At 70.0% G+C, this 57202-nt stretch carries 54 protein-coding genes and 1 pseudogene (2 of these 55 only partly in view); 21 read left to right on the top strand and 34 right to left on the bottom strand.

The window, feature by feature from the left end; all coding sequences use genetic code 11:
* Positions 1–1226, top strand: partial view of an FAD-dependent oxidoreductase gene (locus tag CLV54_RS13835; RefSeq protein WP_100345592.1) — the 3' portion only. Its footprint begins 157 nt before the window's first position; the window shows 1226 of its 1383 coding nt (coding positions 158–1383); its start codon lies beyond the left edge, outside the window; it ends in the stop codon at positions 1224–1226.
* Positions 1227–1571: 345 nt separating this feature from the next.
* Here CLV54_RS13835 and CLV54_RS13840 read toward each other — a convergent pair whose 3' ends face one another.
* From CLV54_RS13840 to CLV54_RS13970, 27 genes are all read right to left on the bottom strand, one after another.
* Positions 1572–3458, bottom strand: a complete 1887-nt coding sequence (locus tag CLV54_RS13840; protein WP_100345895.1) for a heavy metal translocating P-type ATPase — start codon at positions 3456–3458, stop codon at positions 1572–1574.
* A 5-nt stretch (positions 3459–3463) separates the two neighbouring features.
* On the bottom strand, positions 3464–3823 hold the full coding sequence (cmtR, locus tag CLV54_RS13845) for a Cd(II)/Pb(II)-sensing metalloregulatory transcriptional regulator CmtR (RefSeq protein WP_100345896.1): 360 nt from the start codon (positions 3821–3823) through the stop codon (positions 3464–3466).
* 170 nt (positions 3824–3993) lie between these two features.
* The gene (locus tag CLV54_RS13850) at positions 3994–5511 is read right to left on the bottom strand and encodes a TraC family protein (protein WP_100345593.1); all 1518 of its coding nucleotides are present in this window, start codon (positions 5509–5511) and stop codon (positions 3994–3996) included.
* Entirely contained in the window at positions 5508–6302 is a 795-nt protein-coding gene (locus CLV54_RS13855) for a hypothetical protein (RefSeq protein ID WP_100345594.1), read from the bottom strand. Before CLV54_RS13855 ends, CLV54_RS13850 begins: the two co-directional genes overlap by 4 nt.
* Positions 6303–6353: 51 nt before the next feature.
* Positions 6354–7826, bottom strand: coding sequence for an SCO6880 family protein (locus CLV54_RS13860; RefSeq protein ID WP_100345595.1), 1473 nt, complete (start codon positions 7824–7826; stop codon positions 6354–6356).
* Between the two features lie 3 nt (positions 7827–7829).
* Positions 7830–9206 (bottom strand): conjugal transfer protein TrbL, encoded by a 1377-nt coding sequence (locus CLV54_RS17820; protein ID WP_100345596.1) that lies wholly within the window; start codon positions 9204–9206, stop codon positions 7830–7832.
* Between the two features lie 34 nt (positions 9207–9240).
* Positions 9241–9510: a DUF6112 family protein gene (locus CLV54_RS13870; RefSeq protein WP_045249057.1), complete on the bottom strand. Its 270-nt coding sequence runs from the start codon at positions 9508–9510 to the stop codon at positions 9241–9243.
* Positions 9511–9580: 70 nt separating this feature from the next.
* A complete protein-coding gene (locus tag CLV54_RS13875; RefSeq protein WP_100345897.1) occupies positions 9581–9847 on the bottom strand; it encodes a DUF6112 family protein in 267 nt (88 codons plus the stop codon).
* Positions 9847–11019 (bottom strand): M23 family metallopeptidase, encoded by a 1173-nt coding sequence (locus CLV54_RS13880; protein WP_245861741.1) that lies wholly within the window; start codon positions 11017–11019, stop codon positions 9847–9849. The genes CLV54_RS13875 and CLV54_RS13880 overlap by 1 nt, the downstream gene beginning before the upstream one ends.
* 5 nt (positions 11020–11024) lie before the next feature.
* Positions 11025–11717: a hypothetical protein gene (locus tag CLV54_RS13885; RefSeq protein ID WP_211294560.1), complete on the bottom strand. Its 693-nt coding sequence runs from the start codon at positions 11715–11717 to the stop codon at positions 11025–11027.
* Between the two features lie 34 nt (positions 11718–11751).
* On the bottom strand, positions 11752–12825 hold the full coding sequence (locus tag CLV54_RS13890; RefSeq protein WP_100345599.1) for a ParB N-terminal domain-containing protein: 1074 nt from the start codon (positions 12823–12825) through the stop codon (positions 11752–11754).
* Positions 12825–13658 (bottom strand): hypothetical protein, encoded by an 834-nt coding sequence (locus CLV54_RS13895; RefSeq protein ID WP_100345600.1) that lies wholly within the window; start codon positions 13656–13658, stop codon positions 12825–12827. The genes CLV54_RS13890 and CLV54_RS13895 overlap by 1 nt, the downstream gene beginning before the upstream one ends.
* A 92-nt stretch (positions 13659–13750) precedes the next feature.
* Positions 13751–14164 (bottom strand): hypothetical protein, encoded by a 414-nt coding sequence (locus CLV54_RS13900; protein ID WP_100345601.1) that lies wholly within the window; start codon positions 14162–14164, stop codon positions 13751–13753.
* The gene (locus CLV54_RS13905; RefSeq protein ID WP_245861742.1) at positions 14161–14808 is read right to left on the bottom strand and encodes a DUF2637 domain-containing protein; all 648 of its coding nucleotides are present in this window, start codon (positions 14806–14808) and stop codon (positions 14161–14163) included. Before CLV54_RS13905 ends, CLV54_RS13900 begins: the two co-directional genes overlap by 4 nt.
* Positions 14805–15701, bottom strand: a complete 897-nt coding sequence (locus CLV54_RS13910; RefSeq protein ID WP_100345602.1) for a bifunctional DNA primase/polymerase — start codon at positions 15699–15701, stop codon at positions 14805–14807. Before CLV54_RS13910 ends, CLV54_RS13905 begins: the two co-directional genes overlap by 4 nt.
* A 171-nt stretch (positions 15702–15872) precedes the next feature.
* A complete protein-coding gene (locus CLV54_RS13915) occupies positions 15873–16949 on the bottom strand; it encodes a helix-turn-helix transcriptional regulator (protein ID WP_157802976.1) in 1077 nt (358 codons plus the stop codon).
* A 50-nt stretch (positions 16950–16999) separates the two neighbouring features.
* Complete coding sequence (locus tag CLV54_RS13920; protein ID WP_211294561.1) at positions 17000–18502, bottom strand: multicopper oxidase family protein; 1503 nt, start codon at positions 18500–18502, stop codon at positions 17000–17002.
* Between the two features lie 14 nt (positions 18503–18516).
* Positions 18517–21114: a heavy metal translocating P-type ATPase gene (locus CLV54_RS13925; protein ID WP_100345605.1), complete on the bottom strand. Its 2598-nt coding sequence runs from the start codon at positions 21112–21114 to the stop codon at positions 18517–18519.
* Entirely contained in the window at positions 21111–23564 is a 2454-nt protein-coding gene (locus CLV54_RS13930) for a phosphoketolase family protein (RefSeq protein WP_100345606.1), read from the bottom strand. Before CLV54_RS13930 ends, CLV54_RS13925 begins: the two co-directional genes overlap by 4 nt.
* 52 nt (positions 23565–23616) lie before the next feature.
* Complete coding sequence (locus tag CLV54_RS17570) at positions 23617–24465, bottom strand: F510_1955 family glycosylhydrolase (protein WP_157802977.1); 849 nt, start codon at positions 24463–24465, stop codon at positions 23617–23619.
* A 197-nt stretch (positions 24466–24662) separates the two neighbouring features.
* Positions 24663–25289 (bottom strand): DUF305 domain-containing protein, encoded by a 627-nt coding sequence (locus CLV54_RS13940; protein ID WP_100345607.1) that lies wholly within the window; start codon positions 25287–25289, stop codon positions 24663–24665.
* A 111-nt stretch (positions 25290–25400) separates the two neighbouring features.
* Positions 25401–25886 (bottom strand): DUF6153 family protein, encoded by a 486-nt coding sequence (locus CLV54_RS13945; protein WP_100345608.1) that lies wholly within the window; start codon positions 25884–25886, stop codon positions 25401–25403.
* Between the two features lie 94 nt (positions 25887–25980).
* Entirely contained in the window at positions 25981–26598 is a 618-nt protein-coding gene (locus CLV54_RS13950; RefSeq protein WP_100345609.1) for a hypothetical protein, read from the bottom strand.
* A gap of 31 nt (positions 26599–26629) precedes the next feature.
* Positions 26630–26911, bottom strand: a complete 282-nt coding sequence (locus CLV54_RS13955) for a YHS domain-containing protein (RefSeq protein WP_100345610.1) — start codon at positions 26909–26911, stop codon at positions 26630–26632.
* A 26-nt stretch (positions 26912–26937) separates the two neighbouring features.
* On the bottom strand, positions 26938–29226 hold the full coding sequence (locus CLV54_RS13960; protein ID WP_100345611.1) for a heavy metal translocating P-type ATPase: 2289 nt from the start codon (positions 29224–29226) through the stop codon (positions 26938–26940).
* Positions 29223–29579: a heavy-metal-associated domain-containing protein gene (locus tag CLV54_RS13965; RefSeq protein ID WP_100345612.1), complete on the bottom strand. Its 357-nt coding sequence runs from the start codon at positions 29577–29579 to the stop codon at positions 29223–29225. The genes CLV54_RS13960 and CLV54_RS13965 overlap by 4 nt, the downstream gene beginning before the upstream one ends.
* A 50-nt stretch (positions 29580–29629) precedes the next feature.
* A complete protein-coding gene (locus tag CLV54_RS13970; protein ID WP_045246014.1) occupies positions 29630–29914 on the bottom strand; it encodes a metal-sensitive transcriptional regulator in 285 nt (94 codons plus the stop codon).
* A gap of 93 nt (positions 29915–30007) precedes the next feature.
* On the opposite strand from CLV54_RS13970, the gene CLV54_RS13975 reads away from it, so the two are divergent.
* The 3 genes from CLV54_RS13975 (at position 30008) to CLV54_RS13985 (ending at position 31583) form a co-directional block, all read left to right on the top strand.
* The gene (locus tag CLV54_RS13975) at positions 30008–30529 is read left to right on the top strand and encodes an AAA family ATPase (protein ID WP_245861743.1); all 522 of its coding nucleotides are present in this window, start codon (positions 30008–30010) and stop codon (positions 30527–30529) included.
* 161 nt (positions 30530–30690) lie between these two features.
* Positions 30691–31095: a four-helix bundle copper-binding protein gene (locus CLV54_RS13980; protein WP_100345613.1), complete on the top strand. Its 405-nt coding sequence runs from the start codon at positions 30691–30693 to the stop codon at positions 31093–31095.
* Positions 31092–31583 (top strand): DUF305 domain-containing protein, encoded by a 492-nt coding sequence (locus CLV54_RS13985; RefSeq protein ID WP_245861744.1) that lies wholly within the window; start codon positions 31092–31094, stop codon positions 31581–31583. Before CLV54_RS13980 ends, CLV54_RS13985 begins: the two co-directional genes overlap by 4 nt.
* Here CLV54_RS13985 and CLV54_RS13990 read toward each other — a convergent pair.
* Positions 31580–32731: an acetate kinase gene (locus CLV54_RS13990; RefSeq protein ID WP_100345614.1), complete on the bottom strand. Its 1152-nt coding sequence runs from the start codon at positions 32729–32731 to the stop codon at positions 31580–31582. The genes CLV54_RS13985 and CLV54_RS13990 overlap by 4 nt on opposite strands.
* Before the next feature lie 210 nt (positions 32732–32941).
* Between CLV54_RS13990 and CLV54_RS13995 the strand changes: the two genes are divergently transcribed.
* The 10 genes from CLV54_RS13995 to istB all read left to right on the top strand — a co-directional run bounded on the left by CLV54_RS13995 (position 32942) and on the right by istB (position 41965).
* On the top strand, positions 32942–33385 hold the full coding sequence (locus CLV54_RS13995) for a DUF6153 family protein (RefSeq protein WP_100345615.1): 444 nt from the start codon (positions 32942–32944) through the stop codon (positions 33383–33385).
* Positions 33386–33765: 380 nt separating this feature from the next.
* A complete protein-coding gene (locus tag CLV54_RS14000; RefSeq protein ID WP_100345616.1) occupies positions 33766–34569 on the top strand; it encodes a M23 family metallopeptidase in 804 nt (267 codons plus the stop codon).
* On the top strand, positions 34569–35456 hold the full coding sequence (lgt, locus tag CLV54_RS14005; RefSeq protein WP_100345902.1) for a prolipoprotein diacylglyceryl transferase: 888 nt from the start codon (positions 34569–34571) through the stop codon (positions 35454–35456). Before CLV54_RS14000 ends, lgt begins: the two co-directional genes overlap by 1 nt.
* Complete coding sequence (gene resB / locus CLV54_RS14010; RefSeq protein ID WP_100345617.1) at positions 35440–37077, top strand: cytochrome c biogenesis protein ResB; 1638 nt, start codon at positions 35440–35442, stop codon at positions 37075–37077. Before lgt ends, resB begins: the two co-directional genes overlap by 17 nt.
* Positions 37061–38026, top strand: a complete 966-nt coding sequence (gene ccsB, locus CLV54_RS14015; protein ID WP_100345618.1) for a c-type cytochrome biogenesis protein CcsB — start codon at positions 37061–37063, stop codon at positions 38024–38026. Before resB ends, ccsB begins: the two co-directional genes overlap by 17 nt.
* A gap of 26 nt (positions 38027–38052) precedes the next feature.
* On the top strand, positions 38053–38322 hold the full coding sequence (locus CLV54_RS14020) for a hypothetical protein (RefSeq protein WP_100345619.1): 270 nt from the start codon (positions 38053–38055) through the stop codon (positions 38320–38322).
* Between the two features lie 38 nt (positions 38323–38360).
* On the top strand, positions 38361–38990 hold the full coding sequence (locus CLV54_RS14025; protein ID WP_100345620.1) for a TlpA family protein disulfide reductase: 630 nt from the start codon (positions 38361–38363) through the stop codon (positions 38988–38990).
* Positions 38987–39397 (top strand): cytochrome c biogenesis CcdA family protein, encoded by a 411-nt coding sequence (locus tag CLV54_RS14030; RefSeq protein WP_245861745.1) that lies wholly within the window; start codon positions 38987–38989, stop codon positions 39395–39397. The genes CLV54_RS14025 and CLV54_RS14030 overlap by 4 nt, the downstream gene beginning before the upstream one ends.
* 82 nt (positions 39398–39479) lie before the next feature.
* Positions 39480–41168 carry an IS21 family transposase gene (gene istA / locus CLV54_RS14035; protein WP_100345903.1) on the top strand — a complete coding sequence of 563 codons (1689 nt, stop codon included), beginning with the start codon at positions 39480–39482 and terminating at the stop codon, positions 41166–41168.
* Positions 41165–41965: an IS21-like element helper ATPase IstB gene (gene istB, locus CLV54_RS14040; protein WP_071044827.1), complete on the top strand. Its 801-nt coding sequence runs from the start codon at positions 41165–41167 to the stop codon at positions 41963–41965. The genes istA and istB overlap by 4 nt, the downstream gene beginning before the upstream one ends.
* 14 nt (positions 41966–41979) lie before the next feature.
* Here the strand turns inward: istB and CLV54_RS14045 are convergent, their stop codons facing one another.
* Complete coding sequence (locus CLV54_RS14045) at positions 41980–42369, bottom strand: heavy metal-responsive transcriptional regulator (protein WP_054682943.1); 390 nt, start codon at positions 42367–42369, stop codon at positions 41980–41982.
* Between the two features lie 99 nt (positions 42370–42468).
* Here CLV54_RS14045 and merA point away from each other — a divergent pair, with 99 nt between their 5' ends.
* Together merA and CLV54_RS14055 are read left to right on the top strand one after the other, a co-directional pair.
* Positions 42469–43845: a mercury(II) reductase gene (merA, locus tag CLV54_RS14050; protein ID WP_071044826.1), complete on the top strand. Its 1377-nt coding sequence runs from the start codon at positions 42469–42471 to the stop codon at positions 43843–43845.
* A gap of 75 nt (positions 43846–43920) precedes the next feature.
* Entirely contained in the window at positions 43921–44283 is a 363-nt protein-coding gene (locus CLV54_RS14055) for a cytochrome c biogenesis CcdA family protein (protein WP_245861746.1), read from the top strand.
* 296 nt (positions 44284–44579) lie between these two features.
* Here CLV54_RS14055 and CLV54_RS17985 read toward each other — a convergent pair whose 3' ends face one another.
* Together CLV54_RS17985 and CLV54_RS17990 are read right to left on the bottom strand one after the other, a co-directional pair.
* Positions 44580–45083, bottom strand: a complete 504-nt coding sequence (locus CLV54_RS17985) for a hypothetical protein (RefSeq protein ID WP_245861775.1) — start codon at positions 45081–45083, stop codon at positions 44580–44582.
* A 43-nt stretch (positions 45084–45126) separates the two neighbouring features.
* A pseudogene (locus tag CLV54_RS17990) lies at positions 45127–45507 on the bottom strand (DNA cytosine methyltransferase); the annotation flags it as partial.
* 273 nt (positions 45508–45780) lie between these two features.
* Here CLV54_RS17990 and mobF point away from each other — a divergent pair.
* From mobF to CLV54_RS14075, 3 genes are all read left to right on the top strand, one after another.
* A complete protein-coding gene (gene mobF / locus CLV54_RS14065; protein ID WP_100345623.1) occupies positions 45781–49341 on the top strand; it encodes a MobF family relaxase in 3561 nt (1186 codons plus the stop codon).
* Between the two features lie 155 nt (positions 49342–49496).
* Entirely contained in the window at positions 49497–49835 is a 339-nt protein-coding gene (locus tag CLV54_RS14070; RefSeq protein WP_100345624.1) for a sulfate permease, read from the top strand.
* Positions 49836–49941: 106 nt separating this feature from the next.
* A complete protein-coding gene (locus CLV54_RS14075) occupies positions 49942–50262 on the top strand; it encodes a helix-turn-helix domain-containing protein (RefSeq protein ID WP_150447119.1) in 321 nt (106 codons plus the stop codon).
* Between the two features lie 77 nt (positions 50263–50339).
* On the opposite strand, the gene CLV54_RS14080 is transcribed toward CLV54_RS14075, so the two are convergent.
* The 3 genes from CLV54_RS14080 to CLV54_RS14090 all read right to left on the bottom strand — a co-directional run bounded on the left by CLV54_RS14080 (position 50340) and on the right by CLV54_RS14090 (position 55390).
* Positions 50340–53342 (bottom strand): RHS repeat domain-containing protein, encoded by a 3003-nt coding sequence (locus CLV54_RS14080; protein WP_150447118.1) that lies wholly within the window; start codon positions 53340–53342, stop codon positions 50340–50342.
* A 265-nt stretch (positions 53343–53607) separates the two neighbouring features.
* Positions 53608–54465 (bottom strand): hypothetical protein, encoded by an 858-nt coding sequence (locus tag CLV54_RS14085; RefSeq protein ID WP_157802979.1) that lies wholly within the window; start codon positions 54463–54465, stop codon positions 53608–53610.
* Positions 54466–54499: 34 nt separating this feature from the next.
* Entirely contained in the window at positions 54500–55390 is an 891-nt protein-coding gene (locus CLV54_RS14090) for a hypothetical protein (RefSeq protein WP_157802980.1), read from the bottom strand.
* 169 nt (positions 55391–55559) lie between these two features.
* Here CLV54_RS14090 and CLV54_RS14095 point away from each other — a divergent pair, with 169 nt between their 5' ends.
* Entirely contained in the window at positions 55560–57107 is a 1548-nt protein-coding gene (locus CLV54_RS14095; protein ID WP_100345629.1) for a serine/threonine-protein kinase, read from the top strand.
* A 38-nt stretch (positions 57108–57145) separates the two neighbouring features.
* Positions 57146–57202: the 5' end (the start) of a hypothetical protein gene (locus tag CLV54_RS18150; RefSeq protein WP_259978500.1), read on the top strand. It continues 69 nt past the right edge of the window; only the first 57 of its 126 coding nucleotides appear in the window; its start codon is at positions 57146–57148; its stop codon lies off the right edge, out of view.

The following is a 57202-nucleotide window of genomic DNA, read 5'->3' on the forward strand; positions in this document are numbered from 1 at the left end:
TGCAGCCCTGGCAGTCGCTCGCGCACCGCACCAGCGCCGACCTGGAAGCCACCGGCATGAGCTTGCGGCTGAACACCTTCGCCACGGGCATCGACGTCGCAGGTCGCCGGCTCACCGTCCGCACCCCGGACGGCGCGTTCGAGGAGCTGGCCTACGACGAGCTGATCGTCGGCACCGGCGCCCTCCCGTCCCACGCCGGCATCACCGGCCTGGAGGTGCTGACCCCGGCGGACGGGGTGCATGTCATCCACTCGATGGGCGACACCTTCGCCCTCGATCACGACCTCACCGCCCGGCAGCCGCAGTCGGCGATCATCGTCGGCGCCGGCTACGTCGGCCTGGAGATGGCCGAGGCGTTCATCGCCCGCGGCATGACCGTCGTCCAGCTCCAGCGCGGCCCCGAAGTGCTCTCCACCCTCGACCCCGAGCTCGGCGCCTTCGTCCACGAGGAACTCACGACCCACGGCGTCGAGGTGGTCACCGGCTCGACCGTGACCGGGATCGAGAAGACCCCAGCCGGGCTCACCGTCACGGGCACCCGCGACGGGCAGCCGTTCACGCAGACCGCGGACCTCGTGCTGGTCGTCGTCGGGGTGCGGCCGAACACCGAGCTGCTCGAGCAGGCCGGCGCGAGCCTCGGCGCGGGCCGCGGGGTCGTGGTCGACGAGCACATGCGCACCGGCCTCCCGCACGTCTGGGCCGCCGGGGACGGCATCATCACCCATCACCGCCTGCTCGGGGTGACCTACTTGCCGCTGGGCACGACGAGCCACAAGCAGGGCCGCATCGCCGGGGAGAACGCCCTCGGCGGTGACCGGGCCTTCGCCGGCTCGGTCGGCACCCAGGTCGTGAAGGTCTTCGACCTCATCGCTGCCCGCACCGGCCTGCGTGACCACGAGGCGATCGCCGCCGGGTACGCGCCCGCGACGGTGAGCTCTGCGGCGGACGACCACAAGCGCTACTACCCCGGCGCGCACCCGATCCACTTCCGCATCACCGGCGACACCGGCGACGGGAGACTGCTCGGCGCGCAACTCGTCGGCAGGCGCGGCACCGAGGTCGCCAAGCGCGTCGACACCTTCGCCACCGCCCTCTACGCCGGGCTGACTATCGAGCAGTTCGCCGACCTTGACCTCTCCTACACGCCGCCGCTGGGCTCACCGTGGGACGCGGTGCAGGTCGCCGCGCAAGCGTGGGAGAGCCAGCGCGCGAGGGTGCTGGTCTAGGAGCCGACGTTGAGCGCGGCGAGCTGGCGAGGAGCCGGTCGAGAAGGTTCCCGATCGCGCCGCCCCCGACGAGCATCCAGGTCGCGTTGGTGCCGAGGGACATGACGGTGCCGGGGTTGAACGCGAGTTGCAGGCCGAGCACGTTGCCCACCGGCGAGAAGCGCTCGTGCTCGCTGAGTTGCGCGATGGTCTTGGTGCCCTGATCGACCGGCGCGGCGGGCGCAGGCGAGCAGGAACCAGCGCGGCCGGACGCGGCCCGTCGCGGCGCGGCGCGGCGGGGAATCGTCGCCTCCGTGTCCGTCGCACTCGTTGCCGCTGGGGCGATCCCGCGGTCGAAAGGGCGACTCATGCCTTCCGCCGTCGGGCTGCCCGCAGACCGTTGAGGATGACCACGACTTCGGCGATCTCGTGGACGAGGACGACGGCGGCCAGGCCAAGCACTCCGAGGATCGCCAGTGGCAGCAAGGCGGCGATGATGAGGATGGAGAGCACCACGTTCTGGTTGATGATGCTGCGGCCGCGGCGTGCGTGGGCGAGGGCCTGCGGGATGAGGCGCAGGTCGTGGCCGGTGAACGCGACGTCGGCGGATTCGATCGCCGCGTCGGCTCCCTTGGCTCCCATCGCGATTCCCAGGTCGGCGGCGGCCAGCGCGGGGGCGTCGTTGATGCCATCGCCGATCATGGCGGTGGGCTGGGACTTCGACAGCGCGGCGACGGCGGTGGCCTTGTCCTCGGGGCGCAGCTCGGCGCGGACATCGGTGATGCCGGCTTGTGCGGCCAGGGCGGCGGCGGTGCGGGCGTTGTCGCCGGTGAGCATCGTCACTCCCACTCCTCGCTTGAGGAGCGTCGCGATCACCTCCGGGACTTCGGGGCGCAACTCGTCCCGGACCCCGACGGCGCCCACCGGCACGCCCTCGCGGTGGACAATGACGACGGTCATTCCCTCAGATTCCATCGCCTCGACCTCGCCGGCCAGCGTTCCGGCGTCGAGCCAGCGGGGGCTTCCCACGGCGAGCCGGGCACCGCCCAGCGTCCCGGTGATGCCGTGCCCTGCCGTCTCCGTGACCTCCTGCGCGGTCGGAGGTTGCCGGACGGCGTTGGTGATCGCGGCGGCCAGCGGGTGCGTGCTGTGCGCCTCCAGGCTCGCCGCCCATGCGAGCACCTCGTCCTCGGCCACGTCGGTGGTGACGACGCGGCTCACAGTGGGCTCGTTGCGGGTCAGCGTCCCGGTCTTGTCGACGGCCAAGTGCCGGATGCCGCCGAACCGCTCGAACGCGGCGCCGGACTTCACCACGACGCCGAACTTGGAAGCCGCCCCGATCGCGGAGACCACGGTCACGGGAACGGCGATCGCCAGCGCACACGGCGACGCCGCGACCAGCACAACCAGCGCGCGGGTGATCCACAGTTCGACATCGCCGGTCAGCAGCGACCCGAGCAGGGCCACGAGCACGGCGAGGATCATCACGCCCGGCACGAGGGGGCGAGCGATCCGGTCGGCCAGGCGGGCGCGGTCGCCCTTCTCGGCCTGGGCCTGCTCCACCAGCTCCACGATCGTGGTCAGGGAGTTGTCGGTGCCGTCCGCGGTGGCCTCGACCTCGAGCACGCCGGAGGTGTTGATCGACCCGGCCGATACCGCGTCGCCGGGCTCGACCTCGACCGGGATCGACTCGCCGGTGATCGCGGACGTGTCCAGGCTGCTGCGCCCGACCCGCACGATCCCGTCGGTGGCGATCCGCTCGCCAGGTCGAATCACCAGCAGGTCGCCGACGCGCAGCTCCTTCGCCTCGACCTCGGCCGTGGCGTCACCTCGCTTGACCAGCGCCGTCTCGGGCACCAGCTTCAGCAGCGCCCGCAGGCCCGCGCGGGCGCGGTCCATCGCCTTGTCCTCCAGCGCCTCCGCGATGGAGTACAGGAACGCCAGCGCCGCGGCCTCCTCGACATAGCCGAGAATCACCGCGCCCACCGCGCTGATCGTCATCAGCAGCCCGATGCCGAGCTTGCCCCGCGTGAACAGCTTCCGCAGCGCACCCGGCACGAACGTGGACGCGCCCAGCAGCAGGCCGATCCAGAACAGCACGAGGGCGGCGAGATCCGCGCCGGTCCACTCGCACACCAGCCCCGCGGCGAACGCGACACCGGAGCCGATCGGGATCAGGACGCTCGGACTCCGCCACCACGGCCGGTCGTCATCGTCGTCATCGTCGAGCTGCGCGACCTGGGAGCCAGTCATCGTGCTCACGCGATCGCTCCCGGCTCGCAGCAGCCGACGACCGAGCACGCCGGGTCGATGCACGGCGCGTTCTCGTCCACAGCCAGCGTGACCTCCACCAGCGCATCCAGCGCGGCGGCCAGGTGCGGGTCGGCGATCTCGTAACGCGTCTGGCGGCCCTCCGGCTCGGCCACCACGATCCCACAGTCCCGCAGACACGCCAGATGGTTCGACACGTTCGATCGGGTCAGTTCCAGACTCCGCGACAGCACCGCCGGATAGCTCGGCCCGTCCAGCAGTGTCATCAGAATCCGCGACCGGGTCGGGTCGGCCATCGCCCGGCCCAGCCGGTTCATCACATCCAACCGCGAAGCAATAGTCAGCATGAGATGACTATACAGCAGGCGCTGACGTATCTGAGCCCCACGCCGATCACGGTCTTGCACAGCCCGCCGATCCTGCCGTCCGCATCGACACAACCATCACCCCCCTACAAGCCACGGAACTCACGGCCCCAGATACCCTGAACCAGGCCCTCATGCCGTGAGTTCCTGCATCAACCGACTTCAGGAATCGTGAACTTACGGGGTTCCCCGGTCATGCGGGTGGCCGTGTTGAACAGTTCGAGCTCGGCCGGGTGCAGCTGATGCTGCGTGACGTAGGAGTGATCCTTGACTCGCCAGAGCCCTTGCCCGGTGCCGAGGGTGGGCAGCAGTTTCTGCTCGGTGCCGGTCAGCCCGAGGATCTCGCCGGTGACGCCGAGTTGGTCGCTCTCCTGGCGGTAGATAATCCTCGTCTCCGCATTGGCGAGCAGCGAGGAGGCCAGGGCGCGCATCGCCGAGCCGCTGTCGCCTACGTTGTCCAGGTCGGTGAGCTTGTGGAACACGAGCGCATTTGCGATGCCGTAGTGACGGGCGAGCCGCCATTGTGCGTCCATGCGGCGCAGCAGCGGGGCATGGGACATGAGCCGCCATGCCTCGTCGTAGATCACCCACCGTTGCCCGCCGTTCGGGTCCAACAGCGCGGCCTCCATCCACGCCGAGGAGCACGTCATCAGCACCGAGATCAGGGTGCTGTTCTCCGCGACGCGGGATAGGTCGAGGCTGACCATCGGCAGCGACGGGTCGAAGCTGACGGTCGAGGGGCCGTCGAACAGCCCGGCGAGGTCGCCGGCGACGAGCCGGCGCAGCGCGTGCCCGGCCAGACGTCCGTCCTCGGCGAGACGTCCGTCCGGGTCGTCAGCAGCAGCCGGGTTCAGGATGCGGTCCACGACCATCGGCAGGATCGGCGTCTCGGCCGATCGCACGGCGTCGGCCAGGGCGATGTCGATCGCGGTGTGCTCCAGCGGGGTCAGCCGCCGGTCCAGCACCGTCTCGGTCAGCGCACCGATCAGGTCACGGCGGCGTGCGGCGACCTGGGTCGCCCATTCGCTGTCGGACACGTCGGAAGGCCGGTGCCCCTCGTCGAGCGGGTTGAGCCGGTTGCGCAGCCCGTGCCCGAGCACGATCGCCTTGCCGCCGACAGCCTCGGCGACCGCGGTGTGCTCTCCCTTGGGGTCGCCCGGCACGTACACGCGACGTCCGAACGCGATCGACCTCGTGTAGAGGGACTTCACCAGGGACGACTTGCCCGAGCCAACGATCCCGGCCACGACGATGTTCGGGGCCGTGATGACGCCACGCGCGTATAAGACCCACGGGTCGTAGACGAAACTGCCGCCGGAGTAGAGATCCTGCCCGACGAAGACACCGGCGGAGCCGAGGCCGCCTTCGGCGAGGAACGGGTACGCCCCGGCCAGCGTCGCCGAAGTGTCCTGGTGGCGCGGCAGCCGCAACCGGCCGGGGGTGCGCAGCGCCGCCGGGCCGGCCTCCCCGGCAGGCGGGAGGTAGGTGGTGCGTCGGCGTTCGGTACGCTCGGCCTCCCACCGCTGGTGCGCCTGCAGCTTGCGGGCGCGCTGTTGCTCGGCGAGCAGCTCCGCTGCGGCCCGCGCGCGGGCCTTGCGGTGCTTGCGGCGCTCGTTCTGCGGCGAGACGAGCACGCTGGTGTGCAGGCGTCCGTCATCCTGACCGGTCACAGCGCGAGGCCCTGACCGGGCCGTGCGCTCTGCGCGGCAGCACCGAACAGGCGCGGGTCGGCGGGCCGCGTCCGCCCGGCCGGCACGACCGGCGCGGGCTCGGCGAGCGCCGGGTCCGGCGGGGCGTCATGCGTTCGCAGCAGGCTGACGTGCCCGAGGGTCGGGTTGTAGGTCAGCGTGTACTCGGCGACCGTGACCGAGCGGTCCAGCGCCCCGACGGGCGGGGCGTCGTAGACGTACCCGTTGACCAGGGCTGCGTCGGTCGTCTCCCGCCCGTAGTCCCACTGGGCCAGGTGCGCGACGGCCGCGTCGGGTCCGTCCCGGTCGATGAGGGTCAGCACCTCGTCGGCCTCCTCGCCCTGGAGGAACACGACGCTCACCCACCGTGGCGCCGCCTCCGGCGCGCGGGTCGGGCCGTCGACGGCGATCCCGGCCAGGTCGACGCCGGCGGGCTGCCAGGCGATCCGGGAGGCGTGCTGCGAAGCCAGGTCGAGCCGCACCTGCACCTCGTCGAGCGCGTTCGCGGCGAGGTTGAGTGCGTCGGCGGCGGCGAGCGCGTAGACCCGGCCGAGGAACGGGTCGCCGTCGTCGGTGCGGGCGAGCTCATGGGCGTCGACGTGGCTGCGGGTGAGCTGGTCGAGCACCTGCCGCAGCGACCGGGTGCCGGCGATCAGCTCGCCGAGGACCGGGTAGGTGCTGGTCGGCGGCATGTCCCGCGTGGCGTGCGCGAGGCCACGCAGCGCGACGGCGCTCTCCTTGGCGTCCGCGAGCGGGTCGGTCAGAGTCGGCATGGCGTTGTCCTCCGGTGGATGGGCTGTCGGAAGACAGGTGCGCGGGGCCGGTCAGACGGTGCGGCACAGCGGCAGTGCGGCGGCGGCGAACGCGGCCGCCTGCTGCCCGACCAGGCGGCGCGTCTCGCACGACGCCTGGATCGCTGCCTGCTCGAGGGCGGACACGGCGCCCTCCAGCTCGTCGAGGGTCGGCGCGGACACGGCGATCAGGCCCGTGTAGCGCAGGATGCCGTGGCCGCTGGTTAGGTCCGCTTCCTGCTGGAGGACATCCTCGAACTCGGCGGACTGCTGCGCATCCTCGATCTGGCCGATCCGCTGACGCTGGTGTGCGTCGCTGATGTACTCGGTCTTCTTCTTGCGGATGTCGCGGGCGGCCTGGTCGGAGCGGATCGGGGTGGCGATCAGCGAGAACGCGCGCCGCACGCCCGAGGACAGCAGGATCGGGGCGAGGAACCCCGGATACACCAGCGACCGGGGCCATTCGGTGATCCACAGCACCGCGTGGAAAGCGGAGTCTGAGCGCAGGTGCTGCCAGCTCTCGGTGAGTGCGACGGGGCCGGCTGTGGCGAGGTTGCGGCCGAGGTCGCGGTGCCGTTCCAGGGTCGCCGCGACGGCTGGGTCATACGCCGAGCGCAGCATGACGGCGATCTCGCCGGGGCCGGCCCACTCCGAAGGGGTCAGGTCCGCGGCGCGCAACGCAGCGGACAGGGTGGTCATTTCCTGGCGCAGCACGGCGGCGGCGCCCCTCATCCCGCCGCCAGCGGTGCGGATCGCGCGGGCTGCGGCGCGCATGTCGAGCGCGACCGAGAGCGTCGTGGCGTGCAGCTCCCCGGCGGGGCCGGCGCGGTCGATGAGCTCGGCGTACACGGTCGAGGTCCACGAGCCGTCGGCGCGGCCGTGCTCGGACCACCACTCGGCCAGGCCGCTGCCGGAGTCGGGCAGCGTGCGCTCCAACACTTGCACGCGCGCGAGCCGTCCCGACCGGCAGCAGGTCGCCAGCACCCGACCCCAGCCCGTGACGCGGCGCTCCTGCTCGCTGGGGTCCAGCAGCACGAACGCGGGATGGGTTACGGTCAGCACCGCCGTCAGGGTCTGGGCGTGCGGGTCGTGGATCATCGCGGCGTCAGTCGCCGGGTCGAGGTACTCTCGCAGCGCCGCGGCGTCGCCGGGCAGAGCGAGCGTGCCGGCCGGGCGAGGCTTGACGATCCGGGCGCGGAACAGCAGTTGCCCGCCCGTGGTCCGCCAGACCCAGCGCAACGCGATCGGCACCCACTCGATGAGCTTCCGGCCGCCGGCAGGCACCCAGGCCAGCACGGCGCAGAGCAGGCAGATCGGGGCGGCGTAGGCCAGCAGGATGCCGCCGCCCATGTAGAGGGCGACGACGATCGACAGCGCCGCGACGGCGAGGACGAGCAGTTGCGACAGCGACAGGCCCAGCAGCACGCCGCGGCGGGTGAGCCGGCTGAACTTCACGGGGTGCAGCTCGGGTTCGTCTCGATGGCCGCCTCGGGTGCGAGATGCCATGACCTACTCCTTCTTCGCCGGGGGCTGCGGACGGGCCGGCGGGTCGGGCTGCCGTGGCGGCGGCGATGCCGGCGCGGCCGGCCGCGCCGGAGCGGACGGCGGGCTGCTCGGCGGTGCGGCCGGGGTGGGCGCGGTCGGCTCGGCGGCGTCTGCGTGCCCACCGACTGCGGCGGCGACGGCGTTGCCGGCCTTGGGTCCGGCAGTCGCGGCGGCTCCTGCGACCTTCGCGCCGACAACGACGGCCGCGCCGATCGGACCTGCAGCGGCCGCGCCGCCACCCGCCGCGGCCGCACCACCGCCCGCAGCACCCGCGCCCGCTCCACCCGCTGATGCGCTGCCACCCCCGGTCCCGCTCGGGGGTGCCCCGGTGGGGGCCGCAGGCCGGCCGCCACCAGAGGGGGCGTCGCCGCCGTCGAGGATCTTCTTCGGGGACGCGCCGTTACCGCCCCCGCTCGGGACCGGCACGGGCCGGTTCATGGCGGACTTGGCCTCCTGTTCGGCCGACATCGCGTGGTACATGTCGAACCCGACGAAGGAGATGAACTTGTAGGTCATGTACGGCGCGAACGCGGCGACGAGCATGAGGACGACGCCGGCGATCGGGTCGCTGATGGAGGCGAGGTCGAGGTCGATTGGTTGGGAGACCTGGGCGACGGCGACGAGGAAGACGACGACGAGGACGAGTTTGGACAGGATCAGGGCGATCACGAACGTCGCCCACTTGCCGAACCAGCCGCGGGTCGCATCCCATGACGCGCCGGCCAGGGCGACCGGGGCGAATACGATCGCGACCAGCAGCAGCGCTTTGCGCACGAGCAGGGAGAACCACACGATCGCGGCGGCGGAGATCGCAAGCCCTGCCAAGAAGATCGTGATGATCGCGCCGACGCCGGGGGCGGCGATGTTGATGCCGGCCAGCGCCCCGCCGAGGAGGGCGATCTTGTCGCCCATGTCTTCCATCGAGTTGCCGGTGGCTTGGACGATGCCGATGCACAACTGGTCGGTGATTTCCAGCAGCGTCCCGGTCAGGGTGAGGACGACGAAGGAGCCGAGCACGGATTTCGCCAGCCCCAGCGCGGCACGGGGCAACGCGCCGGGGTCGCGGCGGATCAGGCCGGTGATGAGCTGGAGGCAGAAGAAGATGAGCATCACGAAGATGGCGACGCCGAACAGCAGGTTGTAGACGCCGACGTACTCGGCGCCGGTGACGTCGACGAGGGTCGTGGTGTCGAACACGGACCACACGGCCTCGAACAGCCATCCCGCGGCGGCGCCCATTGCCTGCGCGAGCCAGTCGAACGGCGCGGCGACCAGGGAGGCGACGCCTTCGCCGACGGCGTCGCAGACGCCGGAGATCACGGGGATGTCGCACACGCTCATGGGCGGCGCTCCCGGTGCGCGCTCGGGCGGCCCGTCATACGCTCTGGCCCACGTTCCAGAAGAAGTTGATGAGGGTGACGCTCGCGCCGCAGATGATCGCCGCGCCGCAGCTGACCAGGACGCCGACCTTGCCGCGGCTGGCGAGGTGGGGGTTGCTGCTGTTCGCGCCGAAGCCCCAGATGATCGCCGAGACGATCAGGGCCAGGACGCTGAGGATCAGGCCCACGGTCATGATCGCGCCGACGATGGTGCGCAGCTGCTCGATACCGGGCAGGCCGGTGCCGTTGGGGTCGATGTCGATCACGGTGGGCTCCTTGACGTTCGCGAGGGATGGGTTCTCGCGAGTCAGGTGCGCGGGCCGTCCCGCGGGGGCGTCAGAGACCGGAGCCGAGGGTGATCAGCCAGTTCAGCCACGCGACGCCGGCGCCGGCGAGCACGGCGGTGCCGAGCGCGACGAGCAGTCCCGTCCGTGCGCGGGTGGCTGTCTGATAGTTGCCGTGTGAGGACGCCAGCGCCCAGGTGATCGCGCAGACGATGAGCATCAGCACGGCGATGATGAGCACGAACATCAGCAGGGCTCCGATGACCTGACGCAGTTCCGTCGCGCCCCCGGTGGCGCCGAAGTCGGGGAACACGTCCATCAGGCCACCCCCGCGCCAGGGCGACATGCAGAGGTGCTGGCGGCGTCCAGGTCGAGCGCGCCATGTTCGGCCAGCCACGGCTCGGAATCAACGGCAGCGGCGTTCGACCCGCCTTCGCGGATCTCGAAGTGCAGGTGGGCTCCGGTGGACTGCCCGGAGGAGCCGACGTCGCCGATGTGCTGTCCGGCCGTCACGGTCTGCCCATCGGTGACGTAGATGGCGTTGGCCCACATGTGCGCGTAGGCGGACGCCACCCGTTGCCCTCCGACCGTGTGCTCGATGACGATGAGGTTGCCGTAGCCGCCGGATGGTCCGGCGTGGGTGACCACGCCGTCGGCGATCGCGAAGATCGGGGTGCCGTCCGCGGCGGCGAGGTCGGTCCCCGTGTGCATCGACCGCTCACCGGTGATGGGGTGGATGCGCATCCCGAACGGGTCGGATCTCACCCAGGTTCCGGTCGGCAGCGGAAACACAATCCTGGTGGTCTCCGGCACGATCGGGGTGGCCGAGCCTCCGCCTCCTCCGCGTGGCGGGGTGGTCAGGACGCGCAGGATCGTCTCGGCCACCGGCCGGTAGTTCTGATAGCGGTCGGGGTAGGCGCTAACCTCGACCGCTTGCGCAGCCTCGCCGGGGTCCATCTGCTGCCAGCCGGGGATGTCGAGCAGCCCGCGCGGGCTCGGGTAGTTGGGGCCGTCAGGTCCGCCGTAGAACGCGCGCGCCTGGTAGTCGGGGTCCATCAGTTCCGCGACGGTTCCCCAGCCGGAGGCGGGTCGCATCTGGAACAGCCCGAGGCTGTCGTGGTCGGCGCCGTTCCCGTCGTTCGGGTAGTCGCCGGACTCGGGATAGGTGCCGGTGTTGGCGAGCATCCGCAGCCGCGATTCGGTCAGGGCAGCCATCAACGCGATGACGACGCCCGGCGCGCCAACGCCACTGGTGCGCCCGCCGACCGTGATGATCGTGGCCGCATGGGTCAGCTGCGTTCGGGTCAGCGTGATCGAGGTGCCGTCCGCCGCGGTCGCGGTCAGCTCCTCCGGGATGGCACCGACCGTCAGGGAGCCGGGCAGGCATGCCGCGGCCTGCATGGCCGGGTTGACCAGTAGCCCGACGGCCAGCAGCGCCGGCGACGGGCCGAGGAAGATCAGCAGCGCGAGGGCGAGGGCGAGCTTCTTCACGCCGATCACCGCAGCGGGTTGTCGAGCTGCGAGAGCCGCAGCAGCCGGCACGGCCCGGTGGAGAACTCCGGCGCCGGTGGGGAGCAGACGATGAACACGGTGAACGACACCGGATGTTCGGAGGTGATCTGCTGCCCGTTCCAGATGCCGGTGCGGTGCCGGGTCGCGTCGATCGTGAACGCGGTGGTGCCCGGTAGCAGTTGGCCGGGCCGGGCCTGCGCGAGTGCGTCCGCCCACCCATCCGGCACGCCGATGCTGTCGATAGTCAGGCTCTGCCGGGTGGCGTAGCCGCGCAGTTGCGCCCAGGCGGAACTCGTCGGCAGGTAGCCGGTGATGTCCGAGGCGAGGCCGTTCTGCTCCCCGGTGCTGGTCTCGACGACCTCGAGCAGGACGTCGGCGATGTCCAGCGGCCCGTAGCCGGCTCCGGCGTCCCAGGTGAACAGGGTGGCCGCGACCGACCGAGCGAACTGCTCTGGGTTATGGGTGAGCCGCACGGCGGCGGGCTCGTCCGCCGTCGGGAATGTCTCGGACGGGTTCGGTGTGGAAGAGGTGCTCGGGGCCGGGGCGGGCGGGGCGTCGCGGCGGGGGCCGGCCAGCAGCCCGTACACGCCGACACCCGCCAGGATCAGCAGCAGGCCGGCGGCGATCAGCGCGAGGATCAGGCGGGTGCGGCGTCCGGGTCGGGTGGTCAGCTCCATGCTGTCCAGGTGCGCGGGGCGTCCCCGCGCTCGCTCAGAGGGCGATCAGACGGTGGGCGCGTGCCGAGCGCATCTGCTCGGCCATCTCGTTCAGCGCGTCGAGCACGGCCTCGAACCCGGCCCACTGCTCCTCGTCGAGCGCGGCGGCGAGCTCGACGGGATCGAAGTGCGAGGTGAAGCCCTGCAAGTCGTCCACGGTGGCGACGAACACCCGCACCGGGTAGCGGGCTGCCTCATCCGGCCCTGCGGCTGTCAGTGTCTGGGCGGGGCGACGCTTGGTCGCCCCGCGGACGCGGGCGAGCGTCTCGGCGGCGACGCGCTCCAGTCCGGCCGCGCGGGTGGTGGCCTGCTGGCTGCGCAAGCGGGCGAGCGCGCGGGCCGCGGCGTCGCGGACCCCGCCGGGCTCGGTGTCGTCCTCGGCCAGACGCTCCAGTTCGGCGAGGGACTGCTCGGCCTGCGCCCGCCGGTAGGCGGGGCTGACGGGTCCGCCCTGGCCGATCGCGTCCAGCCCGGCCTGGGCGGATTCGCGCACGGACGCCGGCTGCGCCGCATCGGCGGCGAGTTCCTCCAGCCGGCCGATCTGCTCCAGCTTCGTGTATCCCTTCTTGCCGGTGACGATCAGCGCCGCCTGCTCGCGGGTGTCACCGGCTTCAGTCTGCGGTGCCGTCGATTCGGCGGCACCGTCTGACCTGGGGTTTCTTCCTTCCGCGGTGAACCTGCTGGCCTCCTGGCGGCGGGCGGCGTCCGCGGCGAGCTCGGCGCGCAGCTCCCGGTACAGAGATGCCTTTTCCAGGTCGGTGTAGTCCAGGCGGAGCTGGTTCTCGTCCTGCTCCGCCAGCAGCAGGGAGAGCTTGTCGGAGATCCCGGTGCGCACCCACACGTTCACGGTCTTCAGCCCGAGGTACTGCGCCGCCAAGTAGCGCCGTCCGCCACAGATGAGCAGCCCGTCAGGGGCGATCGTCAGCGGGTGCAGGAACCCCTGACGACGGATCGACTCCGCCAGCTCCGGGATGTTGCCCTGCTCGCGCCGGTGCCGATAGCCCATGCGGATCGCGTCGAGAGACCACTCCAGTTCGATGTGCCCGGCAGTCGGGTCGCTCTCGCTCATCACACCTCGCCCCCGCGGACGGTGATCGGGTTGGCGAGGATGATCGTCAGGGCCAGGTCGTCGTCGGCGGCGATCTCGGCGACCGGATACCCGCGGGTCAGGCGCAGCAGCACTCCGCGGCCGGTGTTGGTCGCCGCGAGCGTCGGGTCCGGGCTGCCGAGCACGACCCGCAGCAGTGTCGTCCACGACACCCGCGGCATATCCAGCAGCGCGCGGGCGTGCTTGTCGCGGCGCAGCGACTCGTAGGCGGCTCGCCGCGATCCGGTCTCGATGAGCCGTCCGCTGATGTACTCGATCGCGGCGCGGGTGAGGTCCTCGGGCCAGTCCAGCGCGACGAACAGGGCGATGGTCTCCTCGAGGGCGCGGCGTGCCTGCTCGGAGCGGTCGTCGCTCTCGTCGTCTGTGTCCTCGGGTGCATCGACGCGGAACGCCGGGTGGTACTCGGTGATCGAGGTCTCCCGGTCGGAGAACCGCTCGGCCTCGTGGAAGCCGGAGTATTCGGCGCGGCGGGCCTGATGGGTGGAGCACAGCATCCCGGCGGCCTGCTCGTCGGCCTTCAGGGTGATGTCCACCGCGCGGGTGACGACCGCCCACGGGTCGTCGGCACGGCGCACCGAGGACGAGCGCATCGCGTCGAACGCGGCCGGGGCGGCGTCCTCGGGCTCCTGCCGGTGCTTGCGGGCCAGGCCCGCGTACTTGCGGATCGTGTACTGCATCAGCGCCGCCGCCTCCGGGTCGGAGCGCCATGCGCCAGGGCCGGCGTCGTGCAGGCGGACGAGCAGAACGCGAAGTCCCTCGCTCGTGGCGAACGCGGGCTGAGTGGTGTGCAGCATGATCGGGCACCTCCTGTGTGACAGGTAGGTGCGCGGGCACTCCCCAGCGGCCGGCCGGACGCTGAGGAAGGTGCGCATACTGGGGCTCCGGCCTACTTCAGCCCGAGGGGTTCGAGCGAGGTCTGCGCGGCCGGGGTGTTCACACCGAACGCGGTCACCGGGGCGAGCCGGTGCGAGCGGCGCGCGATCCCGCGACGGGAGACCGCGACCGCGTTGGACGGCAGCCGCCGGGTCCGGCGGGCCAGCTCCGCCTGGAAGTCGATGCCCCGGCTCGATGCGCGCCCGCTCAGGCTGACGAACAGGTCGGTCGGACGCACCCACGCCACCGTGCTGCGGGCCGACGTCGCGGCCGGCGACGTGCCCGCAGCCTGACGGGACGGGTCGCCATGCACCGCGAGCTCGGACACGTCCGGCTCTGACCGCTCGGCGGCCGGGCGAACCAGCTGCGGGCCGGCCGCGCGCAGGTGGTCGTGAGACGGCTGCCCGTCGTGGATCGCGTCGCTCATGAGGGCGTTCCTTCCGTGTCGGCGGTCGCGGTGATCGCTATCGGAGAGGTGCGCGCTCCCAGCCACCGGCCCACGGTCGAGGGATGCACGCCGACGTGCCGAGCGATCCGCTTGTTCGACCAGCCCTCGTCGCGCAGCACTACGGCGAGCTCCCGCCCGGACGCCGGCGGCTCCGCCGGTTCGGCCGGCTCCGCACTAAAGTGCGGCATGGGTTCCGGGGCCGGCTCGGAAACGGACGGGCGGGCCCGGGTAAGGGCGACGGTGAGATGGGTGATCGCGAGCAGCACGAGCGGCGGCACGGCGGCGACCGAGGCGGCGAGTACTGCCGGCACATCCGCGTCGGCGGCGACAATCGCGTGGATCGCGTTCGCGGTGACCGACACGAGGGCGCCGGCCATCAGCAGCAGCCACGGATACCAGGCCGTGCGCTGCCCGGCGAGGGCGACGACCGCGACCGTGGCGACGACGATGATGCCGTCCACGATGAGGGGCCAGGCCCATGCCTGCGCATCGTCGATCCCGGAGCGACGCGCGAGATCCGCCAGTGCGGTGAAGGACAGCCAGAACGCACCGATCGCGATGAACACCGTTCCCGCAATCGCGGTGCCGACGACGAATCGCCGCACCTGGGGCTGACCGTTCACAAGGCCGCCCGGATCGGGGGCTGCGCCGCTGCCGCCGACCCGCCCGCGAGCGCGGGCCGGGCCGGCGCGTGCGGCAGTACGGTCCGGTATGCGGATCGGATCGTCGTGGTGATCTCCGGCACCGGCAGGCCAGCCCGTTCGGCCGCCGGCCCGAGGACGGCGTGCGCGTCCGCGGACGAGACGCCCGCCTCGGCGGCGCGGCACGCCGCCCAGAACAGGGCACGGTTACGTTCGCCCTCCCCGCGCGCGGCGACCCACCGAGCCAGCCGCTCAGGGTCCAGGTCTCCGACACGATCCCTCGGCCCCGCCCACGGAGCGGGCGCCGGACGCGGGTCCAGCAGCTCACGCAAGGCGGGCGCGTCGACCGGGAGCGCGTCGGAGCTCGCGGTGGCGATCACGGCGTAGGAGCGCTCCCCGTTGTGGCCAACCACCGTCGAAGGCGGCACGACGATGTAGCCGCCATCGCCGCGGAAGTCGACGTGCGCGGCCGGCGCCTGCCAGGAACGGTGCGGGACGCCGGGGGTCGCCGGGTAGTAGGCGTGCAATCCGCCGGACGGGGAGCGCACCAGCGCGGCCCATCCGTCGATCAGGCCGGCGCGCTGCGCTCGACCGAATGCGGCGTACCCGGTCCCGGCCGGATGGACGTCGACGTCGACCACCTCGAACCCGGAGACGGCGCCGGTCGGAACGCCGATGTTCGCCGTCGGCCATCGCCGCCACCAGGCAGCGACCTGACGCGGCTCGGCGCTCGCGTCGTGGAAGCCGTGCTCAGTGCGCGGCTCCTTGCCGCGAGGCCGGCACGGAAAGGCGGGGACGCCGGCCTCGGCGAGCGTCCGTGCCGCGTCCGGCAACGGCATCAAGGCGACGGCGCGCAGCACGGTGCCGATGTCCATAGCCGACCTCCTCCCTGCGCCCCCGATCCGAGGCTCGCTTCATGGCTTGCGACCATGAGGTGCGCGAGGTTCACCTCGCAGCGGGCAGACGGACGATCGGTGAGTGCGCCGTCAGGCGCAGCGGTGAACCGGACGTATCAGCCCGGCCTACCGGCAGGGCGCAGAGGTCGTCTAGGGAAGACGCCGAATGTGAGCGTCGCGGCGCGAATCACGCGACACGGCACGCGTTACGGGCTCAAGGACCGGGGTGAGGGCGCACACGCCACGGCACGACTCACACGGCATCGCGCCGGTGCAGGAAGGATGCGGATGCCGCCGGTACTGCCTGGGGGTGATTCCGAAGCGCTTGCGGAACCATACTGCCGCAACTCGCGCGTCCTTCCATCCGACTTGCCGGGATGCGTCGGCGATAGGCAGGTCGGTTTCCTCGATTAGTCGCGTGAACTCCGTCAGGCGGATCTCGATGAGGAACCGCATGGGGGCGACGCCGACCTGCTGGGTGAACCCGCGCGTGAGATGGGCGCGGGAGACGGCCACCTCCGCGGCTAGCCTGCCGACCGTCCACGGCTCGGCCATGCGCGAGCGCAACAGCTCGACCGAGCGGCGCACGGGGCGAGCGATCGGCGGCTGCGCGAGCCGGCCGCGCACTGGGAGGACTAACCTGTCCGGCACGGCGCCGTCCTCGGCGAGCAGCGTTGGCAGGGCGATCTCAACAGCGCGGGAGAACAGAGAGATCAGTCGCGTGGTCGCGACCTCCGGTGGCGCGGTCTCGTTCACGAGGCTGATCTGGCGCCAGAGCGGTTCGATGCGGTGCAGGATGTCCACGCCGGGCTGCAGCACGAGTGCCGAGCCGTCCCACGCGTCGGGATGCAGGCCTGGGCGGACCCGCGTGATGTCGGCGAGCACCCATCGCATGTGCGAGCGGAGGAAGGATTCGTCGAAGAACAGGGTCCATAGCCGCACAGTTGGCGCCGGACGCACTGAGCACCACATGCCGGCCCCGAGAGTCATCGCGAAGCCCGGCGTCAGCTCGTGGATGCCTGTGGCTGTCTCGATATGTGCCGCGCCCTCGAGGACGTGGACGATCTTGGCGTGCCCGAACACCGCGCGGTGGATGCGTTCGGTGCGCACGCTCTCCACCGCCGACAACGGCGGCCCGGCCGGCCTGCCAATAACGTAGCGGCCGCCGGTGCCGTCAAGATCCTGCAGGGGTGCGGCCGCATCCCGTCGGTTCACTGGCGCCGTCACGCGTTCATTGATGCGACCAGCTGGGTGGCCTCTGGTAGGTTGCGCCGTGGTCACGACCGATAGCCGATGACAGTGGTCATGCCGGTTTCGGCGTGGTAGATGTTGTGGCAGTGCGCGATCCAGAGGCCGGGGTTGTCGGCGTCGAAGTCGACGGTGAGGGTCTGTTTCGGCAGGATGATCGAGGTGTCCTTCCGCGGGCCGTCGTCCTGGTGCTGGTATGTGTGCCCGTGCAGGTGGAACGGGTGCCACATCTCGGTGTCGTTGGTGATCGTGAGCCGAACGCGTTCGCCTTCCCGGATCTCGTGCGCTGCGTCCAGGGGCTGGGTCATGTCGAACCGCCGCCCGTCGATGCCCCAGTCGTAGTCGGCCATCCCTCCGGTGAGCGCGATCGCGATGGACCGGTCAGGCTGCCGGGAGGACAGCGCCGCACGGCTGTCGGCGGCCAGCAGCTGCGCGGTCCCGACTCGGCTGCTGCTCAGCTCCGGGATGCTCACGTCGGCCGCCGGGGCAGTGGCCGCGGCGGCGGTGCGGATGACCGCAAAGCCGCGAGCTCGCTTCCCCTCGGCTTGAGCGATGAGCGGGAACGCCCCGTCGCCCAGAGTGATGGTCGCGTCGTAGCGTTCGCCCATCCCAATCAGGATGCTGTCAACCTCCACCGGGGTCACGGGGAACCCGTCGCTGTGGGTGATGGTCAAACCGTGGCCGCCGACTGCGAGACGGAACGCAGTGTCGCTGCCGGCGTTGATGATCCTCAATCGGACCCGGTCGCCGGGCTTGCCGGTGAACTGGGTGGGGTCGTCGACCGGCTTCCCGTTGATGAGGTAGAGGGGGTAGTAGACATCGCCGGCGTCGCCGCCGAGCAGGTCGGAGGTGGCGCCCATGAGCGTGTTGCCCATCCGCATGAACATGTCGTCCATTCCGCCCATGTCACCCATCCCGGCGGAGAGTTCTTCGAGTACCTGGTCGGGGGTGGCGGTGACGCCGTCGAGCCAGTCGTCGAGGATGATCACCCATTCGTCGTCGTAGGCCAGCGGTTCGTTCGGGTCCTCGACGATCAGGGCGCCGTAGAGGCCGCGGTCCAGTTGCACGCCGACGTGGGGGTGGAACCAGTAGGTGCCAGGGTCGGGGACGATGAACTCGTAGTCGAAGGCTGCGCCGGCGCCGACGGGCTCCTGCGTGACGGGGGGCACCCCGTCCATGTCGTTGCGCAGCGCGATCCCGTGCCAGTGCACGGAGGTGTCGGTGTCGAGCTGGTTGCGGACGGTGGCCTGGAGGGTGTCTCCGGCGCCGAGGCGGATCACTGGGGCCGGGGTCGAGCCGAAGGCCCAGGTGGCGGCTGTCTTGCCGGCCAGGTCCAGCACGAGCGGCGCGGCGGCAAGGGTCGCGGTGGTGACCTTGCCGGTGCCGCCACGTCGCCGCTCCGCATCCTTCACTGGAGTGCCGTCCGGTTGCACCCAGGTCGCTGCCGGCGCGCAGGACGCTAGGGCGACGGTGGCGAGCGCGCCGACGCTGACGCCAAGGAAGCCACGGCGGGTGAGGGACGCGCTGAGCACAGGACGACTCGTGCTCACGGCTGCACCTCGTTCTCGAGCACAGCCGTTGGCGCGGCGCTTGCGCTGGGTTGTGCCGGTAGCCGCAGTCGCTTGAGGAGGAGGGCGTTGACGGCGACGATGACGGAGGAGCCGGACATGCTGATCGCCGCGATCTCGGGGGTGAGCATGATCCCGAACGCGGGGTAGAACACGCCGGCCGCGATCGGCAGGGCGATCGCGTTGTAGCCGACGGCCCAGCCGAGGTTCTGGCGCATCTTCCGCAGCGTGCCCTTGCCGATCTTGAGCGCGATCGCGACATCCAGCGGGTCGGAGCGCATCAGGACGACGTCGGCGGTCTCGATCGCGACGTCGGTGCCGGCGCCGATCGCGATGCCGAGGTCGGCTTGGGCCAGCGCGGGGGCGTCGTTGACGCCGTCGCCGACCATCGCGACCTTCTTGCCCGTCTTCTGCAGCTCGGCGATCTTGGCGGATTTGTCTTCGGGGAGCACGTCGGCGATCACGGTGTCGATGCCCAGCAGTGCGGCGATGCGGTCGGCGGTGGGTTTGTTGTCGCCGGTGAGCATGGCCACCTCGATGCCCTGTTCGTGGAGGGCGTCGATGGCGGCTTTGGCGGTGTCGCGGGGCGCGTCGGCCAGAGCGATGACGCCGGCGATCTGCCCGTCGACGGCGAACATGATCGCGGTGCGTCCACCGTCGGCGAGGGCCTGCTGCTGCGCGGCGACCGGGGAGATGTCGATGCCTTCGGCGGCCATCAGGCGGGCGTTGCCAAGCACGACCTGCTTCCCGTCGACGGTGGCGGTCGCGCCTTGGCCGGTCACGTTGCGGAACGCGGTCGCGGTGCGGCGGGGGATGTCACGGCTGTCGGCGTACTGCACGATCGCTTTGGCCAGCGGATGCTCGGACTCCCGCTCGAGTGCGGCCGCGAGGGAGAGCAGCTCGAGGTCGTCCATCCCGACCGGGAGATAGTCAGTGACCTCCGGTTCCCCCTTGGTGAGGGTGCCGGTCTTATCCAGCACCACCGTGTCGATGTGGGCGGCGGTCTCGATCCCGGAGGCGTTCTTGAACAGCACCCCGCGCTTGGCACCGAGCCCGGTGCCGACCATGATCGCGGTCGGGGTCGCCAGGCCGAGCGCGTCGGGACAGGTGATGACGACGACGGTGATGGCGAACAGGATCGCCATCGGCAGCTCGGCCCCGGCGAGGAACCACACCAGGAAGGTGAGGGTGCCGCCGATCAGGGCGACCAGGACGAGCCAGAACGCGGCCCGGTCGGCGAGACGCTGGCCTGGGGCTTTGGAGTTCTGCGCCTCCTGCACGAGCTTCACGATCTGCGCCAGCGCCGTGTCGGCGCCGACCTTCGTGGCCCGCACCCGGAGGGTGCCGACGGTGTTCACGGTCGCGCCGATCACCTCGGCGCCGGGGGCCTTCTCCACCGGCATGGATTCGCCGGTGACCATCGACTCGTCGACCTCGGATTCGCCCTCCTCGACGGTGCCGTCCGTGGGGACTTTCGCACCGGGGCGGATCAGCATCAGATCGCCCGGGACGACCTCGGAGGTGGGGATCTCAACCTCGTTGCCGTCGCGGAGGACGACCGCGCGGGCCGGCGCGAGCTCCAGCAGTCGGCGGATCGCGTCGTTCGCCCCGCCGCGGGCCCGCATCTCCACCCAATGGCCCAGGAGCACGAAGGTGGCCAGCACGGTCGCAGCCTCGTAGAACACCTCGCCGCCGCCGGTCAGGGTGATGATCAGACTGTAGAGCCAGCCGGCGCCGACCCCCACCGCGACCAGCACCATCATGTCCAGCGTCCTCGCCCGCAGCGCCCGGTAGGCGCCGTCGAAGAAGATCCACGCCGAGTAGAAGATCACCGGCAGCGACAGGATCAGCATGAACACGTCATCGCGCAGCCCGAACGGGGCCGGCACCTCGAACCCGATCACCTCCCGCCCGATCGGGGACCACAAGGTGATCGGGATCGACAGGATCAGGGCGACCAGGAACCGGTTTCGCATGTCGCGGATCATCGACTCCATCGACATGCCGCCGTGGTGCCCGCCGTGCCCCATCATGTCCTGCGCGCTATGGCCCGCCGCCGCACTCCCACCGTGATCGTGCCCGCCGGCGACGGCCGCCCCGGCGCGGCCCGCGTGCGCGGCCGCTTCCCCCGCGTGGGCGTGGTCGTCGGAGCCCGAGCCGCTCGGGTGTTCGGCAGCGGCGCCGGTGCCGGCGTGATGCTGATGGACCTCGGGTTGGTCGGCGTCAGCGTGCGCATCGTGCCCTGCGTGCGCAGCGTCTCCGGCGTGCGCACCGTGGTCCGCGTGCTCGTCGGGTGCGGCCTGGGCAGGGTGGGCGTGCGGGTCGTGCGCGGGATCGCAGATGTGGTCCGGGACGGACTGGCCGGCGCAGTGGTAGCCGCAGTCGATGACCCATTGCTGCAGGTGCGCGACCGAGGTGGTCTCGGGGTCGTAGGTGACGGTCGCGGTCTGCGAGACCGGGTTCGCGTCGACGCTGATCACCCCGGGCTGGCGCCCCAGGTGGGCTTCGGTGACGTTCTTGGAGGTCGCGCGGATCATGCCACCCACCTGCAGGGTCACGGTTCTGGTGTCGCTCATTTCGGTTCCTTTCCGATGGCGGGGTCGGTGGTGTCGGGGTGGGGCCAGTGCCAGTCGGCGACGGCGGGAATGTCGGTGCCGTGCTCGCGAGTGTGGGCGCGGGCATGCAGGCGGGCGTCCTGCAGCTGCTGCCGCAGCTCCGCGTGGCGGGCGGCCAGGCCCGGGACGTGGTCGAGGACGTCGATCGCGAGCCGGTACCGGTCGAGGTCGTTGAGCATGACCATGTCGAACGGGGTCGTGGTGGTGCCCCGCTCCTGGAAGCCGTGCACGTGCAGGTTCTGGTGCCCGGCGCGCTTGTAGGTGAGCCGGTGGATCAGCCATGGGTAGCCGTGGTAGGCGAAGATCACCGGCTTGTCGGGGGTGAAGATCGCATCGAACTCCCGGTCCGGCAGCCCGTGCGGGTGCTGGTCCTCGGATTGCAGCCGGGTCAGGTCGACCACGTTCACCACCCGCACTCTCAGATCGGGGACGTGCTCGCGCAGCAGCGCCGCCGCGGCGAGCACCTCGAGGGTGGGGACGTCGCCGGCGGCGGCGAGCACCACATCCGGCTCGGTGCCCTCGGTCTCGGTGCCCGCCCACGGCAGGATGCCCAGCCCGCGGGTGCAGTGCTCGATCGCCTCGTCCATCGTGAGCCACTGCGGGGCGGGCTGCTTCCCGGCGACGACGACGTTGATGTAGCCGGCCGAGCGCAGGCAGTGGTCGTAGGTGGACAGCAGCGTGTTCGCGTCGAACGGCAGGTAGACGCGGACGATGTCGGGGCTCTTGTTCAGGGCGAGGTCGATGAACCCGGGGTCCTGGTGGGAGAACCCGTTGTGGTCCTGCCGCCAGACATGGCTGGAGAGCAGGTAGTTGAAGCTCGGGATCGGGTCCCGCCAGGCCACCTCCCGGGCGGCTTCCAGCCACTTGGCGTGCTGGTTGAACATCGAGTCGACGATGTGGGTGAACGCCTCGTAGCAATTGAACAGCCCATGCCGGCCGGTGAGCACGTAGCCCTCGAGCCAGCCCTGGCACTGGTGCTCGCTGAGCACCTCCATCACCCGCCCGGTCGGGGCCAGGTGCTCGTCGACGGGCTCCACAGCCGCGTTCCACTGCTTGCCCGTCGCCGAGTAGACGGGTGGGGCGAGCCGGTTGGAGGCGGTCTCGTCCGGGCCGAAGATGCGGAAGTTGTCCGGGTTGTCCCGGATCACCCCCGCCAGCCACTCGCCCAGCACCCGGGTCGCTTCCCCGGTCGACGCGCCGCGCGCGGCGGGGTCGACCGGGTGGGCGTGCTCCCGGAAGTCCGGGAGCCGCAGCGGGATCGTGAGTTGTCCGCCGTTGCCGGCCGGGTTCGCGCTCATCCGCCGATCCCCCTCCGGCGCGATCGCGACCGTGGCCGGGCGCGGGGCGCCGGTCACGTCGAACAGCCCGTGCGGGCGGTAGGACGCCAGCCAGTCCTCGAGGATCCGCAGGTGCTCGGGGGTGTCGCGGACCTCGGCGAGCGGCACCTGGTGGGCCCGCCAGGTGCCCTCCACCGGCAGACCGTCGATCACCTTCGGGCAGGTCCACCCCTTCGGACTGCGCAGCACGATCGCCGGCCACGCCGGCCGCCCCGCCAGCGTCCCGGCCGCCGCGGCGGCCTTGATGTCCGCGATCTCATCCAGCACCGCATCCAGCACCGCCGCGAACGCCGCGTGGGACTCCTGCGGGGTCTCGCCATCGAAGCCGACCGTGACGACGTGGGGGTCGTGGCCGTAGCCGCGCAGCAGCGCGACCAGCTCCTCCTCGGGGATGCGCGACAGCACGGTCGGGTTGGCGATCTTGTACCCGTTCAGATGCAGGATCGGCAGCACCACCCCGTCATGGGCGGGGTTGAGGAACTTGTTGCCGTGCCACGCGGTCGCCAACGGCCCGGTCTCCGCCTCCCCGTCCCCGATCACGCAGGCGACCAGCAGGTCCGGATTGTCGAACGCGGCCCCGTAGGCGTGCACGAGGGAGTAGCCCAGCTCCCCGCCCTCGTTGATCGACCCGGGCGTCTCGGGGGACGCGTGCGAGGGGATCCCGCCCGGGAAGGAGAACTGCCGGAACAGCGCCCGCAGCCCGTCCTCGGTGCGTTCGATGCCCGGGTAGCGTTCGGTGTAGGTGCCGTCCAGGTAGGCGTTGGCGACCATGCCCGGGCCGCCGTGCCCCGGCCCGGTCACGTACAGGGTGTTCAGGTCGCGGTCGCGGATGGCACGGTTCAGGTGGGCGTAGAGGAAGTTCAGGCCCGGGGTGGTGCCCCAATGCCCCAGCAGCCGCGGCTTGATGTCGTCCCGGCTGAGGCGGTGGCGCAGCAACGGATTGCCCTGCAGGTAGATCTGGCCGATGCTCAGATAGTTCGCCGCCCGCCACCATGCGTCCACCGCGTCCAGTGCCGCGGGGTCGACGGGTCCGGCGCGGCGCGCCCAGCTGCTCGCCGCTGTCGTAGGGGTCATGGTCGGTCTCCTTCCGATCTGCGACCGGTCGGGCCGCTGCCGTGGATGGTGGTCATGATGCACTCGCCGGGAGGGCGGTGGTGGACACGGTGCCGCGGATCCAGACGATGCCGCGGTCGTCCAGGAGCACGATCGCGCCGTCGGCGGTCACGCCGAGCGCCTGGACGGTGCCGGTGGCGGTGCCCAGGCGTGTCCACGAGCCGTCGACCAGGCGCCACAGGCTGCCCTCGGTGTCGACGCCGACGACCCCGCCACCTGAATCGGCCTCCAGCAGATACAGCAGCGGGGCATCCGGGACGGCGGTGAAGGTGGCGCCGGCGTCTCGGCTTTCCTGCACGCCCTCCTGGGTCGCCGCGTAGAGGGTGCCGTCGGCGGCGACGGCGAGGTCGGCGGCGGGCAGCTCGGCCCCGTCGATCCAGGTGGCGCCGCCGTCGGGGCTCGTGCGCACGGTGATCGAGCTGGACCCGATCCCGTAGATCGCCCCGGCACCGCTGGCGGTCAGAACGTGGAAGTCCTCCTGCCCGGTGAACGCGACCGGCTCCCACGACTGCCCCGCGTCGGTACTGCGCAGCACGCCCAGGTTGGGCGCGCCGAGCTCCGGCGGCGTGGTGGGGCCGGGATGGCCGGAGGCGTAGAAGATGTCGCCGGCGCGGGTCAGGCCCATCGCGTCGAAGTCATGGCCGCCGACCGGTCCGGCAACGGTGCCGTCCTCGGTCAGCGTGTACAGGCCGGTGTGGGTGCCCAGCAGCACCGTGCCGTCACCGGCGTCGACGATGCCGTGCACATGTCCGAGGTCCTCCAACCTCGGCGACGCGGACGTCTGGGGCGTCGGGCTCGTGCAGCCAGTGACCAGCAGCGCCACCGCAGCAGCGAGCGTCGTGATCGTGAGACGACGGTTCATGCGATCGCCTGGATGACGAGGATGGTCCCCGCAGACAAGATGACCAGGGCGAGGAAGATGGCCACGAAACAAGCGGCGAGGGTCCGAGAAGTCATGACGGCCTTTCGACAATCCGACGCGGCCCGCGACGGCGGGCACGCGGTCGGGTCTCGGGCGGAGCGAGTCGGGGTAGTGACCGCTCCGCCCGAGGGTCCGGGTCAGAGGGTGGCGAGGATGCCCTGCATCGTGGTGATCTCGGCGGTCTGCCCGTCGATGATCTGCTGCGCCAGCGTGGCGACATCCGGGTTCTGTCCGTTGTCCAGCACCATCTGCGCCATCGTGACCGCGCCCTGGTGGTGGGTGATCATGCCCTCCAGGAACAGCCGGGTCGCCTCGACGCCGGTCGCGGCATCCAGGGCGGCCATGTCCTCCTCAGACATCATCCCGTCGCCGTGGTCCATGCCTTCCATCCCGCCCATGCCGGACATGGAGTCGTCGTAGGGGATGCCCCAGTCCTCCAACCAGCCCTTCATGGTCTGGATCTCGGGGTCCTGGGCGGCCTTGACCTGCTGCGCGAGGTCGACGACCCGCTCGTCGATGCCGTCCTTGGCGAGGATCTGGTCGGCCATCTGGATGGCCTGCTCGTGATGCGGGATCATCATCGTCACGAACATCTCGTCCGCGGCGTTGAACGCGGCGTCGGCGGTGGCCGAGGGGGTGCTGCTGGTCATGCCGCCGGAGCCGTGATCCATGCCGGGCATGGAGCCGCCGGTCGGGGCGCAGCCAGCGAGCACGAGCGCGGCGGTGAGCGCGCCGGTCGTCAGCGCGAGAGTGCGGAAACGCATGGTGGGTGTCCTTGTCTGTCAGTCGATTGGGGTGAGTTGATTCCTGCTGCCGCGAGTGGGCAGGCCGAGGCATCCTGCCGGGCACGAAGATCGCGCCGGGCAGGCCGGGAATCAGGTTCGACTGATCGACAGGACGAGGAGGGAGGGTGGTCGCGGATGCGGCAGCGCCGCCAGCACGGTGCGCCCGTGCAAGCGCAGCAGCGCCAGCGCGACGCCGAGCCGCGCCAGGAGCACTGGGGCGAGCAGCACGATGGCGGCGGCCAGCAACGCGAGCACGCACACCATCATCAGCATCGAATGATCCGGCACCCCGCCCGAGGCCCCGCAATCCCCTGAGCAATGGTCGGCGGTGGCGCCAGTCCCCATCACGGCCGCACCATCGAGGGTGCTCGCCGGGTGAGTGGTGGACCCCATGTCGGAGCCGGGGGCATAGGAAGCCCCGACACCCTCGCTGGCAGCTACGCCAGCGGCGTCGTGCCCGAACGTGAGCGTGCCGGCGAGGGTATGCATCGCCAGAAGGCCGGCGATCAGCAGAAGCGCGGTCGCGAACGTCATCAGCAGTCGCCGCAGTCCCGATGGGGACTGCACAACGCGCATGCGGTTCACGGCAGAACTCCTTCCCGCTCCCAGACTACCGCGGCGCGCTCCGAGCGCACTGGCGCGGGCCCGCCCGCCAGACTGCGCGCCATCACTACCGGTCCGCGTCTCGGCGGGAAGCGCCGGTCGCGGCCCGGTGGGCCTTCTCCCGCAGTGCCAGCAGGGCGAGGGTGTCGTCCTTGATCTGAGTGCGGCCGAGCATTCCCCAGTGCGCGCTGAGGTGGTCTTCGAGGTAGCGCAACACCTGAGTGAACGGGACGGTGTGCCACGGCATCCCCGAGCCGGGCGGGGAGGTGGGGTTGCCGAACACGATCGTGCGGATCGTGTGCCCTTCCGGGGCCACCGTCCGTCCCGTCTCCAGTAGCTCGGCGACCAGCCGGGCGGCATCGTCAGGTGCACAGCACCCGAACCGGGTGAACGCGGCTTCCAGCACCGCCGGGTCATGCATCGCCGGATTGGGGTGCGGGCGGCCTTCCTTGACCTCGCCGACGATCATGTCCGCCCCGCCCCCGGCGCCCAGGGCCGGGTCGAGCGGTGCGTCGGCTGTCCCGGACGCTCCCGGTGACCGGTGCAGGCGCACGGCGAGGATGTCGAGGTCGGTGATGGTGCGCGGCCCGGCGGGCCCGGTGGCGTCCAGCACCGGGTATTCGGCGACGGTGAAGTAGCCGTTGACCCGCAGATAGGCCTGCACCAGCCCGACCGCCGTGTCCACGTCGCGCGCCGTCCTTCTTCAGTGGCGCGGGTCAGGCGGCGTGCGTGTAGCGCGCGGGGTCGGCGTCGAACAGCGGCCCGCACTCGGTGCAGCAGAACCAGTACCGGGTGCCCTGGTAGTCGCGGAACAGGCCGCGCTGCTCGGCCCAGGCCGGGTCGACCTGGTTGCCGGGCATCACCGGACAGGTCACCAGGTTCGTCGCTCCGGCCGGCGGCTCATGGTGGTGATGCTCGTCGTGAGCGCCGTGGTCATGCGAGCCGTGGTCGTGGTGATCGTGCGACCCGTGCTCGTGGTCGGTGTGGTCGTGGGTCATGGTGTGCTCCTTCTGATGCGGGCGGTTCAGACGCGAACCGGGGCGGATTCCCGGGCCACCGGCGCGGCGGCGGGTGTCGGGGTGGGGAGGGGACGGAAGCGGCGCAGGCGGAGGCTGTTGGTGACGACGAAGACGCTGCTGAACGCCATCGCAGCTCCCGCGAGGATGGGGTTGAGGAGGGCGAGCATCGCGACCGGGAGGGCGGCGACGTTGTACGCGAACGCCCAGAACAGGTTCCCCTTGATCGTGCCCAGGGTGCGGCGGGCCAGCCGGATCGCGTCCGGGACCAGCACGAGGTCGCCGGAGACGATGGTCAGGTCCGCGGCGGTGATGGCCGCGTCGGTGCCGGTGCCCATCGCAATGCCAAGATCGGCGGCGGCGAGTGCGGCGGCGTCGTTGACGCCGTCGCCGACCATCGCGACCACCCGGCCCGCGGTCTGCAGATCGCGGATGGTGTCGAGCTTGCCCTGCGGAGTGACCCCCGCTCGCACATCCCGGATGCCGACCTGGTCGGCGATCGCCCGGGCGGCACCGGGGTTGTCGCCGGTGAGCAGGATCGGGGTCAAACCGAGCTCCCGGAGCCGTGCGACCGCCTCACGGCTGGTGGGTTTGATGGTGTCGGCGACGCTGATCGCCCCGCGCACCTGCCCGTCCCACGCCACCACCGTCACCGTCGCCCCCGCCGCCTCGTCCGCCGTGATGGTGTCGACAAGGTCGGCGGGGATGGGGAGGGACCATTGGGTGGTGATCCAGGAGGCGCGGCCGGCGGCGACCAGGCGGCCGTCGACGATGCCCTGCACGCCCTGCCCGGCCTCGGCTTGGAACGATTCCACTGCCGCGAGCGGGCTGCTGGCTGCTGCGGTGATGGCGCGGCCGATGGGGTGTTCGGAGCCGTGCTCGAGCGCGGCGGCGATCTGCACCAGTTCCGTCTGGTCGGTGCCGGGAGTCGGATGCGTAGCGGTGACGGTCATGGTGCCGGCGGTGATGGTGCCGGTCTTGTCCAGCACGACCGTGTCGATGCGGCGGGTCTGCTCCAGCACCTGGGGTCCGCGGATGAGGATGCCCAGCTGCGCGCCACGACCGGTGCCGACCAGCAGCGCGGTCGGGGTCGCCAGCCCGAGCGCGCACGGGCACGCGATGATCAGCGTCGTCACCGCGGCGGTGAACGCGACCTCCGGGGAAGCGCCGACCACCAGCCACACCGTGAACGCGACGATCGCGAGGGCGATGACGATCGGGACGAAGATCGCGGAGACACGGTCGGCGAGGCGCTGCACCTGCGCCTTCCCGGTCTGCGCCTCCTCCACCAGCCTGGCCATCCGGGCCAGCTCCGTGTCCGCGCCGACCCGGGTGAGCTCCACCAGCAGCCGGCCCCCGGTGTTCACCGTGGCGCCGACCACCTTCGAGCCGGGGGCGACCTCGACGGGGACGGACTCGCCGGTTAGCATCGACTCGTCCACCGCGGAGACACCTTCGGTGACGACACCGTCGGCGGGGATCTTCTCCCCGGGTCGCACCACCACGATGTCGCCGGGGATCAGCTGGGCGACGGGGACGCGCTGTTCGCTACCTGCGCGGAGGACGACGGCGTCTTTCGCGCCGAGCTCCAGTAGGGCGCGCAGGGCTTCCCCGGATTGCCGCTTGGCGCGGGTCTCCAGGTAGCGGCCGAGGAGGATGAACACCGTCACCAGGGCGGCGACCTCAAGGTACACCTCGTGACCGCCGGCCTGCGGGGTGCCGACGAAGGTGACGCTCATCCGCATCCCTGGCATGCCGGCACCGCCGAAGAACAGCGCATACAGCGACCAGCCGAACGCGGCCAGCACCCCGACACTGATCAGGGTGTCCATCGTCGCCGCCCCGTGGCGGGCGTTGATCGCCGCGGCGCGGTGGAACGGCCACGCCCCCCACACCACCACCGGCGCCGCCAGGGTCAGGGTCAGCCACTGCCAGTAGGTGAACTGCAGCGCCGGGATCATCGACAACACCGCCACCGGCACCGCCAGGACCGTCGAGACGATCAGCCGCTGCCGCAACGACACCAACTCCGCATCCCGCGGCGCTGTGGCCTGTTCGTCAATGGCCTCGGTGGCCGGTGGGGCGGGGACGGATGCCCCGTACCCGGCCTGCTCGACCGCCGCGATCAGCTCCTCCACCGGCACCGCGGACTCGGCGTGCACGCGGGCCTTCTCCGTGGCGAAGTTGACCGTCGCCGCCACCCCGGGCAGCTTGTTCAGCTTCCGCTCCACCCGCGTCGCGCACGACGCGCAGGTCATCCCGGTGATGTCGAGATCCACATCCGTGGTCGTGGTCATGAGGCTGAGGCGAGGCTGTAGCCGGCCTCCTCCACCGCCGCCCGCACCCGCTCCGCATCCACCGGCGCGGCGCCGGACACCGTCACCGTGGACACGCCGCCGGCGTGCAGGTCGACGGCGACATTGGAGACGCCGTCGATCGCGGAGACCTCTTCGGTGACGCTGCGTACGCAGTGCGAGCAGGTCATCCCCTCCACCAGGAACTGCGCCGACACGGTGTCACCCGCCGCCGTCTGCTGCACCGGCGTGCCGGTGTCGGTGGCTGCCGTGCTGTGGGAGGTGGGGCTGCAACAGGCGCACCCGCCCCCGCTGGTCGCCTGCAGGCCGAGGTCCTGGAATCCCTGTCCGGTCATGATGTGCTCCCTTCAAGAGCCTTGCGTGAATGTGAGTGGGGGGAGATGTCTTAGGAGCGCACGAGGCGGGCGATCGCGGCGTTGGCCTCACGGAGCTTCTCCTCCGCGACCGGTCCGCCCTCTGCGGTCGCCTGCGCGACGCAGTGCCCGAGGTGGTCTTCCAGCAGTGTCAGCGCGACCGACTCCAGCGCCTTGGTCACCGCGGACACCTGGGTGAGGATGTCGATGCAGTACACGTCCTCATCGACCATCCGCGCGATCCCGCGCACCTGTCCTTCCGCGCGTCGCAGCCGCGCCAGCAGCGCCTGCTTGTCGTCGACATATCCGTGTGCCATTCCGACCACCTCCGATCCCGATGCTATACCCGCTGGGGGTATAAGGTGCTTTCGCGGTCGGATATTCCCGACCGCACAGACAGGAGGGCGAACGTGACCAACTGGTACGTGATCACGGGTGGGCCGAGCTCAGGGAAGACCACCACCGTGAATCTGTTGCGCGACCGCGGCTACACGACGACGATCGAGCACGCCCGCCACTACCTTGACCTGCAGCGCATCGCCGGTCGCACCGTCGAGGAGGTCCGCGCCAAGCAGCGCGAGTTCCAGCGCGGCGTGCTGGACATGCAGCTCGCCGAGGAAGCCGCCCTCGATCCCGCCACGACGGTGTTTCTGGACCGGGCCATCCCGGACTCGCTGGCCTACTACCGCTTCCTGGAGCTCGAACCCGACCCGATCCTGGTGGCCGCGCTCGAGCAGGTGGACTACCGCACGACGTTCATCTTGGACCTGCTGCCGCTGGCGCCGGACTACGCGCGCACCGAGGACACCGCCGCCCAGCAGCGGATCCATCACCTGCTCACCGAGGTATACGCGGCGCTGCCGTTCCCGATCGTGCACGTCCCAGTACTCGGGGCGCAGGAGCGGGTCGACTTCATCCTCGACCGGCTCTAAGCGCCGGTCGCCACTCCCGGGCGGCTACTGCCCGGGTGTGGGAGGCAGGACTCCTCATAACATACCCCCCTAGCGTATGCAAGCCGGTCGCCGACCGCTGCCGCCCGGCCTACGGTTCTTCGCAACCGGCCCGATACGGGCCGACGAGAAGGAGGACTGAGATGACCATCGCAGATCAGATGCTCCGGACCCACCCGAAGGATCTGGGAGACCTCGATCAGGCGGCACTGCTGGCCTGCATTCAGGCCTGCATCGAGTGCGCCCAGGCGTGTAGCGCGTGCGCCGACGCCTGTTTGAGCGAGGACATGATCGCCGACCTCACCAAGTGTGTGAGGACCAACCTCGACTGCGCGGACCTGTGCGAGACAACCGGTCGCATCCTGTCGCGGCGCACCGGCTACGACGCGAACGTCACGCGGGCCACCCTGGAAGCCTGCCGCACCGCGTGCGCGGCCTGCGCCGACGAATGCGAACAGCACGCCGGCATGCACGAGCACTGCCGGGTGTGCGAGGAAGCCTGCCGGAGGTGCGAGCAGGCCTGCGAGAAGCTGCTCGGCCTGCTGTGAGCGACCACACCCCGCACGAACGGGCCTCGCACGCCGGCGGCGCGAAGAGCTACCTCCGCCTGCTCATCGCCCTGGCCCTGAGCCTGGTGGTGATGTACTTCTTCACGTTCGCACTGATCAACGTCGTCGGCGATCTCTACCTGAACATCAGCAACCTCTACATGGCCCTGATGATGGTGTTCCCGATGGGCATCATCATGATCGCGATCATGTGGCGCATGTTCCCAAACAAGCCGCTCAATATCGGGCTCATCATCGCATTCGCCCTGCTCACGGTCGGCGCGTTCTTCATGGGAAGGGCCGCAACGTTCGTGGGAAATCAGCAGTTCCTGGACTCAATGATCCCCCACCACTCCCGAGCCATCCTGCTTTGCGAACAGTCGAACATCACCGACCCGGAAATCAAAGACCTCTGCGGCGGGATCGTCGAGTCCCAGCAACAAGAAATCGATCAGATGAAGGACATCCTGCAGCGGCTCGGGAACTAAACGGGCCCTGCTAGATCAGCGTCGGGCCGAGTCACCGCGGCGAGAGACTGCCGGGCGATCTCGAACTCCTCGTTTGTGGGCACGACCAGGACGGCGGTCGAGGAGCGGGGGTCGGAGACCGTCCGCGGCTCCCGCCCCGCCGGCGCGCGGTTGCGCTCGTCGTCGAGGCAAATCCCGAGACGCTCCATGCCGGAGACGGCGGCGGCGCGAGTCGCCGGGGCATTCTCGCCCACACCGCCGGTGAACACGATCGCGTCGGCGCCGCCGAGCTGGCCGAGGTAGGCGCCGAGGTAGTGCCGCAGCCGGTGGTGGTAGACCTCCAGCGCCGCGGTCGCGGCGGGATCGCCGGCGACCGCGGCAGCGTGGATGTCGCGCATGTCCTCGGTGCCGGCCAACGCGCGCAAGCCGCTCTCGCGGGTCAGCAGCTCCTCGAGCTCGTCCCAGCCGTGGCCCGCTCGGCCGAGGGCGATGAGCACTCCGGGATCGACGTCGCCGGCGCGGGTGCCCATGACGAGTCCTGCCAGGGGCGTCATGCCCATCGAGGTGTCCACGGACCGTCCGCCGGCGATCGCGCAGGCGGAGGCGCCGTTGCCCAGATGGAAGACGATCAGCCGCAGCTCCGACAGCGGCCGCCCCAGCAGCTCGGCCGCGCGGACGGAGACGTACTGGTAGGAGATGCCGTGGAACCCGTACCGGCGGATCCGATGCTGCTGGACGAGCTCCGGCGGCAGCGCGTAGACGGTGGCTGCCGGCGGCAGGGTGCGGTGGAACGCAGTATCGAACACCGCGACGTTCGGGATGCCGGGGAACACGGCACGGGCGGCGCGGATGCCCGCGAGATTGAGCGGGTTGTGCAGCGGCGCCAAGACGGCGAGCTCGTCGATCTGCTGCTCCACCTCGTCGGTGATCAGCGTCGCGGAGTCGAACCGGCTGCCGCCGTGCACCACACGGTGGCCGATGATCGCGACGGGTTCGTCGCGCAGCTTCGCAAGCAGATCTCGGATCACGGCGTCGTGCGCCGCCGGCTCGCCGCGATCCGTGTCGAGCCGTTCCACGAGGCCGCCCCGGATCGACGAGCCCGACTGCCCGTCGACCAGCTGCCACTTGACCGAGGAGGAGCCCGCGTTCAGCACCAACACGACGGTCATCCGCAGCTCCCCAGGTGCCTCATCGTCATCGTCCTCGGATTCTACGGGGGCGCGCACCCCACGCCTTGCGCCCTTCGACCAGTCCAACCTGGCCGCCGCCCCGGCCCCGGATCGCTTGATCGGCTCGGGGCTGGGTGCCACCGCGGGGATTCCGTCGCGTGAGGGCTGTACCCGGAGGGGGTACTGTTGGGGTTGGAAAGGCGGACAGGAATGCGAGGAATCCGGGCGGCGCTGCAGCCAGCCGGCGCCACACGTCGCATCGCCTTGCTCGGCTTCGGTGTGGCCATCGCCGTGATCGCCGGCATCCTTGCCATGCATTCGTTGAGCCTGGAGGACAATCAGACCGGCTCCGTCACACCGGCCGTGTCGGTCGTGTCAGCCCAGGCGGAGCCCGTCGCGGCGACCGCGCCAGTGTCGTCATCCGATTCGGAGGGATGCGACACCATCGTCTGCACGCCCGGCCATGCGCTGGGCGCGATCGCCTGCGTCCTGGCCCTGCTGCTGACACTGTCGCTCCTGATCCTGGTGGATCGGTCCCGTTGGGACGAGCTCCTTGCGCTGCTTCGGCGTCACCTGTCGGTGATGCCGACGCCGCGGGGTCTTGCGTTGCGGGCTGCTCCTTCCCTCGTCACCCTGTCGATCAGTCGCACCTGATCCACGACGTCGCGCCGCGAATGGTGCGCGCGAGAGCTCGGTGCGTGTTGGTTCACTGATTTCGCCGGAGTACGCGCCCGGCTGAACCGCCGCCGGCTGCACTAGGGCGTCGCCGCGAGTGGGTGGCTGCGCGAACCGTTCACGCACAGCCCTGCCTCTCCGACCTCGCCGCCCGCGGCCGGCGCACCCCCGGCACCGCGATCCGTTACCTGCCCCCGAGCATCGGGACGCCGTCGCCGACGCCGCGGCGGCCACGCCCCCGATCTACGACCCGTGAAGGATCTGATGTTCCGTTCTATGCCCTTCGTCCTCACCGCATTGGTGCTGCTCGCGGTACTCGCTGGTGCTGCGATCCTGTACTTCGCATTGGCGGTCCTCGCATGATCGCGGATACCGCCGAGCACGACATAGCGCCAACCCGTCGCCGCATTCGTGAGCGCGCCGCCGCAGCGCAGCAGGCGGCGCACGCGGCGCGACGACAGTCGCGCGCAAGGTGGCTACGCCGTCGCGCGGTGGCTCTCGTGGCGATGGCCGCGGTGCCCGCGCTTGCCGTCCCGCTGTCGTTCCCGTCGCCGTCCCCGGCCGTGGCTCTCGCTGCCCAGCAGCCGGAGACGGTGAGCTCACAGCCGCAGTCGCTCACAGTCGGCGACCGCGTCGCGCCGGTGGTGCTGGACCGCGACGGCTTCTCCGCTAGCGTGCCGCTGCCCGATGGCGCGGAACCGTATGCGTTCACTGCGGCCACCTTCGTGAACGATCCCGCCTCGCCGGTGCAGTGGCCGTTCACCACCGGGGTCCCGGTCAGTAGCCCGTTCGGCTATCGCATCCCGCCGTGCTCGTCGTGCTCGAGCTACCACAACGGGGTCGATCTGACCCCGGGGATGGGCACCTCGATCCAGGCGATGGCGGATGGAGTCGTGACGGTCGCGACCGACGAGGGCGGCAGTTACGGCACCTATGTGGTGATCCAGCACGAGATCGACGGGCAGCTGGTCGAGAGCCTCTACGCACACCTGATCGAGGGCTCGATCGCGCTTGAGGTGGGGGAGCGGGTTCGGGTCGGGCAGCTGGTGGGTTTGGTGGGTAACACGGGCCTGAGCACAGGGGCGCATCTGCACTTCGAGGTGCGGCCCGACGGCGAACCGGTCGATCCGTTCGTCTGGCTGCCGCCGAGGGTACGGTCGTGATGCCGCTCGACGTGCTGCCGGCCCTGATTCCGAGCCCGGACATCAGCTACATCCAGCTCGGGCCGCTGCGAATCCACTTCTACGCCGTGTTCATCCTCACCGGCATCGTGCTCGCCGTCGTCATCGCGGCGCGGCGGCTGCAGCGCGCGGGGCATCCGCGTGGCGCGGTGCTGGATGTGGCGATGTGGGCGGTGCCGCTGGGCATCGTCGGCGCCCGCATCTATCATGTGCTCACCCATCCGGGCGATTACTTCTATCCGGGCGCGGACCTGCTGCGGGTGCTCTACCTGTGGGAGGGCGGCCTGGCGATCTTCGGGGCCGTGCTCCTCGGCCTGGTCGGGATCATCATCGGCACCCGCCGGGCCGGGATCCCGCTGCTGCTGTTCCTGGATGCGCTAGCCCCCGGCATGCTCGTCGCGCAGGCCGTCGGGCGGCTGGGCAACTACTTCAACCAGGAGCTGTTCGGTCCGCCCACCACGCTGCCGTGGGGGCTGCAGATCGACCCGGGCAGCCCCGCGATCCCGCCCGGCACCCCGGAGGGCACGCTGTTCCAGCCGCTGTTCCTGTACGAGCTGCTGTGGAATCTGCTCGGCGCCGCGGTGATCCTCATCGTCGAGCGCATCCGCCGCCTCGACGGGCACCCCGCAGCGGGGACCGGGCTGAGCCTGGGCCTCTACCTGCTGTGGTACGGGTTCGGGCGGGCCTTCCTGGAGTGGATCCGGCTGGACCCGACCGAGCTGCTGGCCGGCGGGATCAAGGCGAACATCGTCACCGCGGTGATCGCGGCCGTGCTCGGCGTCGGCGTCATCGTCTACGCCCAGTGGCGCACCCGACGGGCCGCGGCCGTACCGGCCGGAAACGAGGCGGTGCATGCCGACGCCGAGTAGCACACCCGAGACGGACACCACCTTGCCGGGCGACCATATCGACCGCGCGGGAGAGTCCCCGAGCGGCCCGCGCCTGGGCGTGGTCGGCTGGTTGCGGTGGGGGTGGCGGCAGCTGACCTCGATGCGCACCGCGCTGATCTTGCTGTTGCTGCTGGCTCTGGCGGCGATCCCGGGGTCGTTGATCCCACAGCGGTCCTCCGATCCCAACGGGGTCATCCAGTTCGACCGGAACAACCCCGGCTGGGCCTGGGCGGTGCAGCTGCTGCAGCTGCATGACGTGTTCGGGTCCGTATGGTTCTCCGCCGTCTACCTGCTGCTGTTCGCCTCCCTCGTGGGGTGTCTCATCCCGCGCATCCGCCACCACGCCCAGGCTCTGCTGGCACAGCCGCCGGCGACACCCCGCAACCTCCAGCGCCTGCCGGCGCACGACCGTCGCCGCGTGGACGGCCCGCCGGAAGATGTGCTGCGCGCCGCGGAGAAGGAGCTGCGCCGCCAGCACTACCGGCTCCGCAGGCTCGACGCGGGCGGGGAGTGTTCGATCGCCGCCGAACGCGGCTACCTGCGCGAGACCGGGAACCTGCTGTTCCACCTCGCCCTGCTCGCGGTGCTCGTCGTCCTTGCGGTCGGCACCGGCTACCGCTTCACCGGGCAGCGCATCCTCGTCGAGGGGCAGACCTTCGCCAGCACGCGGATCGCATACGACTCCTTCACCCCTGGCCGATTCGTGACCGACGCGCAGATCCCGCAGTTCACCCTCACCCTGGACCGGTTCCGCGTCGACTACGTCGAGGACAATCTCAACGCGCTGGGCATGCCGCGCGACTTCGACGCCCAGGTCACCGTCACCGCAGACGGCACGCAGCAGTCCTCGAGCATCCGGGTGAACGAGCCGCTGTCGGTAGCCGGCACCGACATCTACCTGCTCGGCAACGGCTACGCCCCGACCCTCACCGTCCGCAACCCGGCCGGCGACGTCGTCTTCAGCGACTCGATCCCGTTCCTCCCGCAAGACGCCAACCTCACCAGCCTCGGCGTCGTGAAGGTCCCTGACGGGCTGGCGAAGCAGGTCGGGATGATCGCCCTGTTCTACCCGACCCGCGCGATCGCGCCCGGAGGCGCCTCCTACTCCAGCTACCCCGACCTGCTCGACCCGGTCGTCACCCTGGACGTGTATGTCGGCAACCTGGGACTGGACAGCGGTGTTCCCGTGTCGGTCTACTCGCTCGACACCTCCGCGATGACCCAGGTCGCCGGCCGCGGCACCGCGACCCCGGCCCTCGAGCTCACGCCCGGCACCACCGCCCCGCTGCCGGACGGGCTGGGCACGATCGAGCTCACCAACATCCCGCGATTCGCGTCGCTGGACATCGCCCACGACCCGACCCAGGCGCCCACCCTGATCGCCGCGTCCGCCGCGGTCGCCGGCCTGGCCCTCTCGCTGTTCGTGCCCCGGCGGCGCATCTGGGTGCGCGTCGCCGCCCGCGGCGACCAGACGCAGCTCGAGGTCGCCGCGCTCGCCCGCGGCGACGACCCCCGCCTGCAGTCCACTGTCGACGCCCTCGCCGCCCGCCTTGAAACCGCGCCCCGACCACCCGGAGGATCCGATGACCCCGTTCCTTGACGCCCTGTCCCTGCTGCTGGTGTACTCGGCGATCGCCGTCTACGCGGCCGGCTTCATCGCCTACACCCTCGACCTCGCCCGACGCACCGCCCCGCGCCCCACGTCGGCGCCGGCCAAGGAACGGGTCCTCGCCGGGCCAGCCACGATGCCTCCTGCACCGCCCGGGGCCACGGAGCCCACGACGGAGCCGGCACCCGGCAGGTCGAAAGCGATCCGGGTCGGCTACGCGCTGACCGTGCTCGGCTGGGTGCTCCACGTCGCGGCCACGGTGCTGCGCGGCATCGCCGCCGAACGGGTGCCCTGGGCCAACATGTTCGAGTTCTCCCTGACCGGCACGGCGCTGATCATCGGCACCTTCCTGGCCGTGTCCATCCGGGGTCGCCTCGCGTTCCTGGGGACCGCGGTCCTCGGACTGACCGTGCTGCTGCTGGGCGTGGCGACGGTGAGCTTCTACGTGCCCGTGGTGCCGCTGATGCCCGCACTGCAGTCCGGGTGGCTGGTGATCCACGTCCTGGTCGCGCTGCTGGCCACCGCGTTCTTCGGCCTGGCGTTCCTGGTCAGCATCACCTATCTGCTCAAGTCCCGCCGCCATCCCGAGCAGACGACTCGGCTGCAGCGTCTCCTGGAGGCCACCCCGTCGGCCGAGGACCTCGACCGCCTCGCCTACCGGCTGACCATCGTCGGCTTCATCCTGTGGACCTTCACCCTCATCGCCGGCGCGATCTGGGCCGGGCGCGCCTGGGGCCGGTTCTGGGGGTGGGACGTGAAAGAGGTCTGGACCTTCATCATCTGGGTCCTCTACGCCGCCTACCTCCACGCGATGGCCACCCGCGGCTGGCACGGCCGCCGCGCCGCCGGGCTGTGCATCACCGGCTTCGCCGCCGTGCTGTTCAACTTCGGCGTCGTCAACGTCTTCTTCACCGGCCTGCACTCCTACTCCGGCCTCTGACCACACTCCCGAAAGGACCGCACCCCATGACAAGAAAGACCACCCCGCGCCCGAACAAGCCCGACGACTTCGAGGCCCGCTGGCGCAAGCACCGCCTCCTCGTCCGCCTCGGCCAGGTCCTGATCGGCGCCGGCGCGCTCGTCGCGATCATCCACTGGCTCGCCCACCTCGAAGCGTTCGGACCCGGCCAACCACCCGGCTGGCTCGACCTCGCCGCCGGCTACCCGACCGGGCTCGTCCTCGTCATCGCCGGCGCCATCCTCGCCGGGCGCAAGCGCCCCACCGCCAAGTCCTAGACCACCGGCTCACCACCGCTGCCTGAAAGCCCATAGCCATGCCCCCGAAACCCGACTCCGCCCACCCGCGCCGACGCTGGATCGCGGCACCAGTCGGTGGCAGCCTCGCCGCACTGCTCCTGCTGGCCGGATGCGCCGCCCAGCCGCCCGACATCACCCTCCCGCAGACCCCGAACGGGTACACCTCAGCCGACGACACGGTCGTGGAGATCCCCGCCGCCGAGCGCGACGCCCCGGTGACCTTCGGCGGTCCGCTGGACACCGGCGGCCAAGCCGACTCCACCGACTGGCTCGGCTCGGTCGTCGTCGTCAACTTCTGGTACGCCGCCTGCCCACCCTGCCGCGCCGAAGCCCCCGACCTTCAGGCGACATATGAGCAGTACGCCGACCAGGGCGTCGTGTTCATCGGCGTGAACGTGCGCGACACCGGCGCGACCGCGACCGCGTTCGCCACCGAGTTCGACATCACCTACCCGTCGATCCTGGACGCCGCGACCAGCGACGTGCAGTTCGCGTTCGCCGGCAAGTCCGCCCCGAACGCCGTGCCCACCACGATCGTCCTCGACCGTGACGGACGGATGGCCTCCCGAATCCTCGGCCGCATCCCCTCCCGAGGCACCCTCGCCGCCCTCATCGACACCGCCTTGACCGAGAGCCGCACCCCGTGAACGGCATCGTCGCCAACGGCGAACTCTGGCTCGCGATGCCGATCGCGTTGCTGGCCGGCCTCGTCTCCTTCGCCTCGCCCTGCGTGCTCCCGCTCGTACCCGGCTACCTCGGCTACGTCACCGGCGCATCCACCACCCGCTCCCGCTGGAGACCCCTGATCGGGGCCGGCCTGTTCACCCTCGGGTTCTCGCTCGTGTTCATCGCCTACGGCGTCGCCTTCGGCGCCGTGGGCAGCTGGCTGATCCGCTGGCAGGACATCCTCATCCGCATCCTCGGCGCCGTCGTCCTCATCATGGGGCTGGTGTTCATCGGCCTGCTGCGCGTCTTCCAGCGCACCGCGAAACCCGCCATCAAACCCCCTACCGGCCTGGTCTGGCTCTGTCAGTCTGTTTTGGCCCCGGAGTGACGGCTAGGAGTGGCCCCACTTTCTGACTTGCCGGGGCGGTTCTGACGGTTTGATCTGGCCCCACCTGAGCGTGTGTTTCGTGTTGCTTCAGGATGAGCGGGCCCGGCAGGGGTCGAAAGTGGAATTGTTCGCGGATATCCGCCGTGCCTCGCGCGTCGACGGGCTATCGGTGCGCGCGTTGGCAGACAGGTTCGGGGTCCACCGTCGCACGGTGCGGCAGGCCTTGGCGTCGCCAATTCCGCCGCCGCGGAAGATACCGTCACGGATGTCTCCACGGCTGGGGCCGTACAAGGCGGTGATCGACGCGATGCTCACTCAGGATCTGGACGCGCCTCGTAAGCAGCGGCACACGGCGACAAGGGTTCTCGCGCGGCTGGTCGACGAGCACGAAGCGGCGGGACTGTCGTACTCGACGGTCCGCGACTACGTGCGCGTACGTCGTGCCCAGATCGATGCCGCAGCCGGGCGCCGCGTCGAGGTGTTCGTCCCACAGGAACACGCACCTGGTGAGGAAGTCGATTTCGGCGAGGTCTGGGTGATCCTTGGCGGGGTGAAAACGAAGTGCCACATGTTCACGTTCCGGCTCTCGCACTCGGGGAAGGCGGTGCACCGGGTGTACTCGACGCAATCGCAGGAAGCGTTCCTGGAAGGACATATCGACGCGTTCGACGAGATAGGTGGGATCCCGACCCGGCACATCCGGTACGACAATCTCACTGCCGCGGTACAGACGGTGCTGTATGGGAAGGGCCGTAGCCGAGTAGAGAACGACCGATGGGTACTGTTCCGCTCGCACTACGGGTTCGACTCGTTCTATTGCCAGCCCGGAATCGACGGCGCCCACGAGAAGGGTGGCGTCGAAGGCGAAGTTGGTCGGTTTCGCCGCACCTGGCTGTCGCCGATGCCGGTCATCGACTCGCTCGCCGAGTTGAACGAGCAGATCCGCCGGTGGGACGCCCGCGACAACGAGCGACGCATCAACACCCGGATCCGCACTGTCGGGCAAGACTTCATCGACGAACAAGCCCGCCTTACGCCATTGCCAGGCGAGCGGTTCGATCCTGGCCTGGTGCTCTACCCGCGGGTAGACCGCTCGAGCCTGATCACCGTGCGGATGGCGAGGTACTCCGTGCCCGCCCGTCTGATCGGGCGGAAGGTGCGGGTCTCGTTGCGGGCGTCTGAACTCGTGGTGTTCGACGGCCACGCCGAGGTCGCTCGGCACGAGCGGGTCGTGGCCCGCGGCGGGGAGTCGATCAACCTTGACCACTACCTCGAGGTCCTCAGGCGCAAGCCCGGCGCGTTGCCCGGGTCCACCGCGCTGGCCCGTGCACGCGAAGCCGGCGTGTTCACGACAGCGCATGACGCGTTCTGGCAGCAAGCGCGGAAGGTCGATGGCGACAGCGCCGGCACAAGGGCTCTGATCGATGTGCTCCTGCTCCACAGGACCATGCGAACCGTCGACGTGATCGCGGGGATCCGTGCCGCCCTCACGGTCGGGGCGGTGTCCGCCGACGTCGTCGCGGTCGAAGCCCGACTGCACACCGCCGGGCCCGAGTCAGACCGTCATCGCGTTGAACAACCACGACGTGACGTGCAGCGAGTTGTCAGCCTGACCCAGCGTCGCCTCATGGATCCGGCCGCGGTGATCGCCGGACTCCCAGCCGACCGGCGGCCACTGCCATCCGTCGCGCACTACGACGAACTCCTTAACCGACGTTCCGAACCAGAACCGCCGGTCACCGATGAGAGAGAAGGAATCGCCGGATCATGAGCAACCCCACGAATGTCACCACGATCCTGCGTCGGCAGCGCGGGCTGACCGAAGAAGCCGCCGCGGCCGCAGTTGACCAAGCCTGCCGCAGGCTCCGTTTACCCACCATGCGGGCGGTGATGCACGAAGCGATCACGGCCGCGGAACGTGAGCAGCTGACCTACCAAGGGTTCCTTGCCGAGCTCCTCCTCGCCGAGTGCGACGACCGGGACCGCCGGTCCGTTGTCCGCCGCGTGTCGGCAGCCGGGTTCCCGAGGAACAAGTGGCTCGGGGACTTCGATTTCGACGCGAATCCGAACGTCAACCCTGCAACGATCCATACGCTCGCGAACGGGGACTGGATCCGCCGCGGCGATCCGCTGTGTCTGATCGGGGACTCCGGCACCGGGAAGTCGCATCTCCTCATCGGCCTCGGCACCGCCGCTGCAGAGAAGGGCTTCCGCGTCCGGTACACCCTGGCGACGAAGCTCGTGAACGAGCTCGTTGAAGCCGCCGACGAGAAACAACTCACCCGCACCATCAACCGGTACGGACGCGTTGACCTGCTCCTGATCGACGAGCTCGGCTACATGGAACTCGACCGACGCGGCGCCGAACTCCTGTTCCAGGTCCTCACAGAGCGGGAAGAGAAGAACTCCGTCGCGATCGCATCCAACGAGTCGTTCAGCGGGTGGACGAAGACCTTCACTGACCCGCGCCTGTGTGCGGCAATCGTCGACCGGCTCACGTTCAACGGCACCATCATCGAAACCGGCACCACCTCGTACCGCCTCAACCACACCCGTCAGCGGCAGTAGCGATCCGAAAGTCATCAGAGGTAGCGGCAGATGGACTCCGGCGTGCAGGCTTCGGACGCCGTTGCCGTCGCGTGCGCCCGAAGCTCGACGATGCTCCCTCGTAGGGCGCGCAGCTGCTCGAGCTGCTCATCAATCTCCACGAGCCGGCGGTCAAGGAGATCCAGCACGTGAGCGCACGGCGAACCACCCGTGTCGCGAACATCGAGGATCTCCGCGGTCTGCGCAAGGGTGAGCCCCGCCGCGCGAGCCCGATCGATGAACTCGAGCCGCTGCACCGTCTCGTCACCATAGCTGCGGTACCCGGCCGGGGTGCGCTCCGGCGGTTGCAGCAGCCCGCGCTCCTCGTAGTACCGCAGCGTCGACGGTCTCGTCCTCGCCTTCTCCGCGAGTTCTCCGATCCGCATCGTGACACCTCCACCGTCAGTTTGACCTTCAAGCATGCTTGAAGGTCCATTCTGTCGCATAGGGCCGCACGTGCGGCCCGGTCCACCCGAGGAGGCATCATGACTCAGCACAACGAGTTCGATCTTGCGGTGGTCGGGACGGGCGGCGCGGCGATGTCCGCGGCGATCCACGCCCGACTCGAGGGGGCGAGCGTGGTCGCCATCGAATCGGGCACGCTCGGTGGCACCTGCGTGAACGTGGGTTGCGTGCCCTCCAAGACACTCCTCGCGGCCGCGCACACCCGCCACGCCGCGCTCACGAACCCGTTCCCCGGCGCCGCCACCTCCGCTGGGGCCGTCGACCTCGGCGCGCTCGTGCAGCAGAAGGATGAGCTGGTCGGCATGCTCCGCCAGACCAAGTACGCCGACATCGCCGCCGCCTACGGGTTCGACATCCTCCCCGGCACCGCAACATTCACCGATCCCTCAACACTGCTCGTCGATGGACGACCGGTTCGCGCCAAGTCGTATCTCATCGCCACCGGCGCCGAACCGACCATCCCAACGATCCCCGGCCTCGAGCAGATCGATTACCTCACGTCGACCACGGCGATGGAACTCACCGAGCTGCCCGCTTCGCTCGTGGTGATCGGCGGCGGATTCGTCGGCCTCGAACAGGCCCAGCTGTTCGCCCGGCTCGGGGTCGAGGTCACCATCATCGGCCGGCTCGCCCCGCACGCCGAACCAGAACTCTCCTCCGAGCTCCGCAAAGCCTTCCTGACCGACGGAATCACCGTCATAGGCGACCGCGCCGCAACGATCACCCCACACGACGACCTGGTCCGAGTCCTCACCCGCACCGGGAAAGTAGCTACCGGTGAACGCGTCCTCGTCGCCACCGGCCGCACCCCCCGCACCGACGGGCTCGGCCTCGCCACTGCGGGCATCGCGACCGACACCCGCGGCTTCATCATTGTCGACGAACAACAGCGGACCACGAACCCGGCGGTGTTCGCCGCCGGCGACGTCACCGACGTGCCCCAGTACGTGTACGTCGCCGCGAGGACCGGGAAGATCGCCGCACACAACGCCCTCGGTCACTCTGAGCAGGTCGACTACACCGGGTTGCCCTCCGTCCTGTTCACCTCACCCCAACTCGCCTCGGCCGGGATCACCGAAGCCGAAGCCATCGCCGCCGGATACAGATGCGCCTGCCGATACCTGCGACTGGCCGACGTGCCCAGAGCCATCGCCAACCACAACACCCGCGGCGGCATCAAGATCGTCGCCGACGCCGACACCGGCAAAGTCCTCGGAGTCCACGCCCTCGCCGACACCGCCGGCGAGATGATGCTCGCCGCGACCTACGCCATCAAAGCCGGATTCACCGTCACCCAACTCGCCGACACCTGGGCCCCGTACCTCACCATGGCCGAAGGCATCCGCCTCACTGCGAACCTCTTCCGCAACGAACTCCCCACTTCCTGCTGCGCCTGACAACAGACAGCCACCCACATCGACCCGCCGCCACGACGGGGCCACTTCAAACCGTCACCCCGGGGCCAAATCAGGTTGACAAAGTCACTGGTCGGCGCGCCGCTGCTCGGCATCGCCTTCGGCCTCGGCTGGACCCCCTGCCTCGGCCCCACCCTCGCCGCGATCTCCGCACTCAGCATCAGCACCGCATCCGCCGCCCGCGGAGCACTCCTGGCCGTCATCTACTGCATCGGCCTCGGTCTGCCGTTCCTCGCCGTCGCCGCCGGCCTCGGATGGGCAACCACCGCCACCGGGTTCCTTCGCCGACACATCCGCGCCATCAACATCGCCGGCGGAACCGCCATGATCCTCACCGGCATCCTCATGATCACCGGACTCTGGACAATGCTGATCTACTCACTCCAAACCCTCATCGGCGGAACGCTCCTGCCGATCTGAGGATCGCGGCTTAGGTTGCATTTGCGTCCACGGACGAGCGAGGTTCCCGGAGGGTTGGCTAACCTCGAAGGAGATCCCGGATTTCATGCGAAGAGGAACTGGTTTCGCCTAAGTGTCAGGATTCCACTGAAGAACATGAAGGGCTCGGACCGCCTGGCGAGGTAGAACGCCGTTGCCGAGCGCGGTGAGCTGTTCGCTGCTGCTCAGCTCGAGGTCGGGGTCGGTGAGCCAGCCGTCTGGCAGGCCCATGAGCCATTCCACGAAGCGCGGCGCGGGACGGAGCTGACCGTCATGGTTCAGCACCGCCGGAGCTGGGGCGGGTCGTCCGCTGAGGTGTTCCCATCGTCGGATGGCTCCGGCGTAGTGTCCCCATCGTCGAACAGCTGCTCGATCAGCGGCCACAGTCCGACCGGCTCCTGGCCTCGCCTGCGTCGGGGGCCATTCTGCGCCAGGTCGATGATCTGATGCGAGAGGGCGATCGTGCCGCGTCGGGCTCGCACCTGTTCCAGCGTCTCCCCACCGCGGGCGACGTCCGAGGCTAGCGGGGTGCGGAACAGCGCGCCGAGCGAGGATGAAGATCCGAAATCGGGTGTGTGGTGCGCCGACGTGGGAAGCGGGTAGGCCAACCCAGCGAGCGTCGTACCGGAGGTCGGCCAGATCGCCGAGTACGGCTCCAAGTGCCCGTAGAGGTCGGGCTGGTGCGTCTCCCAGATCCCACGGGTCGGGTTCCATTGCGCGAAGGGCAGCCCGTGTCGCGGGGGTTGCGCGTTCGAGGACTGCGGAGAGGGGGTTGCGTTCATCGTGGTCGTCCTGCGGGTCGGGGCGGCGTGCGGTGGCGGAGAGCAGGCCGCGGACGTTCTCGGCGACGACCCACTCGGGTTGCAGCACGTCGATCGCCGCCGCCATCTGCGCCCACAGGCCCGAGCGGGTGCCCGGTGCGAGGCCGGCTCGCTTGCCGACCGTGGAGACGTCCTGGCAGGGGAACCCGCCGCAAATCACGTCGACCGGCGCGACCTGCCGCCAGTCGACCTGCGTGATGTCGCCAAGGTTGGGGATAGCGGGCCAGTGATGCGCGAACACGCGGGCCGGGGCGGGGTTGAGCTCGGAGAACCAGGCCGTGCGTCCGCCGAGGACGTGCTCGACGGCGAGGTCGAGGCCGCCGTAGCCGGAGAACAGCGATCCGATCCGCAGCGGGGCGGCCGGGGCGGGGGCTGAGTCGGGCATCGAGGTTCCTGTGCGGTCGGCGCGTCCCGGTTGAGGCACTCGCCGGGCTGGTCACCTTCCAGGTGCGCGCGACTCCCACAAGCTCCGCGGCTCCGCCCTCGTCTTCCCGGCGTCGATCGTTCGGCGCGGTGGCCTCGGATCGCGTTGCTGGGAGCACTGTTCGGCGCGGGCGGTCAGCCTGCCTTCGGTCGGCCCACGCCTCTTGCAGACGAGGTTCGGACCCGGCGCGAGCGCCGGGTCCGAAGGCGGTGGTCCCGTTCGCACCTGACGGGCATGACGGTCTCGATGCGGGTGATGAGCGCGGGCGAGGGTTACAAGTACCTGCTCAAGACGGTCGCCGCGGGCGACGGGAACCGTGCCTTGTCGACCCCGCTGACGCGGTACTACCTCGAGGAGGGAACCCCGCCCGGTCGTTGGATGGGCAGCGGCGTGCCTTCGCTTGGCGGCGGCAGGATTGTTTCTGGCGATCAGGTCTCCGAGGTTCAACTTCAGCTGCTCGTCGGCATGGGCCGTGATCCGGTCACGGGCGATCCGCTCGGCCGCGCCTACCAGGACTTCTCGACTGCTGCCGTTCGTGTCGAGGCGCGGATCGCATCGCTGGACCCGAGCCTGGGCCTGGTCGCTCGGGCGGAGGCGATCGCGCAGATCGAGGCCGAGGAAGCTGCGCGCGGGACGCGGCGCGCGGTCGCCGGGTTCGACTTCACGTTCTCGATCCCGAAGGCTGCATCGGTCGTGTGGGCGGTTGCGGACGCCGGCACGCAGGCGATCATCGCCGACGCGCACCATGCGGCCGTTGCGGAGGTGGTTGCGTTCATGGAGCGGGAGATTGCGGCCACGCGCGTCGGCGCAGCCGGACGCGACGGCGCCGTTGCACAGGTCGGCGTCGGTGGACTCATCGCAACCGCGTTCGATCACTACGACAGCAGGGCCGGCGACCCCCACTTGCACACGCACGTCGTGATCTCGAACAAGGTGCAGACGTTGCTCGACGGCAAGTGGCGGTCGCTGGACGGGCGGCCCCTGCACGCGGCGGTCGTCGCCCTGTCGGAGCTGCACGAGGCGGTGTTCGCCGACCATCTCACCCGCGTTCTCGGCGTCGAGTGGGAGGCGCGATCTCGTGGCCGGGACCGGAACCCGGCTTGGGCGATCACGACCGTCCCGGAGTCGCTGATCGCCCTGTTCTCCAGCCGGTCACGGCACATCGACGAGGAAGCCGACCGGCTGATCGAGCGGTACATCGCCGAGCACGGGCGGCGTCCGTCGCCGGCGACGATCGTGAAGCTGCGCGCGCAGGCGACGTTGACGACGAGACCGGACAAGCAGGTGCAGTCCCTCGCGGCGCTGACGGCGCAATGGCGTCGTCGTGCGAGCGCGACCCTGGGCGAGGACGCGACCGAGTGGGCGCGCCGGATCACCGACGCCTCGTCGCCGCCGCTGTTGCGCGCCGACGACATTCCCCTAGACGTGATACGCGAGCTCGGGCAGAGGGTGGTCGAGGTCGTCGGCGAGAAGCGGGCGACGTGGCGACGGTGGAACCTCTACGCGGAGGCCGCGCGGCAGACGATGGGCTGGCGGTTCGCCAGCACGACCGATCGCGACGCGATCGTCGGCATGGTCGCCGATGCCGCCGAGGCGGGGTCGCTGCGGCTGACCCCGCCGGAGCTGGCGAGCAGTCCGGCGATCTTCCGACGCTCGGACGGGACGAGCGCGTTCCGTCCGAAGCACGCCACGGTCTACTCCTCCGAGCAGCTCCTCGCGGCCGAGGATCGGCTGCTCGAACGGTCCCGGATGCTGACCGCGCCCACGCTCGACCTCGCCCAGCTCGAGCGCGTCACCCGCAGGCCCGACCGTCGTGGTCTCGTGCTCGGCGACGACCAGGCCGCCGCCTTGGCGACGGTCGCGGTCTCCGGTCGCGTCCTCGACGTGCTGGTCGGCCCGGCCGGCGCCGGGAAGACGACGGCCATGAGCGCCCTGCGGCGGGCCTGGGAGATGCAGCATGGGCACGGATCGGTGGTGGGATTGGCGCCGTCCGCGGCGGCGGCGCAGGTGCTCGGCGACGACCTTGGGATCGTCACCGAGAACACGGCGAAGTGGTGGCAAGACCACCTCGTGCGTGGCACGACGTTCGCAGCCGGGCAGCTGGTCATCATCGACGAGGCATCCCTCGCCGGGACACTCACGCTGGATCGGATCACCGCGCTCGTGGCACAGGCCGGCGCGAAAGCACTGCTGGTGGGCGACTGGGCTCAGTTGCAGTCCGTAGACGCCGGCGGGGCGTTCTCGATGCTCGTCCACGACCGGGACGACGCCCCCGAGCTGGTCGACATCCACCGCTTCACGCACCGCTGGGAGAAGGCGGCGTCCCTTGGGCTGCGCCACGGCGACGCCTCCGTGATCGACGAGTACGACGCCCACGGTCGCGTCCACGACGGCGACACTGACGCCATGACGGACGCCGCCTACACCGGCTGGCGCGGCGACATGCTCGCCGGGCGCGAGTCGGTGCTGATCGCGGAGACCCACGAGTCGGTCTCCGCGCTGAACCAGCGAGCACGCGCGGACCTGATCCTCGACGGCGCCGTGACGCCGCTGCGCGGCTCGGTCCAGCTGCACGACGGCACCCTCGCATCACCGGGCGATGCCGTCATCTCCCGCCACAACGACCGGCGCTTGCGGGCCGGGCGCGGCTGGGTCCGCAACGGCGACCGCTGGACGATGACCGCCGTGCGCAGCGATGGCTCGGTCACCGTCCGCCGCGCCGGCCGACGCCGCGGCGCGTCCCTGGTGCTGCCGGCCGGCTACGTCCGCGAACACCTCGATCTCGGCTATGCGGTCACGGCACACCGGGCGCAGGGACTCACCACCGACACCGCGCACGCCCTGATCGAGGCGACGACGACGCGGGAGAACCTGTACGTCGCGATGACGCGCGGACGCGACGCGAACCACGCCTACGTCGCCACCGGCCGACCGGACGGCGTGCATGCCGGCCCGCATCCCGGCGACAACACCGCGGCGAGCGCACGCACGGTGCTGTTCGGCGTCGTGCAGCACTCCGGCGCCGAGCTCTCCGCGCACGAGACGGTCACCTCCGAGCAGGAGGCATGGTCGTCCATCCGGCAGATCGCGGCGGAGTACGACACGATCGCCACCGCCGCGCAGCAGGATCGCTGGGTCGCCCTGATCCGCGCCAGCGGCCTCACCGAACGCGAGGCCGAGGACGCCATCGCCTCCGACGCCTTCGGCGCGCTCGCCGCCGAGCTGCGCTACGCCGAGGCCAACCATCACGACGTCGCTACCCTGCTGCCACGGCTGGTCGCCTCCCGCAGCCTCCACGACGCCCAGGACGTCGCGGCGGTCCTGCACGCGCGCCTGTCCGCCGTGACATCCAGGCCAGCCGGCGCGGGCCGCGCCCGCCGTGCGCCACGACTGATCGCCGGGCTCATCCCCGAGGCGGCCGGGCGGATGGACGCGCAGATGCGGCGCGCGCTCGATGAGCGCCGACAGCTCATCGAGGACCGCGCCCAGGCGCTCGCCCGCGCCGCCCTGGCCGAGCACCGGGCCTGGGTCGGGCACCTCGGGCAGCCGCCGGCCCGGCCGGCGCCGCGCGCCCGATGGTGGCAGGCGGCCGCCACCATCGCCGCCTACCGGGATCGGTACGAGGTCACGGCGGACACTCCGCTCGGGCCGGCCCCCGACGCGGCCGCACAGCGACTCGACGCCGCACGGGCGCGCGCCGCTCTGGAGCGTGCCCGCACGCTCGCCGACACGGGCGAGCGCGACACTTGGACACCGCCGGACCCTCGCGCCGAGCGCACCGGACCCGGCCTGTGATCGGCAATGCGCTTCCGATGTCGCACCTGTCGGCGTATTCTGCCTGCAGGCAGTTCCTTTCGGCGCCGTCGCTTGTCGCGAAGGCATGACCGCACCGTCAGCCGGCCGGTCCTTCTAGTTACTCGCTGCCGAGTCACTAGGAGAGGACCGCCCTCATGATCCGGCTACTCTGGACCCTCAGCGTCCGTACCCGTGCGTTCCTGCGCCGCTACATGCCGACCAACATCCTGCTCGACCGGATCCGCACCCGTCGCGGCCTCAAGTGGGGCGTCCCCGCGATGCTCATCGCCGTCCCCTACCTGCTCATCGCAGCGACCCTCGCCGCCGCGGTCGCCGACGGCGGCCCCGGCTGGCTGAACTTCCTAGTCGTGCTGTTCCTCTGGAACGCCGCGAAGTTCGCGTTCATCGGCCCGGTCAGCCTGATCCTGCTGGCCCGGACCCGCCTGCACGAGGCCCGCGCCCGCCGCGCGCAGGCCCGCTACGCCACCGCTTGACAGGACGCTCCCACCCATCTCTGGGCAACCCCTCGCCTAGTGGATAACGGTATTATCCCCTTGTGGGCGAGGTGAGACGACAAGGCGACTCCGGCAGAATGGACGGGTGCCTGAACACGTTCGCCCCGACCTGCCTCCTGCGGTCGGTGACGCCGTGAGCGCGTTCGGCTACGGCGTCCGGGTCGCCATCATCGGCTACATCCACGAGCATGGCCCCGCCACCCGCGGACAGCTCGCCACCGCCCTCGGCCTAGTGCCCAAGACCGTGCAGTTCCATCTCACCGGGCTCACAGCCCTAGGCGTCGTCATACCTGACCCACCCCCTGAACAAGCCCGACGCGGCCAGCGCACGCGCTATGAAATCGACGCCGGTCGAGTGCTGGAGCTGTACGCCGAACTCGGTAAGCATCTCGGCATCGGCGGCTGAACGCTCCCGAGGCGTTTGGCGCTTCGGTCTCGACTGCACGAGTCCCACTCCGACGCTGGACGCGACAGTGATTCGGGTCAGCTCTGCTCGTCAAACAGCGCCAAGAAGTCTTCGTCCTCCTCTCGCACGTAACCGTGACGCTCGCGGTAGATCGCCAGGCGTCGGCCGAACCACAGTGTGAGGATGCCGGCCAAGGCGAAGATGCCGCCGGCGATCCCGAACGGGAACATCCAATCCCCAGCGCCGGTCAGCGCCAGCGACGGCGGCAGCTCCGGGGTCTTCGGGACGGTCGGCACGGAGACGACGGTTGTGGTCTCGTCGGGCGCTCCGCACAGCCCACGGTGGATCTCATCGCCGTTCGCGTCGAACAGCGTCTCGATCCAGTAGTACGTGCCGGCCTGCTCGAAGACGACAGCCTCGGAGGTGTAGTCGCCTGGACCGTCGAGGGCGATCGGGTCGCTGCGGAACGCGAGCTCGGCGTCCGTGCAGGTCGCGGTCTCCCCGTCCTGCCGGTATGCCTCGAACACGAGCGTCGAACCGTCCGGGACCGTCCCGCTGACACGGGCGAGGTCATGCGCGGGCTCGCCGAGGGTGACCTCGGCAACGGCCTGTGTCGTGACCGTCAGCTGCTCGGGCTGCTCGGTGATGACGGTCGTCTCGCCGGGCGCCCCGCAGGTGCCCTCGACGAGGATCGTCCCGTCCGCGTCGTAGAGCGTCTCGATCCAGTACACGTTGCCGGGCTGGTCGGTCGTGGTCTGGCCCGAGGCGTAGACGCCGGGCTGGGTGACCGCGATCTGCTCGCTCTGGTAGAACGCGCTCGTGCAGTTCGGCTCCGCGTCGGCCGGCTCGGGGCCGTAGGCGCGGAACTGGAGATACGCCCCCTCGGGGATCGTGCCCTGCACCAGGGCGGTGTCCGCGAACGGCTCGCCCACCCGCGCGGTCGCCGTCGCCTGGGTGATGACCGTGACGGGCAGCTCGACCTCCGGCGTCGGCGGGACGAAGAACCTCTCGAGCACGTCGGCCGGCGACGAGCGATACGGCTGCACTCGGTCGTCGCCGTCGAAGGTCGTGACCAGCACGTAGAAGCCGGGCTCAGACGGCTCGATCCGGTCGGCATCGGTGTAGCCGAGCCGGTAGACGCCGTTGCGCGCCGGGGTCGTGATCGAAGTCAGCAAGGGCGCGTCGGACAGGTCGAGGTCGTCCGTAAGCACGGCATCCGTGGCGAACGGCCCATAGACCGTGTGGGTCACCTCGTCGTTGTCGGCCTGCCAGTACCCGTCGCCCGCGAACTGCCCGTGGTTGGCGGGGAAGCCCGTGACCGTCACCGTGTCGAACGCCCTGCCGCCCGGATGGACGTTGTACTCGCGCATCAGCGAGGTCGTCACGATGGGCCAGCGCACCGAGGTCGTCTCGACCGTGATGCCGTACTCGTCGGTCCAGTCCGCCGCGAGGTAGTCACGCACCCACTCCGGCTGTGTCGCCTTGTGCGCCCGCCACACCCAGGTCACGAATCCGCCCTGCGGTGCCACGACCTCCGGCGAGGTGTAAACGCCGGGACCGTCGGCCGTGATCGTCACCGTGCCAAGCGGCACCGCGCCCGTCTCGGCGAGGACGGCCTGCGTCGGCGGCAGGGTGCCCGGCACCTGATAAGCGGTTCCCTCGAACACGACGGGGATGAACGCCCCGTCGCGCTTGAGCCACGCGCCGTTCGCGCTGGACACCGTGATCGTGTCGGTCAGCGCGTCACCGGGCACGGCGAGGTGCTGATCCGCCTCCGACATGGCGACCGGCTGGAACGGCACGACGCTGCTCTCCGGCATCTGCCCGAAGCGATCCGCGAACGAGTCGGTCAGATACCGGCCGTTCACACCCTGTGCCGCCTTGTCGATCGTCCAGACCCAGGTGTAGAAGCCGGACTCGGCCGCGACGACCGTGCCCGGCGAGGTGTACGAGCCCGCGCCGGTCAGCGTGACCGTCTCCTGCCCGGCCACCGGCGCGCCAGCAGGCGCCGCGTCGGCCTCGGCGGGCTGCTCGTCGAACGGGCCGAACAGCGTGCCGGTCGCGGTGATCGGAATCGGCACGCCGTCGAGCCTGATCCACGTCCCCTTGGAGAGCGTCACGAAGAGCTGGTCGGTGAAGGCGTCGCCCTCGGCGACGTAGCGAGAGGACACCTGCGTGGCGATCTGCGGCTGGAAGTCCAGGTCGATCATCGGCGTCTGCGCCTGGACCGACAGCCCGGTCGAAGAACCGGCGACGGCGGCGATGAGGCGCTGCGCGCCCGGTGTCGTGTAGAGGTCGACCTGCGCCCCGTAGCCGGCCGCGGCGACGCTCATGCTCGCCTCGATCCGGTACGACGGCACCCCGTCGGCCGGGGTGCCCGTGATGCCGTACTGCCCGACGCCGAGCGTGCGCGACGACGACCCGTCGACGAACACCGCGCCCGTCAGCGCCGCCCCGCCCTGCAGCGACGCGGGATGAGCGGCGACCGTCACCGTGCCGGCGTACTGGTCCGACATGGCGATGCTCACCGACAGCGACGGATCGGTGACCGCGTTGACGGCGGCCTCCTGCCGCATGACGGCGAGGTTCGCCAGGATCGTGCCGCGCACGCCGACAGGCGCGCGGGCCACGTAGTAGTCATCGCCGGACATCCCGTGGCTGTTGTAGACGCCCGGATCGGCGACCGACCACACATACAGCGCGACCGCCGCCGTGAGATTCGGGTCGCCGGACTGCCCCCACCTGTCCAGCACGTAGTTCAGCTCCGCGAGCTGCTGACGCGAGAGCGAGTCCAGGGAGGTCACCGTCTGCGGCCCCGATGTGGGATCGAACGGGGAGTTCGCGCCGAGGTCGATGCAGTACCCCTGCCTGCCGTCGACGTCCGTGTTGTACGCCCCCAGGAAACCCGAGTCACCGTAGTAGCCCGTCCCCAGGCTGCCCGCGTGAGCCGGCACCGCACCGAGCACGACCGTCCCAGCCAGCACGAGTAGCGCGACGAGGACCGCAGCGAGACGACGGATCACCGCGCCGGGCGGATGCACACCTGGGGGCTCGGGTGGGGATGCGATCGACATTGACATGGGCCGTCCTCCTGACTCTGCAAAGGACGGTGGGAAGCGACCGTCCTCAGAGCAGGTGCGCGGATCGGCCCACGCGACGTCGCACAGCCGCAGCCGAGTTCTGGCCTCTGCGGACGACCTGGCTGTTGCTCAGAGCGCCCGCAACTACCTGGGTCAGAGATTCCATGTGGTATTCGCTGCAATACCCCCTACATTTTCTCCGCTTAAGTAGCCTCTGATCGGGACTTACCCGCTCCTAGAGATGGCCGGAGAATCGCCTGGATTCTCAGCCATCCCTGTAATGGAGCTGCCGGAGCGGGAGCTTGGGAAGGCTGGTTCCGAACCTCGCCCAGAGGCCACTGCAGACGTGTAGTCCCTCTGTGACGTCGCGGTCCTCGTACCGATACATGAGCCAAAGATGAACGTCCACAAGGGGCGGATTCAGTTGCGGGGGCATCAGGTCGCGCGGATTGGGCGGGGGCGAGTAACGGCTGAACGCTGCCGTCAGGTTCCCGGGCGGACCGAATGGGTACATCACGAGGTGCTTATTCGGGTACCCGTCCAGCTTTTCACCTATGGCTCGCACTCCCCCTCGCTGCTCCTTATCGACGATGTGCAATGACTGTCGAATCAACGCCCATGGATCATCGGGCGACGGTGCATGCGTAACAGACCACCTGATCTGATGAGGCTCCGTGTGCGGATGCTGGCAGCGCTGAGCACACATCACTTGGACACCGTCGTCGTAGACCGCGAGTCCGAGGATCGGGACAGGATCTACCCCCGGGAGCAACAGTCGCTCGTCGCGAGATGACCAGTGATATTCGCAGCCGGCTTCGACAGTCCACCGAAGGACATCCGCCCTGATCTTGCTGCGCACGTCTCTAGTTGCGCCTCCCAAGATCATGTACGGGATCATCACCCACACGCAGTGCGGCAGTGTCGGCTCCGCCGTCGGAGCGAGGCGTTGTTCTGCTTCGCGAATGGCAGACGGTGTGGTCGTGATCACTTCCGCGACGTGTTTCCCGTCCTCGGATAGCAGGTCGGGCATGTTCGACTTGGAGCCGTCGTCATACAGTCGAAACTCCACACCGAGCTCATCCGACAGCATCAGCCTCGCGTGTTCTTCTTCCCTTCTGGACACCAGCCTCACGCCTTCCTCGCACACACAGCGATCGTCAGGGCGTGCGGTAGATGGGGACGCCCGCGGCTCGCAGCGCCTCGGGCAGACGGTCGTGCACGTCGCGCATTGCCGACGAGAGTGCTTCATAGCCGGCGTGCGTCTCGGTCACCACCTCTTCGAGCACGGGCGGTACGTAGTCCGAGAACGTCGACACGCTCAGGGTCAGCGTTCCCGCGGCCTGGTCGGTCGCCCACGGGTTTACAGACGGCACCCCGCCTTCGATGCTCTGGGGTCGCAGGCGGTGATATCCCGCGTCTCGCCGGGCTGCCAGCGCAGCCCAAGCTGCGCTTTTCACGAGATCGTCCAGCGGCTCGACGAGATCCGCCAGCGCGACCTTTCCCGTCTGCCGGGCAGCCGCCAGGATGTACTTCACTGTCTCCGGATTGAGGGAGAGGTTTGCGAGTCGTCCGGAATCGAACGGCGCCGGGAGGCCGGTCCAGCTAAGCTTCACGTCGAGACCCGCAGCTTTGCTGTGGATGCGGACGACGCGAGCCACCACGTTCACTACGGCATGGCCGGCACTCACAGCCCACAGCCCGGATGCTTCGGCGACTGCACGGCCGGCGATATTGCGATGGTTTGCGGTCGCGGGCTCTGTAGCGGTATCGCGCCAAACCTCAGCATCACGGAGCGCAGCGAACGCGAGTCCAAGCTGCTCACCGGCGGCGGCCGCACGGCCCAACAGATCCGCGAAGTAGCCGTGAGGCAGTCCCTTGCTCACGCCGTGTATTTCTGCCCACTCGTACTGAGCACCCAGCATCTGCCAGTCGTGCGAGACCATCGCTCGTATCCGGTCAGCGTCGGTGAACGGCTTGCCCACGTCGCCGGGCAACAGCGTCCCCACGACCGCGGCCACCACTGGGCCTTTCGACTCCGGCTCACTCATAGAAAACATCGTGACGCGACCGACTCCCCCACCACAACCGATGCCGAGGCCCATGTCGCGTTCGCTGTCATCCCACCGTCGGGGATACATAATAGTTGAGACACGTCAAACCATTTCCGTGGTATACTTGTTCTATGGACAACAATTTCGAGGGCTGCGGGAGCGGCTCATGAGGCTCGGCGGGCTGAGCGAAGTGGCGGAAGAACTGGGAGTGACGCCCCAGCGGATCGCTGCGCTGCGACAGCGACCCGACTTCCCGGATGCGGTCGGGGAGATCGCTCAGGGCCCGATCTGGGATCTGGACGTGGTCAAGGCCTGGAACGGATCCGGCCTGCGTCAGAGGAAGGCCGGACGCCCGAAGTCCGACCTCACCGTCAGGACCCTGGGCGGGCGGTTCATCCTCGAACTTCCGGCAATCGGAAGCGGCGGATTCGCCGACGTCTTCCGCGCGACCGACCGGAAGACCGGGAACCTCGTTGCGGTCAAGGTCCTGCGGGACACGGCAACCGTGGACCCGGAGGCGATCAGCCGCTTCAAGCGAGAACTGCGGCTGCTGGAAGGGCTTACCCATCCCAACGTGATCTCCGTGATCGCGCAGGGCGAGACAGACGAGCAGGACGTCTGGTACGCGATGCCGTTGGCGCAGGGCAGCCTGGCGGACTTCATCGAGAAGGTCGACGGCAACCCGCCACTGATCGTGGACATCATGCGCCAGATCTGCGCCGGACTCACATACATCCACAGCAACGGCGTCTACCACCGTGATCTGAAGCCGGCGAACGTGCTCCGTCTCGAGAGCGGCGAATGGGCCGTCTCCGACTTCGGGCTGGCGGTCGAGGCCGAGCGGGGCACCACGCCTCTGACATCGACGCTCCGGGCAGGCATGGGCTCCTGGGTGTACGCAGCCCCCGAGCAGTGGGCGCGAGCGCGCAGCGCCGATCACCGCTCGGACGTCTACAGTCTCGGCAAGATCCTGCAGGAACTCGTGACCCAGGAGTACCCGGTGAATACCGAGATGGCAGCAGGGCCCCTGCGACCCGTCGTCGAGCGCGCCACCGCAAACAACCCTGCCAGCCGGTACGGTTCTGTCGCCGAGTTCCTCGAGGCGCTCGAGCGTTCGCTCGGCACTCACCAGGAGTACGAGACCTGGGAATCGCGCGAACAGACCGCTGAACGACTCCGCGACCGGATGCTGAGCCCGTCGACGACACCGGCCGATCTGATCGAGATGCTCGAGTGGGCCACGCTTCTCGACGAATCCGACGAGGATGACATGAAGGCGCTCAGCCGCGTCCTGCCGTGGTGCACCTCGTCGTCCATCGAGTTCCTGTGGAACCGGGACCGTGGCGCGTTCCGTCGTCTGTTCGAGCGGTTCACCGACTACGTCAAGCGCACAGGCTTCTCGTTCGAGTACTGCGACGTGCTCGCGAACTTCATGCGCCGCGCCGTCGATGTCACCGGCGACTCCAGCATCCTGCGCATGGCGGTCGCCGCCCTTGCCATCCTCGGCCCGGACCACAACCGCTGGCACGTGCGGGACGTGCTGGTCTCAGTCCTGCAGGACGTCAAGTCGGAAGAGATGTCGATGGCCGCCATCGAGGGGTTGCGATCGGTAAGCCGCAACCAGGTCGCCTGGTCGATCACCGACTTCACCGTTCGCACGCTGCCGCCGGCGATCCGGATCGGCATTGCGGACTGGATAAGCGAGGCCAGTTGATGACCCCTCGCACGACCTCAAGGAAGGGGGTGACAGACATGCCCAAGGGAAGACCGGCCGCGTCACGCGGCCACGCGCGCAGCGCCGTCTCGGGA

Source organism: Compostimonas suwonensis, assembly GCF_002797855.1.
Taxonomy (GTDB): domain Bacteria; phylum Actinomycetota; class Actinomycetes; order Actinomycetales; family Microbacteriaceae; genus Compostimonas; species Compostimonas suwonensis.

Bases quoted from the DNA above. Each gene is read 5' to 3' on its own strand.
- CLV54_RS13900 (WP_100345601.1), bottom strand. From the start codon at position 14,164: ATGAGCGACGCGATCCACGACGGGCAGCCGTCTCACGACCACCTGCGC.
- CLV54_RS13840 (WP_100345895.1), bottom strand. From the start codon at position 3,458: ATGACTGGCTCCCAGGTCGCGCAGCTCGACGATGACGACGATGACGAC.
- CLV54_RS14045 (WP_054682943.1), bottom strand. From the start codon at position 42,369: ATGCGGATCGGAGAACTCGCGGAGAAGGCGAGGACGAGACCGTCGACG.
- CLV54_RS13910 (WP_100345602.1), bottom strand. From the start codon at position 15,701: ATGGACATCGGCACCGTGCTGCGCGCCGTCGCCTTGATGCCGTTGCCG.
- CLV54_RS13970 (WP_045246014.1), bottom strand. From the start codon at position 29,914: ATGGCACACGGATATGTCGACGACAAGCAGGCGCTGCTGGCGCGGCTG.
- CLV54_RS13940 (WP_100345607.1), bottom strand. From the start codon at position 25,289: ATGCGTTTCCGCACTCTCGCGCTGACGACCGGCGCGCTCACCGCCGCG.
- CLV54_RS13895 (WP_100345600.1), bottom strand. From the start codon at position 13,658: ATGCTGCACACCACTCAGCCCGCGTTCGCCACGAGCGAGGGACTTCGC.
- CLV54_RS13885 (WP_211294560.1), bottom strand. From the start codon at position 11,717: ATGGAGCTGACCACCCGACCCGGACGCCGCACCCGCCTGATCCTCGCG.
- CLV54_RS14000 (WP_100345616.1), top strand. From the start codon at position 33,766: ATGATCGCGGATACCGCCGAGCACGACATAGCGCCAACCCGTCGCCGC.
- ccsB (WP_100345618.1), top strand. From the start codon at position 37,061: ATGACCCCGTTCCTTGACGCCCTGTCCCTGCTGCTGGTGTACTCGGCG.
- CLV54_RS13855 (WP_100345594.1), bottom strand. From the start codon at position 6,302: ATGCCGACTCTGACCGACCCGCTCGCGGACGCCAAGGAGAGCGCCGTC.
- CLV54_RS13995 (WP_100345615.1), top strand. From the start codon at position 32,942: ATGCGAGGAATCCGGGCGGCGCTGCAGCCAGCCGGCGCCACACGTCGC.
- CLV54_RS13875 (WP_100345897.1), bottom strand. From the start codon at position 9,847: ATGGACGTGTTCCCCGACTTCGGCGCCACCGGGGGCGCGACGGAACTG.
- CLV54_RS14080 (WP_150447118.1), bottom strand. From the start codon at position 53,342: ATGTCAATGTCGATCGCATCCCCACCCGAGCCCCCAGGTGTGCATCCG.
- resB (WP_100345617.1), top strand. From the start codon at position 35,440: ATGCCGACGCCGAGTAGCACACCCGAGACGGACACCACCTTGCCGGGC.
- CLV54_RS13960 (WP_100345611.1), bottom strand. From the start codon at position 29,226: ATGACCACGACCACGGATGTGGATCTCGACATCACCGGGATGACCTGC.
- CLV54_RS13965 (WP_100345612.1), bottom strand. From the start codon at position 29,579: ATGACCGGACAGGGATTCCAGGACCTCGGCCTGCAGGCGACCAGCGGG.
- CLV54_RS17820 (WP_100345596.1), bottom strand. From the start codon at position 9,206: ATGAGCGTGTGCGACATCCCCGTGATCTCCGGCGTCTGCGACGCCGTC.
- CLV54_RS13945 (WP_100345608.1), bottom strand. From the start codon at position 25,886: ATGCGCGTTGTGCAGTCCCCATCGGGACTGCGGCGACTGCTGATGACG.
- istB (WP_071044827.1), top strand. From the start codon at position 41,165: ATGAGCAACCCCACGAATGTCACCACGATCCTGCGTCGGCAGCGCGGG.
- CLV54_RS13930 (WP_100345606.1), bottom strand. From the start codon at position 23,564: ATGACCCCTACGACAGCGGCGAGCAGCTGGGCGCGCCGCGCCGGACCC.
- CLV54_RS14020 (WP_100345619.1), top strand. From the start codon at position 38,053: ATGACAAGAAAGACCACCCCGCGCCCGAACAAGCCCGACGACTTCGAG.
- CLV54_RS13990 (WP_100345614.1), bottom strand. From the start codon at position 32,731: ATGACCGTCGTGTTGGTGCTGAACGCGGGCTCCTCCTCGGTCAAGTGG.
- CLV54_RS14070 (WP_100345624.1), top strand. From the start codon at position 49,497: ATGATCCGGCTACTCTGGACCCTCAGCGTCCGTACCCGTGCGTTCCTG.
- CLV54_RS13980 (WP_100345613.1), top strand. From the start codon at position 30,691: ATGACCATCGCAGATCAGATGCTCCGGACCCACCCGAAGGATCTGGGA.
- CLV54_RS14090 (WP_157802980.1), bottom strand. From the start codon at position 55,390: ATGAGTGAGCCGGAGTCGAAAGGCCCAGTGGTGGCCGCGGTCGTGGGG.
- CLV54_RS14025 (WP_100345620.1), top strand. From the start codon at position 38,361: ATGCCCCCGAAACCCGACTCCGCCCACCCGCGCCGACGCTGGATCGCG.
- CLV54_RS13955 (WP_100345610.1), bottom strand. From the start codon at position 26,911: ATGACCCACGACCACACCGACCACGAGCACGGGTCGCACGATCACCAC.
- mobF (WP_100345623.1), top strand. From the start codon at position 45,781: ATGACGGTCTCGATGCGGGTGATGAGCGCGGGCGAGGGTTACAAGTAC.
- lgt (WP_100345902.1), top strand. From the start codon at position 34,569: ATGCCGCTCGACGTGCTGCCGGCCCTGATTCCGAGCCCGGACATCAGC.
- CLV54_RS13925 (WP_100345605.1), bottom strand. From the start codon at position 21,114: ATGAGCGACACCAGAACCGTGACCCTGCAGGTGGGTGGCATGATCCGC.
- CLV54_RS17570 (WP_157802977.1), bottom strand. From the start codon at position 24,465: ATGAACCGTCGTCTCACGATCACGACGCTCGCTGCTGCGGTGGCGCTG.
- CLV54_RS13890 (WP_100345599.1), bottom strand. From the start codon at position 12,825: ATGAGCGAGAGCGACCCGACTGCCGGGCACATCGAACTGGAGTGGTCT.
- merA (WP_071044826.1), top strand. From the start codon at position 42,469: ATGACTCAGCACAACGAGTTCGATCTTGCGGTGGTCGGGACGGGCGGC.
- CLV54_RS17985 (WP_245861775.1), bottom strand. From the start codon at position 45,083: ATGAACGCAACCCCCTCTCCGCAGTCCTCGAACGCGCAACCCCCGCGA.
- cmtR (WP_100345896.1), bottom strand. From the start codon at position 3,823: ATGCTGACTATTGCTTCGCGGTTGGATGTGATGAACCGGCTGGGCCGG.
- CLV54_RS14095 (WP_100345629.1), top strand. From the start codon at position 55,560: ATGAGGCTCGGCGGGCTGAGCGAAGTGGCGGAAGAACTGGGAGTGACG.
- CLV54_RS13860 (WP_100345595.1), bottom strand. From the start codon at position 7,826: ATGGCATCTCGCACCCGAGGCGGCCATCGAGACGAACCCGAGCTGCAC.